Annotated in this window: 38 protein-coding genes, 1 tRNA gene, 2 pseudogenes and 1 riboswitch; of the genes and pseudogenes, 30 read left to right on the top strand and 11 right to left on the bottom strand. The window is 42.2% G+C overall.

Annotated features, from left to right (window positions below; all coding sequences use genetic code 11):
* Positions 1–221: 221 nt before the first annotated feature.
* Positions 222–431, bottom strand: a complete 210-nt coding sequence (locus LI074_RS11370; protein WP_008705760.1) for a DUF378 domain-containing protein — start codon at positions 429–431, stop codon at positions 222–224.
* A 196-nt stretch (positions 432–627) separates the two neighbouring features.
* Positions 628–1,689 (bottom strand): DUF5067 domain-containing protein, encoded by a 1,062-nt coding sequence (locus LI074_RS11365; protein ID WP_173698203.1) that lies wholly within the window; start codon positions 1,687–1,689, stop codon positions 628–630.
* 331 nt (positions 1,690–2,020) lie between these two features.
* Here LI074_RS11365 and LI074_RS11360 point away from each other — a divergent pair, with 331 nt between their 5' ends.
* From LI074_RS11360 to LI074_RS11345, 4 genes are all read left to right on the top strand, one after another.
* Positions 2,021–2,944, top strand: a complete 924-nt coding sequence (locus LI074_RS11360) for an alpha/beta fold hydrolase (protein WP_008705758.1) — start codon at positions 2,021–2,023, stop codon at positions 2,942–2,944.
* 122 nt (positions 2,945–3,066) lie between these two features.
* Positions 3,067–3,216: a hypothetical protein gene (locus LI074_RS11355; protein WP_155513426.1), complete on the top strand. Its 150-nt coding sequence runs from the start codon at positions 3,067–3,069 to the stop codon at positions 3,214–3,216.
* A 97-nt stretch (positions 3,217–3,313) separates the two neighbouring features.
* Positions 3,314–3,796, top strand: a complete 483-nt coding sequence (locus tag LI074_RS11350) for a hypothetical protein (RefSeq protein WP_173698202.1) — start codon at positions 3,314–3,316, stop codon at positions 3,794–3,796.
* The gene (locus tag LI074_RS11345; protein ID WP_025581246.1) at positions 3,793–4,302 is read left to right on the top strand and encodes a VanZ family protein; all 510 of its coding nucleotides are present in this window, start codon (positions 3,793–3,795) and stop codon (positions 4,300–4,302) included. Before LI074_RS11350 ends, LI074_RS11345 begins: the two co-directional genes overlap by 4 nt.
* 187 nt (positions 4,303–4,489) lie before the next feature.
* On the opposite strand, the gene LI074_RS11340 is transcribed toward LI074_RS11345, so the two are convergent.
* Positions 4,490–5,296: a sirohydrochlorin cobaltochelatase gene (locus LI074_RS11340; RefSeq protein WP_161276643.1), complete on the bottom strand. Its 807-nt coding sequence runs from the start codon at positions 5,294–5,296 to the stop codon at positions 4,490–4,492.
* A 420-nt stretch (positions 5,297–5,716) separates the two neighbouring features.
* On the opposite strand from LI074_RS11340, the gene LI074_RS11335 reads away from it, so the two are divergent.
* The 3 genes from LI074_RS11335 (at position 5,717) to LI074_RS11325 (ending at position 9,943) form a co-directional block, all read left to right on the top strand.
* Entirely contained in the window at positions 5,717–6,826 is a 1,110-nt protein-coding gene (locus tag LI074_RS11335) for a glycoside hydrolase family 172 protein (protein ID WP_055053489.1), read from the top strand.
* Positions 6,827–7,079: 253 nt separating this feature from the next.
* Complete coding sequence (locus LI074_RS11330; protein ID WP_055053490.1) at positions 7,080–8,015, top strand: AraC family transcriptional regulator; 936 nt, start codon at positions 7,080–7,082, stop codon at positions 8,013–8,015.
* 263 nt (positions 8,016–8,278) lie between these two features.
* Positions 8,279–9,943, top strand: a complete 1,665-nt coding sequence (locus tag LI074_RS11325) for an alpha-glucosidase (protein ID WP_173698201.1) — start codon at positions 8,279–8,281, stop codon at positions 9,941–9,943.
* A gap of 160 nt (positions 9,944–10,103) precedes the next feature.
* Here the strand turns inward: LI074_RS11325 and LI074_RS11320 are convergent, their stop codons facing one another.
* Together LI074_RS11320 and LI074_RS11315 are read right to left on the bottom strand one after the other, a co-directional pair.
* Positions 10,104–11,159, bottom strand: coding sequence for a LacI family DNA-binding transcriptional regulator (locus LI074_RS11320; RefSeq protein ID WP_173698200.1), 1,056 nt, complete (start codon positions 11,157–11,159; stop codon positions 10,104–10,106).
* Positions 11,160–11,366: 207 nt separating this feature from the next.
* A complete protein-coding gene (locus LI074_RS11315) occupies positions 11,367–13,037 on the bottom strand; it encodes a glycoside hydrolase family 13 protein (protein WP_173698199.1) in 1,671 nt (556 codons plus the stop codon).
* Between the two features lie 766 nt (positions 13,038–13,803).
* Here LI074_RS11315 and LI074_RS11310 point away from each other — a divergent pair.
* The 3 genes from LI074_RS11310 to LI074_RS11300 all read left to right on the top strand — a co-directional run bounded on the left by LI074_RS11310 (position 13,804) and on the right by LI074_RS11300 (position 16,265).
* On the top strand, positions 13,804–14,769 hold the full coding sequence (locus LI074_RS11310; protein WP_173698198.1) for a diacylglycerol/lipid kinase family protein: 966 nt from the start codon (positions 13,804–13,806) through the stop codon (positions 14,767–14,769).
* A gap of 51 nt (positions 14,770–14,820) precedes the next feature.
* Positions 14,821–15,669 (top strand): thymidylate synthase, encoded by an 849-nt coding sequence (thyA, locus tag LI074_RS11305; RefSeq protein ID WP_008705727.1) that lies wholly within the window; start codon positions 14,821–14,823, stop codon positions 15,667–15,669.
* Positions 15,670–15,773: 104 nt separating this feature from the next.
* Positions 15,774–16,265, top strand: coding sequence for a dihydrofolate reductase (locus tag LI074_RS11300; protein ID WP_008705726.1), 492 nt, complete (start codon positions 15,774–15,776; stop codon positions 16,263–16,265).
* A 204-nt stretch (positions 16,266–16,469) separates the two neighbouring features.
* Here LI074_RS11300 and LI074_RS11295 read toward each other — a convergent pair whose 3' ends face one another.
* A complete protein-coding gene (locus tag LI074_RS11295) occupies positions 16,470–17,495 on the bottom strand; it encodes a branched-chain amino acid aminotransferase (RefSeq protein WP_008705724.1) in 1,026 nt (341 codons plus the stop codon).
* Positions 17,496–17,721: 226 nt separating this feature from the next.
* Here LI074_RS11295 and LI074_RS11290 point away from each other — a divergent pair, with 226 nt between their 5' ends.
* The 7 genes from LI074_RS11290 (at position 17,722) to LI074_RS11260 (ending at position 30,149) form a co-directional block, all read left to right on the top strand.
* Positions 17,722–19,020 carry a 5-bromo-4-chloroindolyl phosphate hydrolysis family protein gene (locus LI074_RS11290; RefSeq protein WP_055149812.1) on the top strand — a complete coding sequence of 433 codons (1,299 nt, stop codon included), beginning with the start codon at positions 17,722–17,724 and terminating at the stop codon, positions 19,018–19,020.
* Between the two features lie 34 nt (positions 19,021–19,054).
* A complete protein-coding gene (locus LI074_RS11285; RefSeq protein ID WP_026648935.1) occupies positions 19,055–20,194 on the top strand; it encodes a toxic anion resistance protein in 1,140 nt (379 codons plus the stop codon).
* Positions 20,195–20,245: 51 nt separating this feature from the next.
* Entirely contained in the window at positions 20,246–21,298 is a 1,053-nt protein-coding gene (ispG, locus tag LI074_RS11280; protein WP_008705719.1) for a flavodoxin-dependent (E)-4-hydroxy-3-methylbut-2-enyl-diphosphate synthase, read from the top strand.
* A gap of 46 nt (positions 21,299–21,344) precedes the next feature.
* Positions 21,345–25,835, top strand: coding sequence for a PolC-type DNA polymerase III (locus LI074_RS11275; protein WP_055149808.1), 4,491 nt, complete (start codon positions 21,345–21,347; stop codon positions 25,833–25,835).
* A 97-nt stretch (positions 25,836–25,932) separates the two neighbouring features.
* Entirely contained in the window at positions 25,933–27,888 is a 1,956-nt protein-coding gene (locus LI074_RS11270; protein ID WP_173698197.1) for a fructose-1,6-bisphosphatase, read from the top strand.
* Positions 27,889–28,096: 208 nt separating this feature from the next.
* On the top strand, positions 28,097–29,512 hold the full coding sequence (locus tag LI074_RS11265; RefSeq protein WP_173698196.1) for an amidophosphoribosyltransferase: 1,416 nt from the start codon (positions 28,097–28,099) through the stop codon (positions 29,510–29,512).
* A gap of 34 nt (positions 29,513–29,546) precedes the next feature.
* Positions 29,547–30,149: a hypothetical protein gene (locus tag LI074_RS11260; protein ID WP_025579643.1), complete on the top strand. Its 603-nt coding sequence runs from the start codon at positions 29,547–29,549 to the stop codon at positions 30,147–30,149.
* Between the two features lie 78 nt (positions 30,150–30,227).
* On the opposite strand, the gene LI074_RS11255 is transcribed toward LI074_RS11260, so the two are convergent.
* Positions 30,228–30,443, bottom strand: coding sequence for a helix-turn-helix domain-containing protein (locus LI074_RS11255; protein ID WP_020993399.1), 216 nt, complete (start codon positions 30,441–30,443; stop codon positions 30,228–30,230).
* Between the two features lie 373 nt (positions 30,444–30,816).
* On the opposite strand from LI074_RS11255, the gene LI074_RS11250 reads away from it, so the two are divergent.
* The 11 genes from LI074_RS11250 (at position 30,817) to LI074_RS11200 (ending at position 44,756) form a co-directional block, all read left to right on the top strand.
* Positions 30,817–32,349 (top strand): YifB family Mg chelatase-like AAA ATPase, encoded by a 1,533-nt coding sequence (locus LI074_RS11250; RefSeq protein WP_008705706.1) that lies wholly within the window; start codon positions 30,817–30,819, stop codon positions 32,347–32,349.
* A 20-nt stretch (positions 32,350–32,369) separates the two neighbouring features.
* Positions 32,370–33,287, top strand: a complete 918-nt coding sequence (gene dprA / locus LI074_RS11245) for a DNA-processing protein DprA (RefSeq protein ID WP_062807261.1) — start codon at positions 32,370–32,372, stop codon at positions 33,285–33,287.
* A gap of 131 nt (positions 33,288–33,418) precedes the next feature.
* Positions 33,419–35,488 (top strand): type I DNA topoisomerase, encoded by a 2,070-nt coding sequence (topA, locus tag LI074_RS11240; RefSeq protein WP_008705704.1) that lies wholly within the window; start codon positions 33,419–33,421, stop codon positions 35,486–35,488.
* Positions 35,489–35,859: 371 nt separating this feature from the next.
* Complete coding sequence (gene codY, locus LI074_RS11235; protein WP_008705703.1) at positions 35,860–36,645, top strand: GTP-sensing pleiotropic transcriptional regulator CodY; 786 nt, start codon at positions 35,860–35,862, stop codon at positions 36,643–36,645.
* 422 nt (positions 36,646–37,067) lie between these two features.
* On the top strand, positions 37,068–37,352 hold the full coding sequence (gene groES, locus LI074_RS11230; protein ID WP_008705701.1) for a co-chaperone GroES: 285 nt from the start codon (positions 37,068–37,070) through the stop codon (positions 37,350–37,352).
* A 131-nt stretch (positions 37,353–37,483) separates the two neighbouring features.
* Entirely contained in the window at positions 37,484–39,103 is a 1,620-nt protein-coding gene (groL, locus tag LI074_RS11225) for a chaperonin GroEL (RefSeq protein ID WP_025579650.1), read from the top strand.
* Between the two features lie 360 nt (positions 39,104–39,463).
* The gene (locus tag LI074_RS11220; RefSeq protein ID WP_022380754.1) at positions 39,464–39,967 is read left to right on the top strand and encodes a DUF6106 family protein; all 504 of its coding nucleotides are present in this window, start codon (positions 39,464–39,466) and stop codon (positions 39,965–39,967) included.
* A 109-nt stretch (positions 39,968–40,076) separates the two neighbouring features.
* Complete coding sequence (guaB, locus tag LI074_RS11215; protein WP_008705695.1) at positions 40,077–41,534, top strand: IMP dehydrogenase; 1,458 nt, start codon at positions 40,077–40,079, stop codon at positions 41,532–41,534.
* Positions 41,535–41,651: 117 nt separating this feature from the next.
* Positions 41,652–42,485 carry a peptidoglycan recognition protein family protein gene (locus tag LI074_RS11210; protein WP_243240815.1) on the top strand — a complete coding sequence of 278 codons (834 nt, stop codon included), beginning with the start codon at positions 41,652–41,654 and terminating at the stop codon, positions 42,483–42,485.
* Positions 42,486–42,576: 91 nt separating this feature from the next.
* A riboswitch (ZMP/ZTP riboswitch) is annotated at positions 42,577–42,657 on the top strand.
* 71 nt (positions 42,658–42,728) lie between these two features.
* Positions 42,729–43,442 carry an IMP cyclohydrolase gene (locus LI074_RS11205; protein WP_022380752.1) on the top strand — a complete coding sequence of 238 codons (714 nt, stop codon included), beginning with the start codon at positions 42,729–42,731 and terminating at the stop codon, positions 43,440–43,442.
* Positions 43,443–43,571: 129 nt separating this feature from the next.
* The gene (locus LI074_RS11200) at positions 43,572–44,756 is read left to right on the top strand and encodes a phosphoribosylaminoimidazolecarboxamide formyltransferase (protein ID WP_008705691.1); all 1,185 of its coding nucleotides are present in this window, start codon (positions 43,572–43,574) and stop codon (positions 44,754–44,756) included.
* Positions 44,757–45,147: 391 nt separating this feature from the next.
* On the opposite strand, the gene LI074_RS11195 is transcribed toward LI074_RS11200, so the two are convergent.
* Both LI074_RS11195 and LI074_RS11190 read right to left on the bottom strand, forming a co-directional pair.
* A tRNA-Gly gene (locus LI074_RS11195) sits at positions 45,148–45,220 on the bottom strand.
* Between the two features lie 170 nt (positions 45,221–45,390).
* On the bottom strand, positions 45,391–45,624 hold the full coding sequence (locus tag LI074_RS11190; RefSeq protein ID WP_008705688.1) for a hypothetical protein: 234 nt from the start codon (positions 45,622–45,624) through the stop codon (positions 45,391–45,393).
* Between the two features lie 170 nt (positions 45,625–45,794).
* On the opposite strand from LI074_RS11190, the gene LI074_RS11185 reads away from it, so the two are divergent.
* A complete protein-coding gene (locus LI074_RS11185; protein WP_173698195.1) occupies positions 45,795–46,934 on the top strand; it encodes a 3D domain-containing protein in 1,140 nt (379 codons plus the stop codon).
* Between the two features lie 149 nt (positions 46,935–47,083).
* Here the strand turns inward: LI074_RS11185 and LI074_RS11180 are convergent, their stop codons facing one another.
* Complete coding sequence (locus tag LI074_RS11180; RefSeq protein WP_055059960.1) at positions 47,084–48,367, bottom strand: O-acetylhomoserine aminocarboxypropyltransferase/cysteine synthase family protein; 1,284 nt, start codon at positions 48,365–48,367, stop codon at positions 47,084–47,086.
* Positions 48,364–48,600, bottom strand: a pseudogene (locus LI074_RS17905) (DUF6783 domain-containing protein). Before LI074_RS17905 ends, LI074_RS11180 begins: the two are co-directional and overlap by 4 nt.
* Here LI074_RS17905 and LI074_RS17900 point away from each other — a divergent pair.
* A pseudogene (locus tag LI074_RS17900) lies at positions 48,538–48,681 on the top strand (DUF6783 domain-containing protein); the annotation flags it as partial. The pseudogenes LI074_RS17905 and LI074_RS17900 overlap by 63 nt on opposite strands.

Genomic DNA, 48,681 nt, shown 5'->3' with positions numbered 1-48,681 from the left:
ACGCGCGACCTTGCCAAGGTCGAGACCGCGGGTTCGAGCCCCGTCTATCGCTCTTGGGACTTCGGATTTTCCGAAGTCTTTTTTTATATTATAGGAAATTACTCCGTAATGTTCCTATAACATAAAAAAGCCCTTCGGGCAGGATCGCACTGCGGCGTAGAGGAATTATGTCGCTGAAGCGACCCGCCGCAGGCTGAGAATCCTGCTTGCAGGATTCTTTCTTATTCAGATTCAGTGTCTGAATCGCCGTAGAAGGTCAGAAGACAGAGTCCACAGATTCCTACCAGACCATATATGATTCTGGAAATCCAGCTCATGCTTCCGAAAAGGAGAGCAACCAGATTCAGATTGAAAAAACCGATCAGTCCCCAGTTAACAGCTCCGATGATGGAAATCGTCAGTGCCGTATATCTTAAACATTTACTTCCCATAAGTCACCATCCTTTCGTCTCCCTGTGGCTGCAGACAGCTCTGACAGGAATCATAAAGCTATTACATTTCATATTGTTCCATGGAAGACAAAAAATATGCACAGCAGGTTCAAATTAATTTTAAATCGCTGTGCATATTTTAACAGAATCAAATAAGTTCTCTGCCTCAATTGAGGAACTCTGTCTGACAATCGGATTATTTTACTTTAAGTATCTGTCTGGCAGTTGCATCCTCATCAAAGGAAAATGCCTCCTGTGCCTGAACTGTTACATCACTCTCATCTGTCAGTGTAAATGCCTGGCATACATTAACGGTCTGTCCGGGCTGAATCTCAGCTGTAAAATGATTGATCGCATCGTCATTATTCTCGGGAATCGCTGCCTCGCAGGATTCTCCATGCTGGTAAGCTTTTAGGCTGACATCAACCATTGCGCTGGATGCAGAGGAAGAATTATTGGTGTAATCGTAATAAACCATAATACATGGATTTCCGGCAAAGTCTTTGGTAATCGTATGTTTGGTATATTTGATCGTAAATTTTTCTGTTGTGAGATTAAGCGTATCATCTGCAGATGCTTCCGGTGCATTGGAAGAAGAACCTGAGGAATCTTCACCGTCCATATTGTTGAGGGAGTTGTTTATTTCCTCTTCAACACTCTTGAAGTTAGCTGACATGATTTTTACTGTCTCATCATCCAGGGAAACAATTTTCCATCCGGAATCTGTTTTGATCACCGGATAGGTGATATCTGTTTCGGAGAATACATCTTTTTCCACTTTTTTTGCCTGTTCACTCAGGATGGAAGCAAGTTTTGCATGTGTCTCTTCTTCTGTAAGCTGGTTTCCGGCATAAGCGTTGGAAACGATCTGACGGAGAAATTCAGTGATAGTCGCTTTATAAATATTAGTTCCGTCAATGTAAGTGATATGTGCTGTGACAGAAGCTGTACCATTCTGAATATCAAATCTGTTTTTCGTGATTTTATAAGTCATTTTTTTGTTGATCTCTGAGAAGAAATCTGTGTATGCGGCATCTCGGATATCAGCATTGTCCAGCGCAGTGAGATCACTGCTCTGAATCAGGGATTCCATCGTGTCGAAGTCCATTTTCTTCATGCTGTCAAGAAAATGTTCCACTGCTTTTCGTGGCTGCTGTCGCTGATAGAAATAGAAGCCGGTACCTCCTCCAATGGCGAAAATCAGGATCAGAATGAAAATGATCAGCCCGGCATGTCCTTTTTTATTACTTTTTGTCATATTGCCTCCTGTCTTAGAGTATGCTTGAAAAATGTTTTACGCAAGATGTGCGTCACAATTTGTGGGAATGATTTTTCAAACACACTTTAGAGCATAACTGCTCTGAAACGTATTATGTTAAAAAGTTTCAATTTTATATCTGCGTTACTGAGAACAGAGTGAACAGTAACGATATAATTGATTATATCAGAATGCGTTGACAATGGCAATTGTCTTACTTATAATCAAAATTATAGTAATCAGAGTGTTGCTGAGAACGGAGTGAACAGTAACATCGAAGCGGAAAAAATAAAGAATAATATGCGAAAATACAGAAAGAAGGCGTGGATCTATGAAGTATGAGAGTTCTTTTAAATCAGAAGCAGACGGGCTTGAGATTTCGGTCATGGCACTGATACCGGATAAGAAACCTTATCGTGCAGTTGTACAGCTGGTTCATGGAATGAGTGAGCATAAAGAGAGATATATTCCGTTTATGCAGTATCTGGCAAAGCTTGGATATGTGGTGGTGATCCATGATCACAGAGGACATGGAAAAAGTGTAAAACATCAGGATGATCTCGGCTTTACATACGGTGGGGGAGCACAGGCGATGCTTCAGGATATCCGAACAGTGAACAGGAAAATCCATGCATATTATCCGGAACTTCCGCTGATCCTGATGGGGCACAGTATGGGCTCACTAGCAGTGAGGGCATTTGTGGCAGAACATGACAGCTGCGTAGATATGCTGATCGTGTGCGGTTCTCCAAGCTACAATACTGCCATGCCTCTGGGAGTTGCCATTGCAAAGACAGAGAAAGCAGTCTTTGGACCGAGACACAGAAGTAAACTTATCGAAACAATGTCATTTGGTGCAGGGGCAATGAAATTCCGAAAGGATAAGAGGTGTACAGCCTGGATCTGTTCTGACCCTGATGTGGCGAAAGAATATGAGGAATCCGAATTGTGTGGTTTCACTTTTACGGACGATGCGTATCTGGCATTATTTGAACTGATGAAGCGTGCCTATGATGTGGAGCATTTTTCCTGTACAAATCCAGATATGCCGGTATTGTTTGTAAGCGGGGCTGAGGATCCCTGTCTGATCAATGTGCGCCATTTTGCAAAGACAGTGCGGGCTATGCGACGGGCCGGTTATAAAGATGTAAAGGGGAAACTGTATCCGGGAATGCGTCATGAAATTCTTAATGAGATCGGCAGGGAGCAGGTTTATCATGATATTGCTGTCTATATGAGAAAAAAAGGTTTCTGAGTGGATGTATAAAATGGAGAGATATCCGGTTAAACTATAACGATCTGTAACTATTTGTTGTTTGATGGCTGCGAATTGCTATAGAACCATTAAAATCCATTTTAAGAGAGGAGAACCGGATATTGGGAAAAAACAAAATGATATTGTTGCTGATACTTGTTTTCAGCATTGGCTGTGCAGGCTGTACGGAGAAAAATCCGGCGGCAGAACAGGGAGAACTTGTAAAAAATGAGAGACTGTCGGAGCAATTCGGCAGTCTTTCTCGCTGTTAAGGTATAAGACTTTACGTTTGAAAGAAAAAATGATAAGATAGTTTCATCTGTTAAGGTGTTGAACAGTTATAAAAGTTATAAATATGAGGAGGTTTTTATGGAGAAAAACGAAAACGAAGAACTGCTGGAACAAAGCCCGGCAGCGATTCAGCAGGAAGATACGCTGGAAATTGCAAAGAGCGGGAAAGAAGAGCCGGATACAGAAGAACAGAAAGTCTCCAATGGAAGATTTATACTCTGGAGTCTGGCGGGAGTGTATCTGTTGTATACAAGTTACAGTCTCTGTAAGGGATATGTGACAGGCGAAGAAGGAACAAGTATGGGATTTATGCTTGCCGGAATTGCATTTGCAGCTATTGGTGCTGGTCTGCTGTTTTTCGGCATTAAAAATATGCTCTCTGAAGAGAAGATCAAGAAAGCAAAAGCTGCGAAGAATGCGGCAATGGAAGCTGCCGCAGGCGGAGAACTGAAGAAAGAGGATGCATCCGGGCAGAACAGATCAATGAGCATTGCTGAAAGGGCTAATATGGTTAAGAATCTGGAAGACGAAGAGGAAGACGGGGAAAACGAGAAAGAATGAAAATATTGATCACATTGCTGAAACCGTTGTCTTTTTTACCGGCACTGCTGATGATGTATATCATCTTTTCGTTCTCAGCCCAGCCGGGTGAAGTTTCAGGTAATCTGAGCTATAAAATAAGTTATGAGATCATAGAAACGAAGAGCGAGCTTTTGTCAGAGAATCTGAGCAGTGAAGAGATTGCTTATAAGGCAGATGGAATTCACTATTATGTGAGAAAAGCGGCACATATGACAGAGTATTTTCTGCTGGCTATCGCTATTTCTTTTCCTTTATATGTCTATGGTGTGAGAGGAATCTGGCTGATGCTTCTTGCGGGAATTGTCTGTGTGGGATTTGCAGGGCTGGATGAGTATCATCAGTCTTTTGTGGATGCCCGTACACCTGCGGTAAAGGATGTGGGAATCGACAGTATAGGGGCGTTTATCGGAATACTTCTTGTTCAGGCATTCTGCTGGTCTGTACTGAATAATCCTAATAAAAAGAAGAAAAAAAGAAGTCATTAAATAATCAGGAAAAAATACATATTCAAAAAAGGAAAGACAAAAAGGAGCTGCCACATTAATGAGAACTTAATGTGATATGCTCCTTTTGACGTTATTGTTTACTGGTAATATCCCGTAAAGCGTGTTGCTGTGAACAGAGGGAACAGTAACCTTTTGACTTGAATGTACTCTCAATTTTATGCTGCGTTTAAGCCTGGATTTCTGAAAGTCTGTCCAGTCCGGCTTTGGTATGGCGGATAAAAATATCTCTGACCGCCTGGATCTCGCCAAGACCTTTCAGAGTACATTTGACAGAATATCCCTCTTTTTCCAGAATACTTTTCCAGGAATCATCGTCCTCTCCGGACATATCATTGGTAGCATGATCACCTGCGACGATCATAAAAGGTGCCAGATGAACATGAGCCGGATGCAGATTTTTTAATTTATCCAGAAAGCTTTCAATGGAGAAATCCCCTTCAACCGTTCCCATATGCATATTGGAATAGCCGAAATGCTTAAACAGTTCGTCCATCTCAGGATAAAGTTCATTGGCAACATGCTCTGTTCCATGTCCCATAAATAAGAGAATTTCATCAGAATCAGGGTGATATTCCTGTGCCATAGCCTGACAGACCTCTTCTTTGTCCTGCTTTGTAACCATCAGAGAATCACAGATAATGACAGAATCGAAATCCTTTTTATGTGCAAGAACTTTTTCTTTCATAGCATCACTCTCAAATCCGGTGATCACATAGGTTGGCTGTACAACGACATTTCGAATTCCGTCCGCTTTCAGCTGGGTCATTGCCTCATCAATATCCATAATGTGGATCCCGTCCCGCTTCTGGAGTTTGGCGCGGATACGGGGACTTGTCCATGCGCGGTATAACGGATATTCCGGAAATGCATGATGCAGGTCAGATTCAATCTGTTCAATTGTTTTTTTTCGCGTTTCTTCATAACTTGTGCCGAAGCTGATAACAAGAATTGCTGTTTTTTCAGTTACCCCCATTTTAAATCTCCTTATAATAAGTATATTGGCATTTACCACAACTGCCACTGACAGGTTTTCCGCAAAACAGATGTAGTGGCGGTAAAAGTTAATTGATTGCGCACTCATATAAAAAAGATGTCATGATAATAGACATTGTTTTTTATTATACAGGGAGTTATAGGGAAACACAAGTAAAAGCTATAGCAATCCTCTTAAATGTATTATTTACAAGGATTGCTATAAGTTACAGGCGTATCCGCCGATATTCAGTCTGACGCCTAAAGCGTCTGGAAGTACGCGACTTCAGTCGTGTGAGGTTTACAAATAGATTATGGATGGTATATAATGGCATGTGGAGTAAAAGCATAAGCAGACCAGAAACGGAATGTTTTTTGGGTGTTAATGCCATATTATTAAAAATATCAGGGAGGAAAAACTATGTATCAGTCATTTAAAGGTGGACTTGGTGGAATTGCTCTGGCAAAACATGGAAGAAGCCGTGCAATTAATGCAGAGAATCCACACGGAGAAAAAGGTAAAGGCGGAATGGCAGCGAGCCATCTGGGACCGTCCAGAAAAGGAAGTCCCTGCCTGAATGATATTGAGCCGGGTGCAACTGTAACTCTTGCAGAGATGGAAGGTCCGGGAGAAATCAATCATATCTGGATTACAGTGGATAACAAGACAACAGATGCAGATTGTTTTGTATTAAGGGATCTGGTTATCCGTATGTACTGGGATGATGAAGAGTATCCATCTGTAGAAAGTCCGCTCGGAGACTTCTTCTGCTGTGGATTTGGCAGAGAATGCATTGTAAATTCTGTACCGATGGCAGTAGTGCCAAACAGAGGATTTAACTGCTATTTCCCAATGCCGTTTAAAAAGAAAGCGAAGATTACATTAGAGAATCAGCATGCAAATAAAATTCCGGCATTTTTCTATCAGGTAGATTATTGTCTGTATGATGAACTTCCGGAAGATATCACTTATTTCCATGCACAGTGGAAAAGGGAGCGCCTGACAGAGAAACAGAAAGATTACACAATTCTCGATGGTGTAAAAGGAAAAGGGCATTATGTAGGAACTTATATTGCTCTGACAACACTGGAACGTTACTGGTGGGGAGAAGGCGAAGTAAAATTCTATATTGACGGAGATGACGAATATCCGACAATCTGCGGAACTGGTTCTGAAGATTATTTCGGAGGCTCCTGGAGTTTTGCAAAACAGGTAGACGGCAAGACTGTGGAACAAAATTATAATACACCATATCTGGGCTATCCGTATTATTCTGCTCATGATGAACTGATCCACAACTTCTATCATAATGATGACTGCCCTCCAATGAGAGGATTCTATCGTTGGCATATTCAGGATCCAATTTGCTTTGATGAGGATCTGCGTGTGACGATCCAGCAGATTGGTGTTGGATACAGAGGATTATTTGAGCGTCAGGATGACGTGGCAAGTGTTGCGTACTGGTATCAGACACATCCTCATGCACCGTTCGCACCATTGATGTCAAAAGAAGACAGATGGCCAAGATAAAACAGAGCTTCTTTGAACAGGCACAAAAATGTATAGACATTTATTATAAGTAAAAATATCCTGTATTGTTATAGATTAATAGGATACCTCTGAAATAGATATGGTGAACAGCCCAAATCTGTTTCAGAGGTATTTTTATGTCGGGCAGGGCTGCTGTTTTTGACCGCAAAAAAATATATACATACAGATAAGTTGCAGAAAAAAAACAAAAGTCTTATAATGTAAAAATAACAAACAACAGGAGACTTACCTCATGCAGAATCAACAACCATCAACTTTAAAGGAAATACGCGTCCATGGTACACAGGACTTTCCCTGTGCGTTCTATCAGACAGGAACAAGGATAAAAGGGAATATGGTGAAACACCACTGGCATGAAGAAGTAGAACTGCTTTATTTTTCGGGTGGAGAGTTCTGTCTGGAAGTAAATATGGAACGTTTCAACATTTCAGAGGAATGTTTTTATTTTATTAATCCCGGGGAACTTCACAGTATTTCTGTTGAAAAAAACGGCGGCTGTGTGGAAAATGCGGTGGTTTTTCATATGGATATGCTAAGCTCTGCATATGCTTTGGATCAGATTCAGACGAATCTGATCCAGCCGGTACAAAATGGCAGTATCCAGTTTCCGAGATGTCTGCGAAAGAATGAATCGGCATTTGAACCGGTAAGAAAATCTTATGAAGAAATCCGTAATGTATTTGGCGGAGATTCTTTTCGGGAGAATTATTATGACGGCGAGGCGGTTACGGATGATATCACCCGACAGTTGTTTATTAAATCAGCGCTGCTTCGGATTCTGGCAGTTCTGTCTGCGAATAATCTGTTTGAGGTAACGGAGAAGAATCATGACCGTCGGATTGAGACGATCAAGACCACTCTGACTTATATTCAGGAGAACTATAAAGAGAAGATATATATTCGTGATCTGGCGGATCTGATTGGAATGAATGAACAGTATTTTTGCAGATTCTTTAAGAAAGTTATCGGACGTTCGCCTATGGAATATGTGAACGAGTACAGGATTAAGAAAGCAATCCATTATCTGAAAGAATCAGATCTGACAGTTACGGAAATCTGTCTGGAATGTGGATATAATAATCTGGGAAACTTTCTCAGGGAGTTCAGGAAATATACATCAACAACACCACTGCAGTACCGCAGACATTTACTAAAAGAAACACAGTAAATAACGATCAGATAAGTAAGCTTATGGTAATGAGAATAAAAGTTTACTTATCTGATTTTTGTATTACAGAGAATGCTGGTAATATAAAAAGTCAAAATTATGTATTTTTTTATCAAAAAAATATAAGACAGAAGGAGTGGATGTTGATATAATTATTTTTAAATAGAACAGAGAACTTAGGCGCTAAAGGTGAGAGGGTATAATACCGGGAAAAAAGCAGATAATAGCGTCGGTTAATAAAAAAATACAGGAGGATTTTTACAATGGTAAAGAAATGGTGGAATGAAAAGGTTGCTTATCAGATTTACCCGAAGAGTTTTTATGATACCAATGGAGATGGAATTGGAGATCTGAGAGGTGTTATTGAGAAGCTTGACTATTTGAAAGATTTGGGAGTTGATATTATCTGGCTTTCCCCCTGCTACCGCTCTCCGTTAGCTGATCAGGGATATGATATTTCAGATTATTATGATATTGATCCTCGCTTCGGAACCATGGCAGATATGGATGAACTGATTGCTGAGGCTAAGAAGAGAGATATGTACATTCTGATGGATCTTGTTGTAAACCATTGTTCTGATGAACATGAATGGTTTAAAAAAGCATGTGAGGATCCGGATGGTAAATATGGTAATTTCTTCTATCTGCGTGACAAGAAAGAAGGAGAACTTCCAACTAACTGGCGTTCTTATTTCGGCGGACCTGTATGGGAAGATCTTCCTGGAACAAATAAACAGTATCTGCATGTTTTCCATAAGAAACAGCCCGATCTGAACTGGGAGAACCCGGAAGTAAGGGAAGAAGTTTATAAGAATATCAACTGGTGGCTGGATAAAGGTCTTGGTGGATTCCGTATTGATGCGATTATCAATATCAAGAAAGCACTTCCGATGCATGACTATGAGCCGGATCGTGAAGACGGTCTTTGCAGTATCAGGAAGATGCTGAAAGAAGCAAAGGGAATCGGTGACTTCCTTGGCGAGATGAGAGACCGCACCTTTAAAAAATACGATGCATTCTCTGTCGGTGAAGTTTTCGATGAGAAGGATGAAGAGATTCCGGATTTCATCGGCGATAATGGATATTTCTCCAGTATGTTTGACTTCGAAGAGACTATCTGGGGGGCATCTGACAAGGGATGGTATGACTGCAAACAGATTACTCCGGATGCCTACAAGAAATGTTGCTTTACAACACAGAGAAAAATTGGTGATATCGGATTTGTTTCCAATATTATTGAAAATCATGACGAGCCACGTGGTGTCAGCAGATATATCCCGGAAGGTGACTGCTGTGACGAAAGTAAGAAGATGCTTGGCGGTCTGAACTTTATGCTTCGCGGACTTCCGTTTATCTACCAGGGCCAGGAACTTGGTATGGAGAATGTGAAGTTTGAATCTATCGATCAGGTAGATGACATTTCCAGTCTGGATGAGTATAAGGTAGCTCTGGAAGCAGGATGTACACCTGAGGAAGCACTGAAAGCTGTTTCCAGATTCAGCCGCGATAATGCCAGAACACCGATGCAGTGGACAGATGGTGAGAATGCAGGATTTACAACAGGTAAACCATGGCTGAAGGTCAATGCGAATTATACAAAGATCAATGCAGAGAGCCAGATGAATGATCCGGAATCTGTGAGAAGTTTCTATAAGAAACTTATCGCACTGCGTAAGGATCCGGAATACAAAGAGACTGTTGTTTACGGAGAACTGGAACCTGTATGGGAAGATGTACATAATCTGATGGCATACTATCGTAAAGGGGATAAGACTCTTCTTGTAGTTGGTAATTACCAGAAAGAGCCACAAACCATTGAACTTGCAGGAGAGTGCAGGAAGGTTCTGATCAATAACTATGACAATGTAGCTATGGATGGAAATAAGATTGAACTGCAGGGTTATCAGTTCCTTGTTATTGAGATGTAGCAGAAGAAAAAAGAACGGAAATCCAGGTATGAGTACTTGGATTTTCGTTCTTTTTGTATCCATGAATTATAGCAATCTTCTATAGCAATCCTCGTAAATAATGCATATTGCTCCCGGCTCATCAGAGCGTGAAATCCCGCGACAGATATCCCTGAGTGCCTTATAAAGCTGAACCGTCATCGGAGGAATCATCTTCAGGGGGATTCAGAAGCTTTACGCTGTCACGTACTACAAGTCTGACCGGAAGAGAAAGGTTCGTTGTTTTTGGATTCCAACCATCAATCATTTTGAACAGATATTCTGCGGCAATGGTTCCGCGCGGAAAGATATCCTGGTGAATAGTGGTAAGTGAAGGACATGAAAGCTGTGCATACAAATTGTCGTCAAATCCGGTGATGGAGAGATCTTCCGGAAAGCGGATTCCCTTTTCTTTGAGATATTTCATCAGGGTAACTGCGTAATAATCGGAACAACACATAAAGGCAGTGAACTTGTGTGCGACTGCATAAATCTCCTCCATACTTCCCTGACGTTCATATTTGGAAGGGCGGGTCACAATCAGATTATCCAGATCAATATCCAGTCCGTATTCCTGAAGTGCCCGCTGATGTCCGGTGTATCGGATATAGTCTACACCTTCCATATTGTCGGCAAGAAAGGCGATTTTTCTGTGACCGCAGTCAAGAAGATACTTTGTCATCAGGTATCCGCCCTGTTCATCATCCAGACCGATGTTAACGTATCTGGCAATATTTTTTGGAGTGTAACTGTCGATAAGGACAGCAGGCTTTTTGTATTTACTTCTGATCTTGAGATAATCGTCGTGGAGCATACCGATGAGAATCAGCCCTTCAGTGTTCCAGCTCACTACGTTGCGCACGATTTCATCAATATCTTCAGAAGTATAAAGCATCATATAATAGCCCTGTTCACGAATAGCAGCTTCCAGAGCTCCCAGCAATTCGCCGTGAAATGGATCTGTGAAGATATTCTCGTATTTATCCTTTCGCCTTTTTAATACAATTCCGATGAGTCTGGAATGATTCTGTGCGAGATTTTTTGCATTCATATTTGGGATGTAATCATATTCGTCCAGAAGTTTCTGAACCTTTTCAGCAGTTTTCTGAGAAACTTCGCTGGTTTTTCCATTAATGACATTTGACACTGTGGTGGTACTGATTCCCAGCATCTCTGCCATTTCTTTAATTGTTATCATGTGAGATTCACCTCAATACAAAAATATATGAATATATTATCACATTGGGACATGAAAATGCAAGTATTGCACAAAAAAGTTTGAATAAAATAAAAGAAAATTGTAACTGTTGCTCATAAGTCGTTTGGGAGAGAGCGATAATAATTAAAAAATGCAAAATATAAGGCTGTCGTCAAAAAATATCTGACAACAGCCCTGCACGGAATATTATTTCTGGATTACGATTGCTTCGTAAGGTCTGAGAGTGATTTTTGGGTTTGCTTTTGCATCACTGTAATTAGAGATAAGAACTTTTTTGTTTACAAATTCTTCAGGAAGCTCTACTTCACGTGTATTCTCGCTGAAATTGCAGTATACGATCAGTTTTTCATCGCCAAGTGTACGGATATAAGCGTAGATATCCTTGTCATCATCAAGGATCAGATCATAGGTACCGTATACGATCAGTTCACTTTCATGGCGGAGCTTGATCAGTTTCTGATAATATTTGAATACGGAATCTTCGCGGTTAACCTGATCTCTGGCATTGATCTTAGTGTAGTTCGGGTTTACCATAATCCAGGGGTTAGCTGTGGAGAAACCTGCGTAAGCACTGTCGTCCCACTGCATAGGGGTTCTTGCATTGTCACGTCCCTTATAACTGATCGCTGCCATCATGTCCTCTTCGGTCATCTTACCCTGTTCGGTTAATTCATGGAAAGCATTGATACTTTCGAGATCTCGGAAGTTATCAAGAGTGTTAAACGGGCAGTTTGTCATACCCAGTTCCTCGCCCTGATATACATAAGGTGTACCCTGCATCATGTGGATGCATGTTGCAAGCATTTTTGCAGAGATTTCTCTGTATTCGTCACTGTCATTGCCGAAACGGGAAACGCTTCTTGGCTGGTCATGATTTTCCCAGTAGAGACTGTTCCATGCAATATCCTGAAGACCTTTCTGCCAGCGTGTAAGGATTTTTTTCAGGTTGCGCAGATCCATCTTTCTGGTTGTCCATTTGCCGGCTTTTTCATCACTGTCAACATCCATATGCTCAAACTGGAATACCATGTTCAGCTCTTTTTCATCGCTTCTTGCATATTTCTTTGCCTCTTCCAGAGTAACACCTGAGCATTCGCCTACAGTGATCGTGTCAGCATTATTCAGTGCTTTCTGACGCATTTCCTGAAGGTATTCATGTACATGAGGACCGTTTGCGGATACATTGAAGGTTGCATAGCCATTAATTCCAGGTTCTTTGTCAGGAAGCCCCGGCTCTTTGGAGATGAGACTGATAACGTCCATACGGAATCCGTCAACCCCCTTTTTCAGCCACCAGTTCATCATATCGAAAACATCCTGACGTACAGCTGGATTGTCCCAGTTCAGATCAGGCTGTTTCTTGGAGAACAGGTGCAGGAAATACATATCTGTTGTCTTGTCGTATTCCCATGCAGGACCGGAGAAGCAGGAACCCCAGTTGTTCGGAAGGCTTCCGTCTTCTTTTGCAGGACGCCAGATGTAGTAATCTCTGTAAGGATTGTCTGTGGATTTGCGGCTCTCGATGAACCATTTGTGTTCATCGGAGGTATGGTTTACAACCAGGTCCATCATGATTTTGATGCCTTTTTCGTGAGCTGTGGCAAGCATACGGTCGAAGTCTTCCATGGTTCCGAATTCGTCCATGATCGCCTGATAATCACTGATATCATATCCGTTGTCATCATTTGGTGATTTGTAAACCGGAGAGAGCCAGATTACGTCAATTCCAAGCTCTTTTAAATAGTCAAGTTTGCCGGTGATACCGTTAAGATCACCGATTCCGTCTCCGTTGCTGTCGCAGAAGCTGCGAGGATAGATCTGATATACGACGCTTTCTTTCCACCATCTTTTTTCCATTGTAAAGACCTCCTGATAATATTATATTTTAGTACGTTTGATTTGAATGAGAATTATGTGAGCTGACTATAACAATCCTCTCAATACGCATTATTTACGAGGATTGCTGTAAATAGCTTTTGCCCCTGATAATTTATAGCAATTCCATAAATTACTGCAAACAATCCAGCCCATCATAGCGTGAAGTCCTGCGTCAGATATCTTTGCCGTGCGTCAGCACGCCTGCAGGTATCTTCCTTGTCCTTCACACTCTGCTGAACTGTCTTGATTGCATTATTTTATGGAATTACTTTAGAATTTGTGTATAGTTGTATTGCATAAATATAAATACTTTATGGAGAAAATGCTTTCGATATTTTGACGGATTTATGTATTATTTTGACTTTTTGACAAAATATAGAATTGCTGTAAGTAAATCCCATGCTTCAATTGCGAATATCTGATTGACAATCCTGTAAGACATATCGTAAAGCGTATTGCTGAGAACGGAGGTTACTGTTCACACACCACTGTCCCGCGAGGTGTTTTGGCATGAATATGCCAAAATCCCGAGACATACAAGCCAAAATTCCATTGCCGCAGGCAATCTGAATGAATTTTGGCTACGTTACTGTGAACGGAGTGAACAGTAACGAATGAACAGTAACGATTTCGCAGTTTCGAAGTCTTGTATGTGATGGGTAAATATTGTATAGTATAGGTATTGGCATTTATAATGAGATAGAAGAAACGGCAGAAAATAAATATAATGTATAAGTGAGGAAGAATGAGAAGGATACAGATTATTGTAAATAATGGAGCGGGTACAGGGCGGGCGCACAGGGTATGGAATGAGACACAGTGTCTGCTTCGGGGATACAAAATAAAATATGAAGCCCATATGACCAGATATGAAGGGCATGCCGCGAAACTGGCTGAGCAGATTTCCCGGGTGAAGGGTGAAGGGCCTGTTTATCTGCTTGTGGTTGGGGGAGACGGTACGATCAATGAAGTCCTGAATGGTATTACTGACTTTGATAAGGTACGTTTTGGCGTGATCCCCACTGGTTCAGGGAATGATTTTGGCAGAAATCTGAAACTGCCGAAAACACCGAAGGAGAGCCTGAGGGAAATCTGTGCCTGTATCAGAAAGGATCAGAGAGGTGAAGCACTTTACAGGATAGATCTGGGGCAGGTAAGCTGGGAAGGCTGTGAGAAGCCGCGGATTTTTGGAATCAGTTCCGGCCTGGGACTGGATGCACTTGTGTGTAAAAAAGCACTTCATTCCAGACTGAAACAGGTTTTAAACCGTTTCCATCTGGGTAAGCTTACATATCTTGCATTGACGGTGCAGTCTCTTTTTACCATGGAGACAGCCAATGCAAAGGTGGTGACAGAACATGGAGGCTATATTCTTCCGAAGATGATCTTTGCGGCAGCTATGAATCTGCCGGCAGAAGGCGGAGGGGTTCCTATGGCACCTCATGCATCGGTGCAGGACGGTCTGCTCTCGCTTGGCAGTGCATCCGGAATCGCCAAATGGCAGACTTTTTTCCTGCTTCCGTTTCTGGTTGCTGCAAAGCAGGAGCATATTAATGGTTTTACTATCAGAAATGAAAAAGGATTTCGCCTGATTCTGGATAAGCCAATGGTGCTCCATGCAGACGGAGAGTACTGTGCAGATGTGACGAGAGTGGAATTTCGGTGTCTGGAGAAGAAACTGTGGCTGCTGCATGAGCAGAAAGGGGATTAAAGTAAGACCTGAAACAATATAAAAAACAGAAAAACAGGAGTGTAAAGAAAAATGAGTTACGCAGATGATGTATTTATAAAAATGTGTCAGGATATCCTGGAAAACGGGACAAGTACGGAAGGAGAAAAAGTCCGTCCTGTGTGGGAGGATGGAACTCCGGCATATACGATCAAGAAATTCGGAGTGGTAAACAGATATGATCTGAGAAAGGAATTTCCGGCTATGACACTCAGACGTACAGCGTTAAAGAGTGCCATGGATGAGATCCTCTGGATCTGGCAGAAGAAATCCAACAATATCCATGATCTTCACAGCCATATCTGGGACAGCTGGGCAGATGAGAGTGGTTCTATCGGTAAGGCATATGGGTATCAGCTTGGCGTGAAACATCAGTACAAAGAAGGAATGATGGATCAGGTAGACAGAGTGATCTATGATCTGAAAAATAATCCGTTCAGCCGAAGAATTATGACCAATATTTATGTGCATCAGGATCTCCATGAGATGAATCTGTATCCCTGTGCATATTCCATGACATTTAATGTGACACAGACACCGGGGAACGATAAGCTGACTCTGAATGCAATCCTCAATCAACGTTCCCAGGATATCCTTGCGGCGAATAACTGGAATGTATGTCAGTATGCACTTCTGCTTATGATGGTGGCTCAGGTATGTGATATGGAAGCAGGGGAATTGCTTCATGTAGTGGCAGACTGCCATATCTATGACCGTCATATCCCGCTGATAAAGGAACTGATCCAGAGAAAACCATATCCTGCACCTGTTGTGAAACTGAATCCGGAAGTGAAGGATTTCTATCAGTTTACAACAGATGACCTGATCGTGGAGAATTATGAGACATGGCCGCAGATTAAGAATATTCCAATTGCCGTTTAACCAAACTGTGGAGCAATTATCTGGTTATGAGCAAGTAGCGAATGCGGATGATTTTGTTCGCCTGACTTAAATTGACAATATAAAATCAAGAGAGGAAAATTCAAATGAATGTTATCGTAGCAGCAGATAAAAACTGGGGAATCGGCAAGAACAACCAGCTTCTGGTAAGTATTCCGGCAGATATGAAGATGTTTCGTGAGGAAACAAGTGGAAAAGTAGTAGTGATGGGAAGAAAAACTCTGGAAAGTTTTCCAAACGGACTTCCGCTTAAAAACAGGATCAATATTGTGATCACATCCAATAAAGAATATGAGGTAAAGGGTGCGATCATAGTACACAGTATTGAAGAAGCACTGGAAGAGATAAAGAAATATCCGGCAGAAGATGTTTACTGTATAGGTGGTGACAGCATTTATGCGCAGATGCTTCCGTACTGTGATGTAGCTCATGTGACAAAGATTGACTTTGCATATGAAGCAGACAGTCATTTCCCAAATCTGGACGAAGATGATGAATGGGAAATTACGGGAGAGAGCGATGAGCAGACATACTTTGATCTGGAGTATCAGTTTGTGAAGTATGAGAGAAAGAAATAGAAGGAACAAAGCAGAGCCGGAAAAATCAGTGATGTAAAAGAAAAAATATCCCTCAGAATGTGTTTAAACTGATTCTGAGGGATGTTTTTGTATAGTGAAAATCTACGTTACTATTCATTACGTTCTCAGCGGGATAGCAGTGTATGAACAGCAACAATTCTTCTGATGTTGAAAGACGTTAACTGTCTGGCAGTCAGATGTTATTTATTCAATAACTTTCAGCCATCCTTCCGGAGCCTGGATACGTCCCATCTGGATACCTGTTAATGTGTCATAGAGTTTCTGGATAACCGGACCCATTTTCTCCATTCCGCTTGGGAAACAGATTTCTTTACCATGGTCAACAATCTTTCCGACAGGAGAGATAACTGCAGCAGTACCGCAGAGACCACATTCAGCGAAATCTTTCACTTCATCGAAGTATATTTCTCTTTCCTCAGCTTCTAATCCCAGGTATTCCTTGGCAACATAGATTAAGGAACGACGTGTGATAGAAGGAAGGATACTGTTGGACTTCGGTGTGACAACTTTGCCGTCTTTTGTAACGAAGATGAAGTTAGCACCGCCTGTTTCTTCTACCTTGGTACGTGTAGCTGCATCAAGATACATGTTCTCATCGAATCCGTTCTTGTGAGCATCTACGATTGCATGTAAGCTCATTGCATAGTTAAGACCTGCTTTGATATGGCCTGTTCCATGAGGTGCAGCGCGGTCGAAATCACTGACGCGGATTGTAATCGGTTTAGCACCGCCTTTGAAGTATGGTCCTACAGGTGTAGTGAATACACGGAACATATACTCATCAGCAGGTTTTACACCGATAACCGGGTTAGTACCCATCATATATGGACGAACATATAAAGTTGCGCCTGAACCGTATGGCGGAACATATGCTGCGTTAGCTTTTACAGTCTGAACAATTGCATCAACAAAACGGTCTTCCGGGAATACAGGCATCTCAAGTCTCTTTGCTGAGTTTGCCATACGTTCTGCATTTAAGTCAGGACGGAAAGTAACGATATGTCCGTCTTCTGTAGTGTAAGCCTTCATTCCTTCGAAAACTGTCTGCGCATACTGGAAAACACCTGCACATTCGTTCAGTGTTACATTAGGATCTGTTGTCAGTTCTCCGGCATCCCATGCGCCGTCTTTGAATTTAGATACATAACGATAATCGGTCTGTACGTAACCGAAGCCTAAGCTGCTCCAGTCGATATTCTTTTTTTCCATAATGAATCTTTCCTCCGTTCACACATATTTACAGTATTTACAAGTGTGATTACTGTTTATCTCTTTACCATTGTAAAACTTTTGTCTGCTAAGTTCAATGGGAAATTTCCAATTTTAATGAAAAATTGAAAAATCGTTACTGTTCACATACAGTAACAAAAAATCCGCCAGTCTTGTTTTTTATAGAGGATTTCGCTATAATATGGAATAGAAAATGGAGGAAAATATGAGCGAGAATTTTGATGAATTAGGAGAACTTGGAGACAAAATAAAAAAAATCATAGACACAGCAGTTTCTACTAAAGATTACCGCCAGATGACCGAGGATATTAAGCAGACGGTGGGACAGACTGTTAACAGCGCAGTAAATTCTGCTGTAGATTCCGGAAGCGAGGCAATCAAAAATGGTCTGAATAATGTATTTGGAACCGGAAACAGTCAGTCCGGTGATTCCGGGGTATACCGCAATAAAACAAAAGAATTTGAAGAAAAGCGCAGGCGGGAACGTGAACAGGAGCAGGAACGTCAGAGAATTGAGAAGGAGAAAGCAAAAGAGAAGATGCTGACTCTTTATGAAAGGAACACCGGGGGAAGAATGAAAGGTATGATGATTGCTGTTTCAGGTGGAATCCTTGCCAGTGGAATGGGACTGGGAACTCTGGTCCTTAGCATCTTTGGAGCGGTGGGGCATATGAGTTCCCTTGTGACCGGTGGAACCTGTTTTATGGCAGTCGGAGCTTTGACAGGAGTGGGACTTCTCGCAGTCGGCATTAAAAAACTGGGTAAACTGGAACGTTTTCAAAAGTATATTGACACACTGGGAAATCACACATACTGTAATTTTGAACAATTGTCAGCAGCAGTAAATAAGCCGGTGAAATTCGTTAAAAAAGATATTAAAAAGATGATTGATGACAGATGGTTCCGTCAGGGACATATTGATGAACAGGAAACCTGTCTGATCACCAGTAATGAGACTTATCTGCAATATACGCAGACGCAGAAGGCACTTGAGCAGAAGAAACAGGAAGAAGAAAAACATCAGGCTGAACAGGAGAGAAACAGAAAGAACACACCGCCTGAAGTGCAGGAGGTGCTGGATAAAGGAAATGAATTTCTGGATAAGATCCACAGGAGCAACGATGCGATTCCTGGAGAGGAGATTTCTGCAAAAATATCCAGAATGGAACTGATTGTGGAGAAGATTTTTGAACGGGCGCAGAAGCATCCGGAGATTATTCCGGATCTGAAGAAACTGATGAATTATTATCTGCCCATGACAGTAAAGCTGCTGGATGCATATGAAGAAATGGATCAGCAGCCTGTGCAGGGAGAGAATATCCAGGCATCCAAAAAGGAGATAGAGGATACGCTGGATACACTGAATCAGGCATTTGAAAAACTTCTGGATTCTGCCTTTCAGGATACTGCGTGGGATGTTTCAAGTGATATTTCAGTGCTTCATACGCTGCTTGCACAGGAAGGTCTGACAGATGATGACTTTGCAAAAATGAAAAAGAACTGAAAATAAAAAAGGATAAAAAGGAGCGGCAGAGGACATGGGAAACGAATTTAAAGATTTTGAAATGGAAACACCATCATTAACACTGGAGCCGGATCTTGGAGAGTTTGAAAAGAAAGAAGAAGTGCTCCCCAAAAAGCAGACACAGAAGGAAGAAGTGCCTGTACTGACACCGGAAGAACAGAAAATGGTAAATGATTTTGCTGCAAAGATTGATATTGAGAATACTAATCAGATTCTTCAGTATGGTGCAGGAACCCAGAAAAAAATGGCGGACTTTTCTGATACAGCTCTTGAGAATGTAAAGACACAGGATCTGGGTGAGATTGGAGAACTGATCAGTAATGTTGTGGGAGAACTGAAAGATTTCGATGTACAGGAGGAAGGAAAATTCTTTGGATTTTTCAGAAAGCAGACTTCTAAGATTGAAAATCTGAAAAACAAATATGACAAAGCACAAGCCAATGTGGAGAAGATCACAGATTCTCTTCAGCAGCATCAGGTGCGCCTTATGAAAGATTCTGCTATGCTGGACAAGATGTATGAACAGAACCTGAATTATTTTAAAGAACTTACCATGTATATCCTTGCCGGAAAAAAGAAACTGGAAGAAACCAGAAACGGAAAGCTTGCAGAAATGAAAAATAAGGCAGCTCTGAGCGGGCTTCCCGAAGACGCGCAGGCAGCCAGAGACCTGGATGAGAAATGCAGCAGATTTGAAAAGAAACTGCATGATCTGGAACTTACCCGTACGATTGCCATGCAGACAGCGCCTCAGATCCGGCTGATCCAGAATAATGATACGGTAATGGTTGAGAAAATACAGACAACGATCGTAAACACAATTCCATTATGGAAAAGTCAGATGGTGCTTGCTCTGGGAATTGCTCACTCTGCAGAAGCGGCACAGGCACAGAGACAGGTAACAGATATTACCAATGAACTTCTCAGAAAGAATGCAGAGACACTTCATATGGCAACGGTTGAGACAGCGAAAGAATCAGAGCGTGGAATAGTTGACCTTGAAACACTCCAGAAGACAAATGCAGATTTGATCCAGACTCTGGATGATGTGATGCGGATCCAGATGGAAGGCCGTCAGAAGAGACAGGCAGCAGAGATGGAAATGCATCGCATGGAAGAAGAACTGAAGAGAAAACTTCTGGAAATCAGATAACTGTTCAGCAGTAATTTATGGAATTGCTATAAATGAGAGAAGAGGAAAATTATGTACAGAGATCATACAAAAGTGATTCAGATCGGAGACAGAAAGATTGGCGGCGGCAACCCGATTTTAATCCAGTCCATGACAAATACAAAAACTGAAGATGTAGAACAGACAGTAGCTCAGATCCTGGCACTGGAGCAGGCTGGCTGTGATATTATCCGTTGTGCAGTACCGACTATGGAAGCTGCAAAAGCACTGAAGGAAATCAAAAAACAGATCCATATACCACTTGTGGCAGATATCCATTTTGATTATCGTCTTGCTATTGCAGCCATGGAAAACGGTGCAGATAAGATCCGGATCAATCCCGGAAATATCGGCAGTACAGAGCGAATCAAAGCAGTGGTTGATGTGGCAAAGGAGCGAGGAATACCCATTCGTGTTGGTGTAAACAGCGGTTCTCTTGAGAAAGAACTTGTGGAGAAATATCATGGAGTCACTGCAGAGGGACTGGTGGAGAGTGCGCTGGATAAAGTTCATATCATCGAAGACCTGGGATATGACAATCTGGTGATCAGCATCAAATCTTCGGATGTCCTTATGTGTGCAAAGGCTCATGAACTGATCGCGGAGAAGACGAATTATCCACTTCATGTAGGAATCACAGAAGCTGGAACTCTTTATTCCGGAAACATTAAATCTGCTATCGGACTGGGAATCATCCTGAATCAGGGAATCGGTGATACCATTCGTGTCTCTCTTACAGGAGCACCTTTAGAAGAGATTAAATCCGCAAAACGTATCCTGAAAACTCTGGGGCTTCGCAAAGGTGGCATAGAAGTTGTGTCATGTCCAACCTGTGGACGCACACAGATCGATCTGATTGGTCTTGCAAATAAGGTAGAAACCATGGTGCAGGATATCCCGCTTGATATTAAAGTAGCAGTTATGGGCTGTGTGGTAAACGGACCCGGAGAAGCAAAAGAGGCAGATATCGGAATTGCAGGCGGAGTTGGTGTGGGACTTCTGATTAAACATGGTGAGATCATAAAGAAAGTTCCGGAAGATCAGCTTTTGGATACGTTGCGGGAAGAACTTCTGAACTGGAAGTAACATTTGGAACGAAGACTTCCTGTCAGATCAACGAGGAGATTTTATTTTGGAAAAAGACTTTTTTGACGTATTTCCCAGCTTAAAAGTGAAGAAAGAATTGGAAGAACTGCTGGACATGGTTTTTGTGACCAGAGTGTCCTGCAATCCTTCCAGAACTCATATATGGGTGTATATAAAAAGTGAACGCTGGATTCATAAGAAGCATATCTTTGAACTGGAAGAACAGATAGAGAGACAGATTTTTGCAGGATTGAATGTAACAGTTACAGTTATTGAGAAATTCCGCCTTTCCGGTCAGTACAATCCTCAGAACTTTCTGGAAACTTACAGATCCAGCATGGAACTGGAACTGCGCAGCTACAATATGCTGGAATACAATATGTTCAGACAGGCGCAGATTTCTTTTCCCGGAGAAAATGATCTTCATATGATCCTTCCTGATTCTGTAATAGCCAGAGAAAAGAGCGGGATCCTGATCGAATATCTGCAGAAGGTTTTCTGCGAAAGATGTGGAATGGACTTAAAGGTGGAACTTGAGTTCAGGGAGACGCAGGAAAGTAAGTACCGTAAGAATGCAGCAGTGCAGATCGCTCAGGAAGTGGAAAATGTAATCCGTCATGCGAAATTAAACAGTAAGAATGAAGAGCCGGCTCAGTCTGAAGAAGCAGGAACAGCAGAGAAGAAAGCAGAGAAAAAGACTGATAAGGGACAGCAGGAAAAGAAGGACAAAAAAGCTGCATTTGCAGACCGCAAAGACAACAGGAAGGGAGATTTCCGGGGTGGATTCAGAAGGGACAGCAATCCGGATGTTATCTATGGAAGAGATTTCGAAGGAGAGCCTGTTGCACTTGAGACGATTACCGGTGAGATGGGTGAGGTGATCGTCCGCGGACAGGTTATGGAGGTTGAAGCCAGAGAAATCCGTAATGAAAAAACAATTCTTATCTTCCCGATCACAGACTTTACGGACAGTATTGTTGTGAAGATGTTTTTGCGCAATGAACAGGTGCCGGAAGTGACAGAACATGTAAAGAAGGGGGCTTTTCTGAAGTTTCGCGGTGTGACAACAGTAGACCGTTTTGACAGTGAACTGACTATTGCATCTATAGCCGGGATTAAGAAAATTGCCAATTTTACAACTGCCAGAGTAGATACCAGCCCACAGAAAAGAGTAGAGCTTCACTGTCATACAAAGATGAGCGATATGGATGGGGTTACGGATGCCAAATCTCTGGTGAAACGTGCTTATGAGTGGGGACATCCTGCCATTGCCATTACAGACCATGGGGTTGTACAGGCGTTTCCGGAGGCAAATCACTGTTTCGATGCCTGGGGCGGATGTGTGCCGAAGGATTCTGATTTTAAGGTTCTTTATGGAATGGAAGGCTATCTGGTAGATGATTTAAAAGGTATGGTGACCAATGGAAAAGGTCAGAAGCTGAACGGTAGATTTGTGGTCTTTGATATTGAGACAACAGGTTTTTCTTCGCTGACCTGTCAGATCATAGAGATTGGCGCCGTACTGGTAGAAAATGGTGAGATTACGGACCGTTTTTCCACATTTGTAAATCCAAAGGTACCGATTCCTTTTCGCATTGAACAGCTGACCAGTATCAATGACAGTATGGTCATGGATGCCCCGACTATCGAAGAAGTGCTTCCGAAATTCCTTGAATTCAGCAAGGATGCGGTTATGGTTGCACACAATGCGGACTTTGATATGGGATTTATTATGAAAAATTGTGACAGACTGGGAATCGCACATGATTTTACTTATGTAGATACTGTCGGTATGGCCCGTTTCCTGCTTCCTGCATTGAACAGATTTAAGCTGGATACGGTAGCAAAAGCAGTTGGGGTTTCACTGGAAAATCATCACCGGGCAGTAGATGATGCCGCATGTACTGCAGAGATTTTTGTGAAGTTTGTAAAGATGCTGGAAGAGCGTGATATCCGGGATGTGGATATGCTGAATGAGCAGGGAGCTGTTTCTGTAAATACTATCAGGAAACTGCCGACCTACCATGTGATCATTTTTGCCAGAAATGAGACAGGGCGCATTAATCTGTATAAATTAGTGAGCCAGTCGCACCTGAAGTATTATCACAGACGTCCACGTGTTCCCAAAAGTGTGCTGGAGCAGTACAGAGACGGACTTCTGGTGGGAAGTGCCTGTGAAGCAGGGGAACTGTATCAGGCAATTCTGAGAAATGCACCGGATACTGAGATAGCCAGACTGGTAAATTTCTATGATTATCTGGAGATCCAGCCTGTTGGAAATAACAGATTTATGATAGCAGATGATAAGCATGATATGATCAGTTCCGAAGAAGACCTGAAGGAGATAAACAGGAAGATCGTTAAGCTTGGAGAGCAGTTTAAGAAACCGGTAGTTGCAACCTGTGATGTGCATTTCATGGATCCACAGGATGAGATTTACAGAAGGATCATTATGGCCGGAAACGGATTCTCAGATGCAGATGAGCAGGCACCGCTGTATCTGCGTACTACAGAGGAAATGCTGGAAGAATTTGCCTATCTGGGAAGCGAGAAAGCAGAAGAAGTTGTCATTACAAATACAAATAAGATCGCAGATATGATTGAGAAGATATCACCTATTCATCCGGACAAATTCCCGCCGGTCATTGAGAATTCCGACCAGGATCTGAAGAATATCTGTTTTACAAAAGCGCATGAAATGTATGGAGATCCATTGCCGGAGATTGTGGAAAGCAGGCTTGACAGGGAACTGAATTCAATCATTTCCAATGGGTATGCCGTAATGTATATCATTGCACAGAAGCTTGTATGGAAGTCAAATGAAGATGGTTATCTGGTAGGTTCGCGAGGTTCTGTAGGATCTTCTCTGGCAGCTACCATGTCCGGTATCACAGAGGTAAATCCTCTGCCGCCGCATTATCTCTGTCCTAATCCGGACTGCAAATACAGTGATTTTGATTCACCGGAAGTAAAGCAGTATGCAGGTATGGCGGGATGTGATATGCCGGATAAGATCTGTCCGAAATGTGGAACCAGGATGAAAAAGGAAGGGTTTGACATTCCTTTTGAGACATTCCTTGGATTCAAGGGAGATAAGGAACCGGATATTGACCTTAACTTTTCAGGAGAGTATCAGGCTAATGCACACAGATATACAGAGGTTATTTTCGGTAAGGGGCAGACATTCAAGGCAGGGACTATCGGTACGCTTGCGGAGAAAACTGCATTTGGTTATGTGAAGAATTATTTTGAAGAGCGTGGTGTGCATAAACGTTACTGTGAGATCAACCGCATCGTACAGGGATGTACAGGCGTGCGGCGTACAACAGGACAGCATCCGGGAGGCATTATCGTACTTCCTGTAGGTGAGGAGATTGAGAAATTTACTCCTGTCCAGCACCCTGCGAATGATGTGAACAGTGACATTATCACCACACATTTTGATTATCATTCTATTGACGGAAACCTGCTGAAGCTTGATATACTTGGACACGATGATCCCACTATGATCCGAATGCTGGAGGATTTAACGGGAATCAGTGCCAGGGATGTCCCCCTGGATCAGAGGGATGTCATGTCATTGTTTGCAAGTACAAAGGCTTTGAAAATTGAACCGGAAGATATTGGCGGATGTAAGCTCGGATGTCTGGGAATCCCGGAATTTGGTACAGATTTCGCCATGCAGATGCTTATTGACACCAAGCCGAAATACTTCTCTGACCTGATCCGTATTGCAGGGCTTTCTCATGGTACGGATGTATGGCTGGGTAATGCCCAGGTGCTGATCCAGGAGGGTAAGGCAACCATTTCCACAGCTATCTGTACCCGAGACGATATTATGATCTACCTTATCGGAAAAGGGGTAGAAAGTGGCCTTGCGTTTACGATCATGGAGAGTGTCCGTAAGGGAAAAGGTCTTCGCGATGAATGGATAGAAACCATGAAAGAGCATGGAGTTCCGGACTGGTATATCTGGTCCTGTAAGCTGATCAAGTATATGTTCCCGAAGGCCCACGCAGCAGCATACGTTATGATGGCGTACAGAATTGCGTGGTATAAGGTGTTTCAGCCACTGGCATACTATGCGGCATATTTCAGTATCCGCGCCACAGCGTTCTCCTATGAGATGATGTGTATGGGAAAGGAACGCCTGGAGTATTATATGGCAGAAATTCGCAAAAAAGGTGATTCAGCATCTAAAAAAGAACTGGATACCCTGAAGGATATGCGTATTGTACAGGAAATGTACGCACGTGGATTTGAATTTGTACCGATTGATCTTTATACTGCCAAGGCACAGAGATTTCAGATCGTGGATGGGAAACTGATGCCGTCACTTGCAACTATTGACGGACTGGGAGATAAGGCGGCAGATGCAGTGGTTGATGCTGCAAAACAGGGAAAATTCTTGTCAAAAGACGACTTCCGCGACAGAACAAAGGTCAGCAAAACGGTTATTGATCTGATGGATGATCTGAAATTATTCGGAGATATCCCGCAGTCGAACCAGATGTCATTATTTGACTTTACAGGATGAGCATAAATTCTGTGACCGCAAAGTGTGTTGCAGGGCATGGTGCAGACAGCAACATAAAATGCCCTGACATCATAATATATGATAACAGGAGATGGATATGAAGAAAGACGAACTTAGATATTTACAGAGACTTGCAGAAATTTATCCTACAATCGGAAAGGCATCTACGGAGATTATCAATCTTCAGTCAATCCTGAATCTGCCGAAGGGAACGGAACACTTTATGTCAGACCTTCATGGGGAGTATCAGGCGTTTTCACATGTGCTCAGAAATGGTTCCGGTGCAGTGAGGAAGAAGATTGATGATGTGTTTGGACATACATTAAGTAACAATGATAAGCGTTCTCTGGCAACTCTGATCTATTATCCGAAAGAGAAGATGGATCTTGTCAAAGATACGGAAGAAGATATGGAAAACTGGTATAAGATCACTCTCTACCGTCTTATTGAAATCTGTAAGACAACAGCCTCCAAATATACCAGGTCCAAAGTACGAAAAGCTCTTCCCACAGATTATGCCTATGTGATCGAAGAACTGATCACAGAGAAAGCGGAAGTTCTCGATAAAGAGGCATATTATGATTCCATTGTAAATACGATCATTGAGATCGGCAGTGCGGAGAATTTTATCATTGCGCTTGCAGAACTGATCCAGCGTCTGGTCGTGGATCATTTACATATTCTGGGGGATATTTATGACAGAGGTCCTGCTCCACATTTCATTATGGATCGCCTGATGCAGTATCACTCCCTGGATATTCAGTGGGGAAACCATGATGTTGTCTGGATGGGTGCGGCAGCAGGACAGAAAGCCTGTATTGCAACAGTGGTAAGAAACAGTATCCGTTACGGAAATCTGGATATTCTTGAGGATGGATACGGAATCAATATGCTTCCTCTGGCGACCTTTGTGATGGAGGCGTATAAGGATGATCCCTGCGAGATTTTTGCTATGAAAGGTGCTTTCAATTATAATGTTCTTGAGGAAGAACTGGGCAAAAAAATGCACAAGGCTATTGCTGTGATCCAGTTTAAATTAGAAGGTAAACTGGTGCGCAGACATAAAGAATTCCAGATGGAAGACAGAGCACTTCTTCATCGGATCAATCCGGAAAAAGGGACGATCACACTGCCTGACGGAAAAGAATATCCGCTTCGCGACAATAATTTTCCGACTATTGACTGGAAACATCCATACGAACTTACAGCCGGAGAAAAAGAAGTTATGGACAAACTGTCCTCTGCATTCAGAAACTGTGAAAAACTGCAAAACCACATCCGTCTCCTACTTGACAAAGGTGGGCTTTATACAGTATATAACGGAAATCTTCTGTTTCACGGAAGCATTCCTCTGAATGAAGACGGAACATTCCGGGAAGTACAGATTTATGGAAAAAGCTACAAGGGAAAAGAACTGTACGATGTACTGGAAACCTATGTGCGCAGAGCATTCTATTCTGTAGGAAAAGAAGAACAGAAGAAGGGCAGAGATATTATGTGGTATATCTGGGCAGCTCCGAATTCACCATTGTTTGGCAAGAGCAAGATGAGTACTTTTGAAAGATATTTCATAGAGGATCCTTCTACACATGAAGAGAAGAAGAATGCTTATTACCGCCTCTGGGAGAATGAAGAAGTGGTAGATAATATGCTTCGTGAATTTGGTCTGGATCCGGAAAAAGGGCATATCATCAATGGCCATGTTCCGGTACACCAGAGTGAAGGAGAAAGTCCTGTAAAATGTGATGGAAAGGTTATCGTGATTGACGGTGGTTTTTCCAAGCCATATCAGAAAGTAACGGGAATTGCCGGATATACGCTGATCTATAATTCCTATGGACTGAATCTTACTGCTCATGAACCGTTTACGTCCAAAGCAGATGCTGTGGCAAGAGAGACTGATATTGTATCGAACCGCGTGGCAGTCAGCTACATGTCCAGACGCCAGCTTGTGGGTGATACAGATACAGGTCATGCGCTGAAAGAGAGGATACAGGAATTGATCCAGCTGCTGGATGCATACAGAACAGGTATCATCAAGGAAAAGAAATAAGATTAAAACTCTTTACTTCTAAATTTTCATTCTATATAATGGGAGTGTTGTGTGATATAACTGTTTTTACAGCAATTTGGCAGGACAAGAACTGTTATAGTGAAGGAAAACGTTATGAAACGGGCTATAGTAATCTTTTTAAATGGATTATCGAAGAGGATTATGATAAAAGTTGCCTGAAGATGATGAACAAAAGGAGAATACGATAATGGGTGGAATTTTTGGAGTAGCATCAAAGTCCAGTTGCATTCTGGACCTTTTCTTCGGAATTGATTATCATTCCCATCTGGGAACACGCAGAGGCGGAATGACAGTGTATGATAAGAAACGTGGTTTTGACCGCGTGATTCATAACATTGAAAATGCGCCGTTCAGGACCAAATTTGATGGTGACATTGGTGAGATGGAGGGAAATCTGGGAATCGGATGTATTTCAGATAATGAACCTCAGCCTCTTCTGGTGCGCTCTCATCTTGGCAACTTTGCAATTACCACAGTTGGAAAGATCAATAACATGGATGAACTGATTGCCAACTGTTTTAAAAACGGATGCACTCATTTTCTGGAAATGAGTGGAGGAAGCGTAAATCCCACAGAAATGGTAGCTGCACTGATCAATCAGAAAGACAACATGATTGAGGGAATCCGTTATGCGCAGGAAGTGATAGAAGGTTCCATGACCATGCTGATCTTGACACCAAAGGGGATTCTGGCAGCACGTGACCGTCTGGGAAGGACTCCACTGATTGTGGGAAAGAAAGAAGATGCCTGTTGTGTATCTTTTGAAAGCTTTGCATACCTGAATCTTGGATATGAAGACCTGAAAGAACTGGGCCCCGGAGAAATTGTTGCAGTGACTCCGGACGGTGTGGAAACCCTGCAGAAACCAGGGGAAGAGATGCGAATCTGTTCTTTCCTCTGGGTATATTACGGATATCCTACTTCGGCATACGAGGGTGTGAATGTAGAAGAAATGCGTTATCATTGCGGTGATATGCTGGCCAGGAGAGACAGGGGAGAAGTAAATCCCGATATTGTAGCCGGTGTTCCGGATTCCGGTATTGCCCATGCGATCGGATATGCGAACCAGTCCGGTGTGCCTTTTGCCCGTCCGTTTATCAAATATACACCAACCTGGCCAAGATCATTTATGCCTACACAGCAGAGCCAGAGAAATCTTATCGCAAGAATGAAGCTGATTCCTGTACATCGTCTGATCAAGGATAAGAGCCTTTTGATGATCGATGATTCTATTGTACGTGGAACACAGTTGAGAGAAACAACGGAATTTCTTTACAGAAATGGTGCGAAAGAAGTACATATCCGTCCTGCGTGTCCGCCTTTACTTTATGGATGCAAATATCTGAATTTCTCACGTTCTAAATCGGAGATGGATCTGATCACAAGACGTGTGATCGCCAAACGCGAGGGAGAGAATGTCAGTGATAAAGTCCTGGCAGACTATGCAGATCCAAATTCAACAAATTATAAAGAAATGCTGGAAGAAATCCGTAAGGAGCTGAATTTCACATCACTGAAATTCCACAGACTTGATGATCTGAAAGTTTCCATTGGAATTTCACCATGTAAACTCTGTACCTATTGTTGGGATGGAAAAGAATAAGTAACGAACAAGAAACAGAAGAGGAGATGCAGATTTGTCGGTAACAAACAACGGGAAACAGAAACGGAATAAAAAGAAAAAAAGACTTATAAAACTTCTGATAATTGTAATTATCCTGTTTATCCTGCTTATGCTGGCAGGCACTCTGTTGCTTCAACACAGAAAGAATGTGGACAGAGAGCAGAGAAAAGCAGAAGCGATCGCGGCATTGGAAAGAGTTCCCACTGTAACACCGACACCTGCAGCTACGCCCACACCTACCCCAACACCGATTCCTACGGTAACGCCCACACCGGTTCTGGAACGGGCTTATGTTTTTAATCCGGAGGATTATCTGGGAACCTGGCGCAGTAAGAACGGCAGGGTTAAGATCAAAATTAAGAAACTCAGTCAGAAGTCGGTTACCTTTACTTATTCACAGACAAATAAGAAAAAGACAGCCACCTGCAAGGCAAAAGTAAAGAAATCCGTCGCAGGAAATGCAACCAGATTCTCGTTTACAGACTCGCTGGGAAATGTAGCAAAGGGTTATCTTACCTTTGATAATGGTCGTCTTTATGTGAATATTAAGACAAAAACAAAAGCGGAGGGTGCAAAAGTCCATCCTTCTGTGGATACTGTTATGATAAAAGAATAAAAGATACAAAAAATATAAAAGGATTCAGTAACATAAACAGTTACAGGAATCCTTTTATATTAAAAAAAGTGATTTTACTTATTTATTCATCTCTTTTTTATCAGTGCGTCCTACCAGATAATCAACACTTATATCGTAATAATTTGCCAGTCTGATAAGCATTTCAACCGGGATATTGCGTGAACCTGTCTCATAGTGAGAGTAGGAACGCTGGCTGATGTGAAGAATTTCGCTGAGCTGTTTCTGTGACATGTCAGCATCTGTACGTAAATCCTGAATACGCTGAAATTTCATATAGTTCACCTCTCTGTTTTGTAGTGTACTCCCAAACATGATCTGTGAAAAGCCTTCGCAGATTATGTACTGAAAAAAGTATAAAACAGAACAAAATGAACGGTTGCAAAACAGAGCAAAATGGTCTATTATAAAAATAATCTTTTTTCTAATCTGATTTCTGAAATAATTTCCAATACAATTTAAGTGATGTAACTATTCAGTCGTCCGCTGTTTGGCGAGACATACAAGCCAAAATTCCATTGCCGCAGGCAATCTGGAATGAATTTTGGCTACGTTACTGTGAACGGAGTGAACAGTAACGAATTGTTATATATTTTTTGGTGAGCATAAATATCGGGGGAGATTTATGCCGGAAGAAAGGAGTTTATATTTGTTTGCAAGTGTATTATCAGCTGCAATTTTTGGGGTGGAAGTATGCCCTGTGCAGGTAGAAGCTGATGTAAGTAACGGACTTCCTTCCTTTATCATGGTAGGATTTCCTTCTGCGCAGGTAAAGGAAGCGCAGGAACGGGTACGCACAGCACTCAAGAATAATGGTTATCAGTTTCCACCAAAGAGAATTACCGTCAATTTTGCTCCTGCAGACATGAAGAAAGAGGGAGCCGGTTTTGATGTACCGGTGGCAGCAGCAGTGTTGGCTGCTTTTGAGATGATCAGCCCTCAGGTTGTCAGCAGAGTTATGATGGCAGGGGAGATCGGTCTGGACGGAGAAATCCATGGGATATCCGGAATCCTGCCGATTGTGTTGTGTGCAAGAAGTTTGGGCAGTCGTTTTTGCGTAGTTCCCTATGAGAATCTGAAAGAAGGAAGACTGATCAGGGATGTGCCGGTAGCAGGAGTAAAAAATTTACGGGAACTGGTCGAGTGTCTTAAGAATCCGGAACCCTATCTGAAGAGGGAAATACAGGAAGAAATTCCTTCTATTATAAATACAGATATGGGAATGGATTTTTCAGACATTGAAGGACAGGAAGGGGCAAAAAGAGCGGCGGAAATTGCAGTAAGCGGATTTCACAATCTTCTCCTTATCGGACCTCCGGGAACGGGCAAAACCATGCTTGCCAGAAGACTGCCGACGATCATGCCTGGGCTTGGCTTTGAAGAAAAGCTGGAGCTTACCAGAATTTACAGTATTGCAGGACTTCTTTCAAGAGAACATCCTCTGATCGATGAGAGACCATTTCGCAGCCCTCATCATACAAGTACTCCGCAGGCAATTGCAGGAGGCGGGCGTAATCCCAGACCCGGCGAAATCACTCTTGCGCATAAAGGTGTACTCTTTCTGGATGAAATGCCGGAATTTTCCAGAGCAAGTCTGGAACTTCTGCGACAGCCCATGGAGGATAAAGTGATCCAGATAGCCAGAGCAAGCGGAACTTACAACTTTCCGGCGGATTTTATGTTATGTGCAGCGATGAACCCCTGTCCCTGCGGTTATTATCCGGATTTAAACAGATGCACCTGTACAGCAGGTGAGATCACACATTATATGGGAAAGATCAGTCGCCCTCTTCTGGACAGAATTGATATCAGCACTGAGGTACCGCCGGTTTCTTTTTCACAGCTTCACTGTGGAAGAAAGGGAGAAAATTCCGCTGCTATCAGAAAAAGAGTGGAAAAAGTACAGAAGATCCAGGAAGAACGGTATAAAGATGAGAAAATAAATTTTAACGGGCAGCTGAAGAGCAGTCTGATCGATAAATTCTGCCCTCTTACAGACAGCGCATCCCGACTTCTGGCAAGAGCCTTTGAAAAAATCGCATTCAGTGCCAGATCCTATCACAGGATCCTGAAGGTAGCCAGAACAATTGCGGATATGGAAGGGGAAGAAATGATTGCCGGTCATCATATCGGAGAAGCACTTTCGTACAGGGCATTTGACAAAGATTCTGTCATAAAATAAAGGTCAGAGAGGTATTTTATATGGAAAGAACTGATGTGAAAAATAATCATACAGAAGAATACAGTACAGGTCAGATACGATGTATTGAGAAATCAGATCCGGAATATCCTCAGATAATGAAGCAGTATTCCTCCATGCCGGCAAAGCTTTATGTAAAAGGCAGACTTCCTGATCCTAAGAGAAGAACGGTGGCAGTGATCGGTGCCAGAATGTGCAGTCCTTATGGAAGGATGCAGGCATTCCGGTATGCGAAAGCGTTAAGTGTAGCTGGAGTCCAGATTATCAGCGGTATGGCACTTGGCATTGATTCAGAAGGACATAAAGGCGCACTGGAAGGAAAGATGCCTACATTTGCGGTGCTTGGAAGTGGTGTTGATGTATGCTATCCGAAATCTAACAGAAAACTTTATGAGAGGATCTTATGGGAAAATGGTGGGATCATCAGTGAATGTCCACTGGGTTCAGGACCTGTTTCCTGGCATTTCCCGGCGCGAAACCGGATCATCAGTGCTTTGTCAGACGCGGTTCTGGTAGTGGAAGCAAAAGAAAACAGCGGTTCGCTGATCACTGCGGGATTTGCACTGGAACAGGGAAAGATGGTCTATGCGATTCCGGGGGCAGTGACAGATGAACTCAGCAGAGGCTGCCATAAGCTGATCTACGACGGCGCAGGGATTGCATACTGTCCGGAAATTATGCTGGAAGAACTTGGAATTTCGATGGAAAAAGTAACACAAAACGGTGAAAAAAACAACTTGGGACTTGCAAGAGATTTGAATATGGTGTATAGTTGTCTCGATTTACGACCAAAAAATCCCGACTACATTGTGAGAAAAACAGGCTTTTCCCCGGCACAGGTAAGCAACTGTCTTGTGGAACTGACACTGCGGGGGCTCATAAGAGAGAGCGGGAGACATTATTATGTAAAAGACAGTTGACGATTTATGATTATTGTGCTTCACGTTTCTGCGGCGCAGGGCGATTTTTATATGTAACAATATCGCTGTCAGGCAATGTGCCCGTTCAGGGACACTGTGAAGAATAACAGATTACGACTAGGAGAGGTAGCATGGCGAAATATCTGGTGATAGTAGAATCACCTGCAAAAGTGAAAACAATAAAGAAATTTCTCGGTGCGAATTACGATGTGGAAGCTTCTAACGGACATGTCCGTGATTTCCCGAAGAGTCAGTTCGGAATTGATGTTGAGCATGATTTTGAACCCAAATATATAACGATCAGAGGAAAGGGAGAACTGCTTGCAAAGCTTCGCAAGGCTGCAAAGAAAGCAGATAAGATTTATCTTGCAACTGACCCTGACCGCGAGGGAGAGGCAATTTCCTGGCATCTGATGCAGGCATTAAAAGAAGATCCGAAGAAGATGCACAGGATTACCTTTAACGAGATTACCAAGACAGCAGTAAAATCATCAATCAAACAGGCCAGAGACCTGGATATGGATCTGGTAGATGCACAGCAGGCAAGACGTATGCTTGACCGTATGGTAGGTTATACCATCAGCCCGCTTCTCTGGGCAAAAGTCAAGAGAGGCTTAAGTGCGGGGCGCGTACAGTCTGTTGCGCTTCGTATCATCTGTGACAGAGAAGATGAGATCAATGCGTTTATTCCGGAAGAATACTGGAGCCTGGAGGGAGATTTTCAGGTGAAGGGTGAGAAGAAACCGTTGCAGGCGAAGTTTTATGGAACAGATAAAAAGATGGATATCCACAGCAAAGAGGAAATGGATAAACTTCTGGCCTCTCTGAAAGATAAAGAATATGAGATCAATGAAGTAAAGAAAGGCGAGAGGATCAAGAATGCACCGCTTCCCTTTACTACAAGTACCTTACAGCAGGAAGCAGCCAAGACCTTAAACTTTTCCACACAGAAGACAATGCGTCTGGCACAGCAGCTGTATGAAGGAATTGATATCAAAGGAAATGGAACGGTAGGTGTGATCTCTTATCTGCGTACAGATTCCACCCGAATCTCAGAGGAAGCAGATGCTGCTGCAAGAGAATATATCACTGCTCAGTACGGAGAGGATTATGTTTCAAAGTCTGAGAAAGCTGTGAAAAAGGGACAGAAGATCCAGGATGCTCACGAAGCGATCCGTCCTACAGACATCAGCCGTACACCGGCTGTACTGAAGGAATCTCTTTCAAGAGATCAGTTCAGACTGTATCAGCTTATCTGGAGACGTTTTGCGGCCAGCAGAATGGCTCCTGCAAAATACGAAACAACATCTGTAAAGATTGGTGCAGACCAGTATATTTTTACAGTCTCTGCCTCCAAGATCATATTTGACGGATTTATGTCTGTATACACAGATGAAGAGGACCAGAAAAAAGGAAATGTTCTGAATCAGAGTCTTGAAAGAGGAATGAAGCTTAGTCTTAAGGAACTGAAACCAGAACAGCATTTCACGCAGCCGCCTGCACATTATACAGAGGCATCTCTGGTCAAGACTATGGAAGAACTGGGGATTGGACGTCCAAGTACCTATGCGCCGACGATCACAACGATCATCAGCCGCCGTTATGTTGCAAAAGAACAGAAGAACCTGTATGTTACAGAGTTGGGGGAAGTTGTCAATAATATTATGAAACAGGCTTTCCCGAGTATTGTAGATGTAAACTTCACTGCGACTATGGAAGGGCTTCTGGACTGTGTGGCAGCAGGAACTGTAAAGTGGAAGACAGTAGTAAGCAACTTCTATCCGGATCTGAAGAAGGATGTAGATGCTGCAGAGGAAGAACTTGAAAAGGTTGATATTCAGGATGAAGTGACAGATGTGATCTGCGAAAACTGTGGCAGACATATGGTGATTAAATATGGTCCTCATGGACGATTCCTTGCATGTCCGGGATTTCCGGAATGCAAAAATACCAAACCATATTTTGAGAAGATCGGGGTGGCATGTCCGAAATGTGGAAAAGAGATTGTGCTTAAGAAAACCAAAAAAGGACGTAAGTACTACGGATGTGAGGATAATCCGGATTGTGATTTCATGTCCTGGCAGAAACCATCAGCAAAGAAATGTCCGAAATGTGGAAGCTATATGGTGGAAAAGGGGAATAAGCTTGTCTGTAGCCAGGAGACATGTGGATATGTAGAGGCAAAGGACGAGAAAGAATAATAACGGATTGTAAATGTTATAAATGGGACTGTTGCAGCAGTTGAAAATGAATTTCATTAATGCAACAGTTCCGTTTTTTGTCTTACAGTCAGTGACTTTCTGACTTTTTGTCTTCAATCCTTTGAATTTTTGATGATGATATTTATTGAATAATATTATAAAAGGAATCTATTTTCAGAAAAGCAAAAATAAATAAAAAAATAGTAAAATTTGTCTTGTAATTTGACTTTAAAACGTGTAAAATCAAAGTATCAGTAATGTTAATAACCATGTGTGTCTGAATCTTCCTTGCGAGCAAAAGAAAGTGACTGCTCATTTATGAAATAATGACAGAAAGATTTCGGATATGTACAGGGTGAAAGGAGGACAATATGAGTGTTCAGCTGCTGGATAGAACAAGAAAAATTAATAAACTTCTGCATAACAGCAGTTCCAGCAAAGTGGTATTTAATGACATCTGTCAGGTTCTGATGGAGACACTGAGTTCCAACATTCTGGTTCTCAGTAAAAAAGGAAAGGTTCTGGGTGTCAGTTTATGCCCGGGAGTAGAGGAGATCACTGAACTGATCGAGGACAAGGTTGGCGGATATGTAGATTCCCTGTTAAACGAGAGATTTCTGGGTGTCCTGTCAACAAAAGAGAATGTAAATCTTCAGACACTGGGATTTGAACATGTATCAAGCAGTTATCAGGGAATCATTAATCCGATAGATATTGCAGGGGAACGACTGGGTACTGTATTTATGTATCGTTATGAGAAACCATATGACATTGAAGATATTATTGTCAGTGAATATGGAACAACCGTTGTAGGGCTTGAGATGATGAGAGCGGTTCATGAAGAGAATGCTGAGGAGGACAGAAAGCAGCAGGTAGTGAAATCTGCGTTTAATACTTTATCTTTCTCCGAACTGGAGGCGATCATCCATATTTTTGATGAACTTGACGGAGATGAGGGAATCCTGGTTGCAAGTAAGATCGCAGACCGCGTGGGAATCACCAGATCTGTTATCGTAAACGCTTTGAGGAAGTTTGAAAGTGCCGGTGTGATCGAATCCAGATCTTCCGGTATGAAAGGAACCTACATTAAAGTGCTGAATGAAGTCATCTTTGATGAACTGGAAGAGATTAAAGCTCAGAGAAATAAGAAATCCTGATATAGAAGCTTCCATAAATAATGAATGCAAGAAGGCTGTCTGCTGTATGGTGGACGGTCTTTTTATTATGTTACAGGAATTATAGCAAGCCTCTTAATTAATGTATTTGAAGACAATTCAACTGAGTGCGAAAGACAAGGAAGATATGACAAAATTATTTGCAAATTAAGAAAACAAAAGAAAAAAAGAGAATATATAAGTAAAAAAGAGAATATAGATTATTTTATAATGATAAAAGCACTTGCGAAATCGACTCATTTTCAATAATATAAGGACAGTGATTAGCACTCGAAGTAAATGAGTGCTAGCAAAAATCGGCAGAATTAGACAGAGTGCCGAAACAGTTGCCGGATATTTTGCGATAACGGAAAGAGTACGGTAACAGGAAAGTTTTAGTTGGAGAATAAAGGAGGATATAGATCATGACATTAGTACCTTTAGGTGACAGAGTTGTATTAAAACAGGTTGAAGCAGAAGAAACAACAAAATCCGGAATCGTTCTTCCGGGACAGGCACAGGAGAAACCACAGCAGGCAGAAGTTGTAGCTGTAGGACCTGGCGGAGTTGTTGACGGCAAAGAAGTAAAAATGGAAGTAGCTGTAGGTGATAAAGTTATCTACTCCAAATATTCAGGAACAGAAGTAAAGATGGATGGCACAGAATACATTATCGTAAAACAGAATGATATTCTTGCAATTGTTAAATAAGCAATATCAAAATAGAAAACATAAATGAAGATACTTATAAGATAATATTTACAGGATGTAACATGAAATACCGGCTAAGTATCAGAAAGAATTCATAGAGATCAAAATTTGAATCAGGAGGTCATATTATCATGGCAAAAGAAATTAAATTCGGCGCAGAAGCCAGAGCAGCTCTTGAAGCTGGTGTAAATAAATTAGCTGATACAGTAAGAGTAACATTAGGACCGAAAGGAAGAAACGTAGTTCTTGACAAACCATACGGTGCTCCGCTTATCACAAACGACGGTGTTACAATCGCAAAAGAAATCGAACTGGAAGACGGATTTGAAAACATGGGCGCACAGCTGATCAAAGAAGTTGCTTCCAAAACAAACGATGTAGCAGGTGATGGTACAACAACAGCTACTGTTCTTGCACAGGCTATGGTTCACGAAGGAATGAGAAACCTGGCAGCAGGCGCTAACCCGATCATCCTCAGAAAAGGAATGAAGAAAGCTACAGATGTAGCTGTAGAAGCAATCAAGAACATGAGCCAGACAATCAGCGGCAAGAAACAGATCGCAAACGTTGCATCTATTTCCGCAAGCGATGAGACTGTTGGACAGTTAGTAGCAGATGCTATGGAAAAAGTTTCCAAAGACGGCGTTATCACAGTAGAAGAATCCAAGACAATGCACACAGAACTTGACCTTGTAGAAGGTATGCAGTTCGATCGTGGATATGTATCCGCATATATGTCAACAGATATGGAAAAAATGGAAGCAAATCTGGAAGATCCATATATCCTGATCACAGACAAGAAGATCAGCAACATCCAGGAAATCCTTCCATTACTGGAGCAGATCGTAAAAGTTGGTGCGAAACTTCTTATCATTGCTGAAGATGTAGAGGGTGAAGCTCTTACAACTCTGATCGTAAACAAATTAAGAGGAACTTTCCAGGTAGTAGCTGTCAAAGCTCCGGGATATGGTGACAGAAGAAAAGAAATGCTTCAGGATATCGCAATCCTTACAGGCGGCCAGGTAATCTCCGAAGAAGTTGGTCTGGAACTGAAAGACGCAACTATGGAGCAGTTAGGACGTGCAAAATCTGTTAAAGTTGCAAAAGAGAACACAGTTATCGTTGACGGCATGGGTGACAAAGATGCAATCGCAAACCGTGTTGCTCAGATTCGTGGACAGATTGAAGAAACAAAATCTGAATTTGATAAAGAAAAATTACAGGAAAGACTTGCAAAACTGGCTGGCGGTGTAGCTGTTATCCGTGTTGGTGCTTCCACTGAGACAGAAATGAAAGAAGCTAAGCTTCGTCTGGAAGATGCTCTTGCAGCTACAAGAGCAGCAGTAGAAGAAGGTATCATCGCAGGTGGTGGATCTGCTTACATCCACGCATCCAAAGAAGTTGCAAAACTTGCAGCAACTCTGGAAGGTGACGAGAAGACAGGTGCAAATATCATCCTGAAAGCTCTGGAAGCTCCTCTGTTCCGCATTTCTGCAAATGCAGGACTTGAAGGTTCCGTAATCATCAACAAAGTAAGAGAATCCGAACCGGGAATCGGCTTCGATGCTCTGAACGAAAGATATGTAGATATGGTAAGCGAAGGTATCCTTGACCCTGCAAAGGTTACAAGAAGTGCTCTTCAGAATGCTACAAGTGTTGCATCTACATTACTTACAACAGAATCTGCTGTTGCAATTATCAAAGAAGACACACCTGCACCGGCTGCTAATCCTGGAATGGGAATGATGTAATTTTTAATAAACGATAAAATTATACCGCAGTATGCTCAGATAAAAATAGTATGTTACTGTTCATTCCGTTCACAGTAACATAGCCAAAATTCATTCCAGATTGCCTGCGGCAATGGAATTTTGGCTTGTATGTCTCGGGATTTTGGCATATTCATGCCAAAACACCTCGCGGAACAGTGGTGTGTGAACAGTAACAATAGTACAGGTGGAATATGTGAAACGGAACCGTCGTCATAGACGATGGTTCCGTTTTGTGATATAATGCAGAAAAACAGCATGATGAATAAAATATAATTGTTAAATATGCTGTGCAAAAAAAGCTGCTTTCAACAGCTGAACAAATGAAAAGGAGACGAAACAATGGGCGACTTGTATTCAGAATTACTGGTAAAGAAAGATAAGACGGCTAAAGACAGCCTGCTCAAATACGGTCTGATCGTTTTGACAGTGCTGGCAGTATTTGCCGGACTTATCATCACACCGCTGGCACTGATCATTGCCGTAGCACTTGGAATTGCATGCTACTTTGTAATTCCGAAAACAGATGTAGAATATGAATATCTGTTTATCAATGGCGATTTTGACATCGACATGATCATGTCAAAGACAAAAAGAAAGAAAGTAAAGAGCTTCAAATTATCAGAAGCAGATCTGGCAGCACCGCTGGATTCCCACAGAATGGACTATTACAACGGAAACCAGAACATGAAAGTACTGGACTTTTCATCAGGAAATCCGGAGCATAAACGCTTTGGTGTTATCACAAGACTGGACGGAAATTTATGCAAGATCATCCTGGAACCGGATGAGGCACTTGCACAGGCTATGAAAAATTCAGCACCGAGCAAAGTTTTTTTGGATTGACATAGAATCTGATTTTTGTTACACTTGTTGAAAATAAAAGGACCAGTTGCTGGTTCCTTTTTACATTACAATAGTAATTTAATTTCATATACGCAAGGGAGGAAATGCAATGGGTACTATCATTGGTGAAGGCATTACTTTTGATGACGTGCTGTTAGTTCCGGCATATTCAAAGGTAATTCCGAATCAGGTAGATGTCACAACTTACTTAACAAAGAAGGTTAAACTGAACATTCCTATGATGAGTGCAGGAATGGATACAGTAACCGAGCATCGCATGGCAATCGCTATGGCGAGACAGGGTGGTATTGGTATTATTCATAAGAATATGTCCATTGAAGCGCAGGCAGAAGAGGTAGACAAGGTAAAACGTTCTGAGAACGGTGTTATCACAGATCCTTTCTATTTATCTCCTGAACATACACTTAAAGACGCAGATGAGTTAATGGCAAAATTCCGTATCTCCGGTGTGCCGATCACAGAGGGCAGAAAACTGGTCGGAATCATTACTAATCGTGATCTGAAGTTTGAGACAGATTTCAGCAAGAAGATCAAAGAGTGCATGACTTCTGAGGGACTGATCACAGCCAAAGAAGGAATTACACTGGAAGATGCCAAGAAGATTCTGGCAAAATCACGTAAAGAGAAATTACCTATTGTAGATGATGACTTTAACTTAAAAGGCTTAATTACTATTAAAGATATTGAGAAACAGATCAAATATCCTCTGGCTGCAAAGGATGAGCAGGGACGTCTTCTCTGCGGTGCTGCGGTAGGAATCACTGCTAATGTACTTGCACGTGTTGATGCACTTGTAAAGGCATCTGTAGACGTGATCGTAATTGATTCTGCACATGGACATTCAGAGAACATTCTGAAGGCTGTACGCGAGATCAAGGCAGCATATCCGGAACTGCAGGTAATCGCAGGTAACGTAGCAACAGGTGCTGCGACAAAGGCTCTGATCGAGGCCGGTGTAGATGCAGTTAAGGTTGGTATCGGACCTGGATCTATCTGTACCACACGAGTTGTTGCAGGTATCGGTGTTCCGCAGATCACTGCTGTTATGGACTGCTACGAAGCTGCAAAAGAATACGGAATCCCGATCATTGCAGACGGTGGTATCAAGTATTCCGGAGATGTCACAAAGGCAATCGCAGCCGGTGCGAATGTCTGCATGATGGGAAGCATGTTTGCAGGATGCGACGAGAGCCCGGGAACATTCGAACTGTATCAGGGCAGAAAATATAAAGTATACCGCGGTATGGGATCTATCGCAGCTATGGAGAACGGAAGTAAAGACCGTTACTTCCAGGAGAATGCGAAGAAACTTGTTCCGGAAGGCGTAGAAGGACGTGTTGCTTACAAAGGACATGTTGAGGATACTGTATTCCAGCTCATGGGCGGTCTCCGTTCCGGTATGGGATATTGTGGAGCAGAAACTATTGAGAAACTCAAAGAAACAGGCAGATTCATCAAGATTTCTGCAGCGTCTCTTAAGGAATCTCATCCACATGATATTCATATCACAAAAGAAGCTCCGAACTATAGCGTAGATGACAAATAATAAATTTCAGGTGTAATATATGCCCCGGCTGGCTGCTGATGGAAAGAAATAAGATTTCCAGGCATGCCGGCCGGGGTATTTTTTGCAGGGAGTAAAATCCCGTAAGAGAAGGTAAAAATGCAAAAGCATATAAACAAAAAGAAAAAAACAGATACCAGAACAGGGAAAACTGCAGTAAAAAAGAAAAACAGCAGGTCGAAAAAACGAAAGAGCAGCAGAGTAAGGCAGAGAAATCAGAGAATTCTTATGAGCCTTATGCTGCTCGTGATCATAGTTCTGAGTGGGTGGATCATAATAAATCGGGCCAGTGAAAATGGATGGAGTATTGGGGACTTTTTACATAATTCTGACACGATGGTTTCTGATGCGGAACAGTCAGGAACAGATAATGCGGATTCTTCAGGCGGACCGGAACAATGGCAGAAAGAAGGGGCGCCGTACATAGATGTGGAACTGCTGACACCGAATGAATATTCCAGACCGCAGATTCCTATTGAGAGTGTACAGTATATTGCCATTCATTATACTGCAAATCCGGGGGCAACAGCCATTGCAAACAGGAACTACTTCGAGAATCTGGCGACTACTCATGACACAAAGGTGAGCAGTCATTTTGTAGTGGGGCTGGATGGGGAAGTGGTGCAGTGTATTCCTACGTCAGAGATGTCCTATGCGACGAACTCACGTAATGTAGATACTTTGTCCATCGAGTGCTGTCATCCGGATGAGACGGGGAAATTTAATGAGGCAACTTATGATTCGGCAGTGAAGCTTTCTGCGTGGTTGTGCGTGCGGTTTGGGCTTACATCAGAGAACGTGATCCGGCATTATGATGTTACCGGAAAAAACTGTCCGAAATATTATGTGGAGAATCCGGATGCATGGATACAGATGAAATCGGATATTGCGGCGCAGATTGATGTTGATTATGGTTTGCAGGATGTTCAGTAAAACGAAAATTCAGCACAGTACAAAAAAATTTGCCTTGAAATCCACAAAGAAGTATTGTACTATAATAACAACGTGTGATTTTTTTTCACGACAGTGCCTGCATGACTGGCGGAAGTAGGATTACCTACAGGGAGTGCAGCGAGTATATGAGCCGACCGCCTGGGCAGCCTGGAAATTATTCAATGAATAAATAGGTTTCCCAGGCTTTTTTTAACCTTATTTTTAACGAAAAGGAGAAAAATTATGGAAATGTTATCACTGGAAAAAGAACTGAAAGAGAATTCCTATCCTGGCAGAGGAATTGTGATTGGACGTTCCGCAGACGGTAAGAAAGCAGTGACAGCTTATTTCATCATGGGCAGAAGCGAGAACAGCAGAAACAGAGTATTTGTAGAGGATGGTGAGGGAATCCGTACCCAGGCATTTGATCCGTCCAAACTTACAGATCCGAGTCTGATCATCTATGCACCTGTACGTGTACTGGGAAACAAAACAATCGTAACTAACGGAGATCAGACAGATACCATTTATGAGGGAATGGATCATCAGCTTACTTTTGAGCAGTCCTTAAGAAGCAGAGAATTCGAGCCGGACGGTCCGAACTATACACCTCGTATCTCCGGTGTTATGCACGTAGAGAACGGAAAATTCAACTATGCAATGTCAATTCTCAAGAGCAACAACGGAAATCCGGATGCATGTAACAGATACACATTTGCATACGAGAATGCCATTGCAGGAGAGGGACATTTCATCCATACTTATAAATGTGACGGAAATCCACTTCCAAGCTTTGAAGGCGAACCGAAACTGGTAGCAATTCCGGATGATATAGATGAGTTTGCAGAACTTCTCTGGAACAGCCTGAACGAAGATAACAAAGTATCTCTGTTTGTAAGATATATTGATATTGAGACAGGTAAGTACGAAAGCAAGATCATTAATAAGAATAAATAATAGTCACTTACTGAGTACAGATAGTGCTCATAGATTATTGTGAACATAAGACGATGCTTTCGCAGTAAGAAATTATTTACAGGAATTAATTTTAAAATACTTATTTGGTTCATACGGAGGATTTATATAATGAAAGAATTCGAATTAAAATATGGCTGTAACCCGAATCAGAAACCTGCAAAAATTTATATGGCAGACGGATCTGAGCTTCCGGTAAAGATCCTTTCCGGGAGACCGGGATATATCAATTTCCTGGATGCTTTTAATGGCTGGCAGCTGGTATCCAATCTGAAGAAAGCAACAGGACTTCCTGCAGCTACATCTTTTAAACATGTATCTCCTGCCGGTGCTGCTGTAGGACTTCCTCTTACAGAGACTCTGGCAAAGATCTACTGGGTAAATGATATGGACTGGAAGAATTTTTCGCCATTAGCATGCGCTTATGCAAGAGCTCGCGGTGCTGACAGAATGTCCTCTTTTGGTGATTTTATTTCTCTTTCTGATGTGTGTGATAAAGATACAGCACTTCTAATCAAGAGAGAGGTATCTGACGGTGTTATTGCACCTGGATACACAGAGGAAGCACTGGAGATCCTGAAGCAGAAGAAAAAAGGAAACTACAATGTGATCCAGATCGATGAGAACTTTGTACCGGCTCCGCTGGAACACAAAGAAGTATTTGGTGTAACTTTTGAGCAGGGCCGTCAGGAGCTTGAGATCGATGATGCAATGCTTTCCAATATTGTGACAGAGAATAAAGAGCTTACAGAGGAAGCAAAACGTGATATGAAGATTTCTCTGATCATCCTGAAATATACACAGTCCAACTCTGTATGTTTCGTAAAAGATGGACAGGCTATCGGTGTTGGTGCAGGACAGCAGTCACGTGTACATTGTACAAGACTTGCAGGACAGAAGGCAGACAACTGGTTCCTTCGCCAGTGCCCGAAAGTGCTGAATCTGCCATTTAAAGATACAATTTCACGTGCGGAACGTGACAATGCCATTGATGTTTATATCGGGGATGAATATATGGATGTACTTGCTGATGGTATGTGGGAGAAAACTTTCACAGAGAAACCGGAAGTATTTACAAAGGAAGAGAAACGTGCATGGCTGGATCAGATGACGGATGTTACACTGGGATCTGATGCATTCTTCCCATTCAGTGATAATATTGAGCGTGCTCATAAGAGTGGCGTGAAGTATATTGCGCAGCCGGGTGGATCTGTGCGTGATGATGCTGTGATTGAGACTTGCAATAAATATGGAATGGTGATGAGTTTTACTGGTATCAGATTGTTCCATCACTAAGGTGCTGGTATGGGGACGCGCAGGACATTATATGTTTTTGTCCGCGGTTTCGGAGCCTAAGAAAAACTAAGCGCCAGGAAATCTGCTAAAAACATGTAAAAAAATTTCAAACTCGCCGCAAATGCGGCTCAGACAGTGAAATTTTTTTACATAACGCAGATTTCCTGGCGCTAACTTTTTCTAAGACTCCTGCAAATGCGGGCAAAAACATATAATGTCCTGCGCTGGTGTAGAGCCGCGTAGCGAAGCGGATTGCGAATATACGCTTGACTCAGGGATGTTAATCAAGGATATTGGCTATAGATGTTATTCGCAGATATGGAATTGCTATAGTTATGGAAAGTTAATAGAAGGGGATGAAAAAAGCATCAGCCTTAGCTGATGCTTTAAGAGCGATAGACGGGGCTCGAACCCGCGGTCTCGACCTTGGCAAGGTCGCGCGTTACCAACTACGCCACTATCGCATTTATGATGTCAGTTGAGTGATTACCTCAGCGACAAAATATATGATACTATATGCAGTGGAGTTTGTCAAATGTTTTTTTATTTATTTTGAAATTTTATATAATGGTTTTATTGAAAAATTATGACTCCCTGAAAAGTGCTGAAATTGGCACTTTTCAGGGAACAATACTTACATATTAAGTTCTTTCATTAATTCTTCCTGAGAAATGAATTCGTGACAGTCAGGGTTGTTTTCGATTTCCTTTAACATTATTAAATCTGTTTCATCGGGTTCAACTTTTTCTATATCTGCGAATGTATCAGGCAGTTTAAAATGTTTTTGAATAATATGCCAGAAGATATTAGCATCTTTATCACTCATAATTGATACAGCACCTATAATACGTTCTTTAACAGCAGTCATAAAATCACACTCCTTTACGAAAAAATATTTATATTTTATCTTATCTTTCGTAAGGCAGAATAGAATTCTGATAATTTTACTATAGCATATAGAAATAATAGAAGCAATATAGTTTATGAAGATTCCGTGAAGGATGGGGTGGAAAATTGCAAATTGGGAGGGGGTGTGCTATGATAGGACAGACGGAGAGAGACGATAAAGGAGTTGAGGCTCAGTTTATGAAGAAAAAAATTTTAGCATTATTAGTTTGTAGTATGCTTACTTTATCAACAACAGTTTCTGCGGATATTCTGGATTATGAGGGGACAATTAATGCTTATAAGCAGGATAATAAGACACCGCAGACCTTTGAGATTGATAATGGAAGTGGAGAGAAGGTAACTGCAGTTGCCAAGTCAGATAAGGTTTCTGTTTCTGCAAAGGCGACTTATATACGTTCTATGCCAGGGAAAAACGGAAAGAAGCTTGCAAGAGTGTATCTTGGTACCGGTGTAGAGAGAGTGGCCGTATGTGATAATGGCTGGAGTAAAGTGACTTATGAGAAAAAGAGTAAAAAGGGTACGGAAAAGATCAGTGGCTATGTGCCCACAAAACATATCAATGATAGTGATCAGGTTGCTCAGGCAAGGGGAACTTTTACAGCACTGAAGGACAGTGATATTCTGGATTATCCGGGAAAGAAGGATGGACAGATAGTAGGTGAGGTCATTCAGGAGGATGAAGTGAAGCGCCTGGCTACAGTGAACGGCATCTGGAGTCAGATTTACTATAAAAAAGAGAATGGAAAAAGAGGCATTGGATATATTCCAACCAGTGTTCTGGAGAATACAGCAGCAGAGGAGAATACGGAAGAGTCAAAGGTCGCTAAAGTAGACGGCGAAGAAGCTGGAACGATTCATAAGAGTGAGGGCAAAGGCGTTTTTGCAGAGGCTGTGGATGGTGTAACTGCTTCAAAGGGAGAGTCTGTGGATGGAGTGAAGGTGGGAACTCCGGTAGCTGTGTCTTCAGATGCGTCACTGGTTCCGCTGGGAACTTTTAAGATTACTCATTATTGTCCCTGCAGTATTTGTTGTGGCCCTTGGGCAAATGGCATTACTTCTACAGGGGTGACTGCTACGACAAACCGTACGATTGCGGTGGACCCTACACAGATTCCATATGGATCTAAGGTTGTGATCAATGGACAGGTTTATGTTGCAGAGGACTGTGGTGGTGCGATTAAACATAATTGTATAGATATTTATGTTGCTACCCATCAGGAAGGGGAGGACAAAGGGGTATATTATACAGATGTTTATTTGTTAAAGTAGAAAATAAGAAAGAATTTAACCGAATCAAGTAGCAAAGCGGATTGCGAATATCCGTTTGACCTGAAAATAAAAATCCGGAAGAATCTGGAAATGATCTGTTATATCTGTAATCATTTCAGAAGTTCTTTCGGATTTTTTGAAATTATCTTTTATGCGTTTTTTAATGCCTGTTCGATGTCAGCAATGATGTCTTCAACATTTTCAATACCAACGGAGAGACGGATCATTCCCGGTGATACGCCGGCTTCTGCAAGCTGTTCATCATTCATCTGGCGGTGAGTATGGCTTGCGGGATGCAGGATCATGGTCTTGGAAGCTGCTACATGAGTTGCGATGGTGGCAAGCTTTAAGCTATCCATAAAGCGGACTGCAGCTTCTCGGCCTCCTGTCAGTTCAAAGGAGATAACGCCGCAGGTTCTGCCTTCGTTCATGTATTTCTGAGCAAGTGGATAGTATTTGTCATCAGGAAGTCCTGCATAGTTTACATGAGATACTTTCTCATGGGCATTCAGGAATTCGGCAATCTTCTGTGCATTATAGCAGTGACGTTCCACGCGGAGAGGAAGAGTTTCAAGCCCCAGGTTTAACAGGAAGCAGTTTGTAGGAGACGGGATAGAGCCCAGGTCACGCATCAACTGAGAGGTTGCCTTTGTGATATAAGCCTTCTTTCCAAACTGTTTAGTATAAATAACACCATGATAAGATTCATCCGGTTCAGTCAGTCCATGATATTTATGTCCATAGGCATCCCAGTCAAAGTTACCGCTGTCAACGATAGCTCCGCCAACCTGCACAGCATGTCCGTCCATATATTTGGTTGTGGAATGGGTGACGATATCAGCTCCCCATTCAAAAGGACGGCAGTTTACAGGTGTAGCGAAGGTGTTGTCTACAATAAGCGGAACTTCATGTTCGTGAGCAACCTTTGCGAATTTTTCAATATCAAGAATTACCAGGGCCGGGTTTGCGATGGTCTCTGCGAAAAGTACCTTTGTATTAGGACGGAAGGCAGCTGCAATTTCTTCAGGGCTAGCATCGGTGTCAACGAAAGTGCAGTCAATGCCAAGCTTTTTGAAGGTAACAGCCAGGAGGTTAAAGGTTCCTCCGTAAATAGTAGAAGCCGCCACAACATGATCACCTGCTTCGCAGATATTGAAGACTGCATAGAAGTTGGCAGCCTGTCCGGAAGAGGTAAGGATAGCGGCAACACCACCCTCCAGATCTGCAATTTTTGCTGCTACAGCATCATTTGTGGGGTTCTGCAGACGGGTATAGAAGTATCCTTCTGCCTTAAGATCGAAGAGCTGTCCCATTTCATCAGTAGTATCATATTTATAAGTGGTACTCTGATAAATCGGGAGTGCGCATGGTTCACCCTTAGACGGAGTGTAACCGGAATGGAGACATTTAGTCTCGACTTTAAAGTCACTCATGAGTTTAGTTCCTTTCTTATGTGAAATATTGCTTCAATAAAATATTGTATTAATATTGGGAAAATTGTGATGATATTGATACAAAATTTCATGATAGTCTTAGAGCGTGTCTGAAAAATCATTCCCGCAATCTGCACGCCCCACTTTGCGGGATATTTCACCCGAATTCAGTTGCCGTAGCCCGCTACGGCGCCCTCATCCGGGCAAAATATCCCATAAATTGTGACGCACATCTTGCAGAAAGCCTTTTTCAGACACACTCTAGAGCGTGTCTGAAAAATAAAAATTGCACAAAACGCATGTTTTATTTCCCT

The organism is Blautia sp. MSK18_10, assembly GCF_020553185.1.
Taxonomy (GTDB): Bacteria; Bacillota; Clostridia; order Lachnospirales; family Lachnospiraceae; genus Blautia_A; species Blautia_A wexlerae.
This window is presented reverse-complemented; position numbering and strand designations above follow the sequence as displayed.

Bases quoted from the DNA above. Each gene is read 5' to 3' on its own strand.
- LI074_RS11315 (WP_173698199.1), bottom strand. From the start codon at position 13,037: ATGGAAAAAAGATGGTGGAAAGAAAGCGTCGTATATCAGATCTATCCT.
- ispG (WP_008705719.1), top strand. From the start codon at position 20,246: ATGTACAGAGATCATACAAAAGTGATTCAGATCGGAGACAGAAAGATT.
- LI074_RS11180 (WP_055059960.1), bottom strand. From the start codon at position 48,367: ATGAGTGACTTTAAAGTCGAGACTAAATGTCTCCATTCCGGTTACACT.
- LI074_RS11325 (WP_173698201.1), top strand. From the start codon at position 8,279: ATGGTAAAGAAATGGTGGAATGAAAAGGTTGCTTATCAGATTTACCCG.
- LI074_RS11310 (WP_173698198.1), top strand. From the start codon at position 13,804: ATGAGAAGGATACAGATTATTGTAAATAATGGAGCGGGTACAGGGCGG.
- LI074_RS11360 (WP_008705758.1), top strand. From the start codon at position 2,021: ATGAAGTATGAGAGTTCTTTTAAATCAGAAGCAGACGGGCTTGAGATT.
- codY (WP_008705703.1), top strand. From the start codon at position 35,860: ATGAGTGTTCAGCTGCTGGATAGAACAAGAAAAATTAATAAACTTCTG.
- LI074_RS11265 (WP_173698196.1), top strand. From the start codon at position 28,097: ATGGGTGGAATTTTTGGAGTAGCATCAAAGTCCAGTTGCATTCTGGAC.
- topA (WP_008705704.1), top strand. From the start codon at position 33,419: ATGGCGAAATATCTGGTGATAGTAGAATCACCTGCAAAAGTGAAAACA.
- guaB (WP_008705695.1), top strand. From the start codon at position 40,077: ATGGGTACTATCATTGGTGAAGGCATTACTTTTGATGACGTGCTGTTA.
- LI074_RS11350 (WP_173698202.1), top strand. From the start codon at position 3,314: ATGGAGAAAAACGAAAACGAAGAACTGCTGGAACAAAGCCCGGCAGCG.
- LI074_RS11200 (WP_008705691.1), top strand. From the start codon at position 43,572: ATGAAAGAATTCGAATTAAAATATGGCTGTAACCCGAATCAGAAACCT.
- groES (WP_008705701.1), top strand. From the start codon at position 37,068: ATGACATTAGTACCTTTAGGTGACAGAGTTGTATTAAAACAGGTTGAA.
- LI074_RS11365 (WP_173698203.1), bottom strand. From the start codon at position 1,689: ATGACAAAAAGTAATAAAAAAGGACATGCCGGGCTGATCATTTTCATT.
- thyA (WP_008705727.1), top strand. From the start codon at position 14,821: ATGAGTTACGCAGATGATGTATTTATAAAAATGTGTCAGGATATCCTG.
- LI074_RS11205 (WP_022380752.1), top strand. From the start codon at position 42,729: ATGGAAATGTTATCACTGGAAAAAGAACTGAAAGAGAATTCCTATCCT.
- LI074_RS11370 (WP_008705760.1), bottom strand. From the start codon at position 431: ATGGGAAGTAAATGTTTAAGATATACGGCACTGACGATTTCCATCATC.
- LI074_RS11320 (WP_173698200.1), bottom strand. From the start codon at position 11,159: ATGATAACAATTAAAGAAATGGCAGAGATGCTGGGAATCAGTACCACC.
- LI074_RS11220 (WP_022380754.1), top strand. From the start codon at position 39,464: ATGGGCGACTTGTATTCAGAATTACTGGTAAAGAAAGATAAGACGGCT.
- LI074_RS11270 (WP_173698197.1), top strand. From the start codon at position 25,933: ATGAAGAAAGACGAACTTAGATATTTACAGAGACTTGCAGAAATTTAT.
- LI074_RS11285 (WP_026648935.1), top strand. From the start codon at position 19,055: ATGGGAAACGAATTTAAAGATTTTGAAATGGAAACACCATCATTAACA.
- LI074_RS11185 (WP_173698195.1), top strand. From the start codon at position 45,795: ATGATAGGACAGACGGAGAGAGACGATAAAGGAGTTGAGGCTCAGTTT.
- LI074_RS11295 (WP_008705724.1), bottom strand. From the start codon at position 17,495: ATGGAAAAAAAGAATATCGACTGGAGCAGCTTAGGCTTCGGTTACGTA.
- LI074_RS11345 (WP_025581246.1), top strand. From the start codon at position 3,793: ATGAAAATATTGATCACATTGCTGAAACCGTTGTCTTTTTTACCGGCA.
- LI074_RS11330 (WP_055053490.1), top strand. From the start codon at position 7,080: ATGCAGAATCAACAACCATCAACTTTAAAGGAAATACGCGTCCATGGT.
- LI074_RS11300 (WP_008705726.1), top strand. From the start codon at position 15,774: ATGAATGTTATCGTAGCAGCAGATAAAAACTGGGGAATCGGCAAGAAC.
- LI074_RS11340 (WP_161276643.1), bottom strand. From the start codon at position 5,296: ATGGGGGTAACTGAAAAAACAGCAATTCTTGTTATCAGCTTCGGCACA.
- dprA (WP_062807261.1), top strand. From the start codon at position 32,370: ATGGAAAGAACTGATGTGAAAAATAATCATACAGAAGAATACAGTACA.
- LI074_RS11210 (WP_243240815.1), top strand. From the start codon at position 41,652: ATGCAAAAGCATATAAACAAAAAGAAAAAAACAGATACCAGAACAGGG.
- LI074_RS11290 (WP_055149812.1), top strand. From the start codon at position 17,722: ATGAGCGAGAATTTTGATGAATTAGGAGAACTTGGAGACAAAATAAAA.
- LI074_RS11190 (WP_008705688.1), bottom strand. From the start codon at position 45,624: ATGACTGCTGTTAAAGAACGTATTATAGGTGCTGTATCAATTATGAGT.
- LI074_RS11255 (WP_020993399.1), bottom strand. From the start codon at position 30,443: ATGAAATTTCAGCGTATTCAGGATTTACGTACAGATGCTGACATGTCA.
- LI074_RS11335 (WP_055053489.1), top strand. From the start codon at position 5,717: ATGTATCAGTCATTTAAAGGTGGACTTGGTGGAATTGCTCTGGCAAAA.
- groL (WP_025579650.1), top strand. From the start codon at position 37,484: ATGGCAAAAGAAATTAAATTCGGCGCAGAAGCCAGAGCAGCTCTTGAA.